At 69.7% G+C, this 54873-nt stretch carries 50 protein-coding genes and 11 pseudogenes; 31 read left to right on the top strand and 30 right to left on the bottom strand.

The features are described 5' to 3' along the window. Window positions 1-687: 687 nt before the first annotated feature. The 3 genes and pseudogenes from ACIRG6_RS25660 to ACIRG6_RS25650 all read right to left on the bottom strand — a co-directional run. Window positions 688-1496, bottom strand: a pseudogene (locus tag ACIRG6_RS25660) (IS5 family transposase); the annotation flags it as partial. A gap of 193 nt (window positions 1497-1689) precedes the next feature. Further along, window positions 1690-1869 (bottom strand): hypothetical protein, encoded by a 180-nt coding sequence (locus tag ACIRG6_RS25655; RefSeq protein WP_403324684.1) that lies wholly within the window; start codon window positions 1867-1869, stop codon window positions 1690-1692. A gap of 107 nt (window positions 1870-1976) precedes the next feature. Beyond that, complete coding sequence (locus tag ACIRG6_RS25650) at window positions 1977-2603, bottom strand: hypothetical protein (RefSeq protein WP_403324875.1); 627 nt, start codon at window positions 2601-2603, stop codon at window positions 1977-1979. Between the two features lie 221 nt (window positions 2604-2824). Here ACIRG6_RS25650 and ACIRG6_RS25645 point away from each other — a divergent pair, with 221 nt between their 5' ends. After that, window positions 2825-2998, top strand: coding sequence for a hypothetical protein (locus ACIRG6_RS25645; RefSeq protein WP_403324874.1), 174 nt, complete (start codon window positions 2825-2827; stop codon window positions 2996-2998). Window positions 2999-3288: 290 nt separating this feature from the next. Here the strand turns inward: ACIRG6_RS25645 and ACIRG6_RS25640 are convergent. Together ACIRG6_RS25640 and ACIRG6_RS25635 are read right to left on the bottom strand one after the other, a co-directional pair. Continuing rightward, window positions 3289-3591, bottom strand: a pseudogene (locus ACIRG6_RS25640) (DUF6193 family natural product biosynthesis protein); the annotation flags it as partial. A gap of 51 nt (window positions 3592-3642) precedes the next feature. Further along, the gene (locus ACIRG6_RS25635; RefSeq protein ID WP_403324683.1) at window positions 3643-4269 is read right to left on the bottom strand and encodes a S41 family peptidase; all 627 of its coding nucleotides are present in this window, start codon (window positions 4267-4269) and stop codon (window positions 3643-3645) included. A gap of 449 nt (window positions 4270-4718) precedes the next feature. On the opposite strand from ACIRG6_RS25635, the gene ACIRG6_RS25630 reads away from it, so the two are divergent. The 3 genes and pseudogenes from ACIRG6_RS25630 to ACIRG6_RS25620 all read left to right on the top strand — a co-directional run. Further along, window positions 4719-5255, top strand: a complete 537-nt coding sequence (locus ACIRG6_RS25630; protein WP_403324682.1) for a hypothetical protein — start codon at window positions 4719-4721, stop codon at window positions 5253-5255. A 9-nt stretch (window positions 5256-5264) separates the two neighbouring features. Further along, window positions 5265-8198 (top strand): M48 family metalloprotease, encoded by a 2934-nt coding sequence (locus ACIRG6_RS25625; RefSeq protein WP_364684796.1) that lies wholly within the window; start codon window positions 5265-5267, stop codon window positions 8196-8198. A gap of 36 nt (window positions 8199-8234) precedes the next feature. After that, window positions 8235-8476, top strand: a pseudogene (locus ACIRG6_RS25620) (IS5/IS1182 family transposase); the annotation flags it as partial. Between the two features lie 582 nt (window positions 8477-9058). Here ACIRG6_RS25620 and ACIRG6_RS25615 read toward each other — a convergent pair. Then, window positions 9059-9385 (bottom strand): annotated as a pseudogene (locus ACIRG6_RS25615) (NAD-dependent epimerase/dehydratase family protein); the annotation flags it as partial. Between ACIRG6_RS25615 and ACIRG6_RS25610 the strand changes: the two are divergent. Then, window positions 9368-10042 carry a GNAT family N-acetyltransferase gene (locus tag ACIRG6_RS25610; protein ID WP_403324681.1) on the top strand — a complete coding sequence of 225 codons (675 nt, stop codon included), beginning with the start codon at window positions 9368-9370 and terminating at the stop codon, window positions 10040-10042. The pseudogene ACIRG6_RS25615 and the gene ACIRG6_RS25610 overlap by 18 nt on opposite strands. Before the next feature lie 152 nt (window positions 10043-10194). On the opposite strand, the pseudogene ACIRG6_RS25605 reads toward ACIRG6_RS25610, so the two are convergent. Both ACIRG6_RS25605 and ACIRG6_RS25600 read right to left on the bottom strand, forming a co-directional pair. Next, window positions 10195-10442 (bottom strand): annotated as a pseudogene (locus ACIRG6_RS25605) (transposase); the annotation flags it as partial. A gap of 301 nt (window positions 10443-10743) precedes the next feature. Further along, window positions 10744-11079, bottom strand: a complete 336-nt coding sequence (locus ACIRG6_RS25600) for an ArsR/SmtB family transcription factor (RefSeq protein ID WP_403324680.1) — start codon at window positions 11077-11079, stop codon at window positions 10744-10746. Window positions 11080-11249: 170 nt separating this feature from the next. On the opposite strand from ACIRG6_RS25600, the gene ACIRG6_RS25595 reads away from it, so the two are divergent. Then, a complete protein-coding gene (locus ACIRG6_RS25595) occupies window positions 11250-11648 on the top strand; it encodes an FAD-dependent monooxygenase (RefSeq protein ID WP_403324679.1) in 399 nt (132 codons plus the stop codon). 144 nt (window positions 11649-11792) lie between these two features. On the opposite strand, the gene ACIRG6_RS25590 is transcribed toward ACIRG6_RS25595, so the two are convergent. Beyond that, entirely contained in the window at window positions 11793-13361 is a 1569-nt protein-coding gene (locus tag ACIRG6_RS25590) for a PucR family transcriptional regulator (protein WP_403324678.1), read from the bottom strand. A gap of 286 nt (window positions 13362-13647) precedes the next feature. On the opposite strand from ACIRG6_RS25590, the gene ACIRG6_RS25585 reads away from it, so the two are divergent. The 3 genes from ACIRG6_RS25585 to ACIRG6_RS25575 all read left to right on the top strand — a co-directional run bounded on the left by ACIRG6_RS25585 (window position 13648) and on the right by ACIRG6_RS25575 (window position 16979). Beyond that, window positions 13648-15033, top strand: coding sequence for a purine-cytosine permease family protein (locus ACIRG6_RS25585; protein WP_403324677.1), 1386 nt, complete (start codon window positions 13648-13650; stop codon window positions 15031-15033). Beyond that, window positions 15030-15527 carry a nucleoside deaminase gene (locus tag ACIRG6_RS25580; RefSeq protein WP_403324676.1) on the top strand — a complete coding sequence of 166 codons (498 nt, stop codon included), beginning with the start codon at window positions 15030-15032 and terminating at the stop codon, window positions 15525-15527. The genes ACIRG6_RS25585 and ACIRG6_RS25580 overlap by 4 nt, the downstream gene beginning before the upstream one ends. 120 nt (window positions 15528-15647) lie before the next feature. After that, window positions 15648-16979: an amidohydrolase family protein gene (locus ACIRG6_RS25575; RefSeq protein ID WP_403324675.1), complete on the top strand. Its 1332-nt coding sequence runs from the start codon at window positions 15648-15650 to the stop codon at window positions 16977-16979. Between the two features lie 156 nt (window positions 16980-17135). Here the strand turns inward: ACIRG6_RS25575 and ACIRG6_RS25570 are convergent, their stop codons facing one another. The 4 genes and pseudogenes from ACIRG6_RS25570 to ACIRG6_RS25555 form a co-directional block, all read right to left on the bottom strand. Next, complete coding sequence (locus ACIRG6_RS25570) at window positions 17136-17507, bottom strand: DUF6283 family protein (RefSeq protein ID WP_403324860.1); 372 nt, start codon at window positions 17505-17507, stop codon at window positions 17136-17138. Then, a pseudogene (locus tag ACIRG6_RS25565) lies at window positions 17471-17569 on the bottom strand (IS5/IS1182 family transposase); the annotation flags it as partial. The gene ACIRG6_RS25570 and the pseudogene ACIRG6_RS25565, both read right to left, overlap by 37 nt. A 185-nt stretch (window positions 17570-17754) precedes the next feature. Then, the gene (locus ACIRG6_RS25560) at window positions 17755-19230 is read right to left on the bottom strand and encodes a tetratricopeptide repeat protein (protein ID WP_364686720.1); all 1476 of its coding nucleotides are present in this window, start codon (window positions 19228-19230) and stop codon (window positions 17755-17757) included. Window positions 19231-19236: 6 nt separating this feature from the next. Further along, entirely contained in the window at window positions 19237-22836 is a 3600-nt protein-coding gene (locus ACIRG6_RS25555; RefSeq protein ID WP_403324674.1) for a CHAT domain-containing protein, read from the bottom strand. Window positions 22837-23142: 306 nt separating this feature from the next. On the opposite strand from ACIRG6_RS25555, the gene ACIRG6_RS25550 reads away from it, so the two are divergent. From ACIRG6_RS25550 to ACIRG6_RS25540, 3 genes and pseudogenes are all read left to right on the top strand, one after another. Further along, window positions 23143-23604: a hypothetical protein gene (locus ACIRG6_RS25550; protein ID WP_403324673.1), complete on the top strand. Its 462-nt coding sequence runs from the start codon at window positions 23143-23145 to the stop codon at window positions 23602-23604. After that, window positions 23601-24521 carry a hypothetical protein gene (locus tag ACIRG6_RS25545; RefSeq protein ID WP_403324672.1) on the top strand — a complete coding sequence of 307 codons (921 nt, stop codon included), beginning with the start codon at window positions 23601-23603 and terminating at the stop codon, window positions 24519-24521. The genes ACIRG6_RS25550 and ACIRG6_RS25545 overlap by 4 nt, the downstream gene beginning before the upstream one ends. A 177-nt stretch (window positions 24522-24698) precedes the next feature. Further along, window positions 24699-24875 (top strand): annotated as a pseudogene (locus tag ACIRG6_RS25540) (IS5/IS1182 family transposase); the annotation flags it as partial. 157 nt (window positions 24876-25032) lie between these two features. Here the strand turns inward: ACIRG6_RS25540 and ACIRG6_RS25535 are convergent. Beyond that, window positions 25033-26586 (bottom strand): alpha/beta hydrolase, encoded by a 1554-nt coding sequence (locus tag ACIRG6_RS25535; RefSeq protein ID WP_403324671.1) that lies wholly within the window; start codon window positions 26584-26586, stop codon window positions 25033-25035. A gap of 319 nt (window positions 26587-26905) precedes the next feature. On the opposite strand from ACIRG6_RS25535, the gene ACIRG6_RS37770 reads away from it, so the two are divergent. Both ACIRG6_RS37770 and ACIRG6_RS25530 read left to right on the top strand, forming a co-directional pair. Continuing rightward, entirely contained in the window at window positions 26906-27448 is a 543-nt protein-coding gene (locus tag ACIRG6_RS37770) for a DUF3885 domain-containing protein (protein WP_450152412.1), read from the top strand. Between the two features lie 110 nt (window positions 27449-27558). Further along, window positions 27559-28023, top strand: coding sequence for a DUF2199 domain-containing protein (locus ACIRG6_RS25530; protein WP_403324859.1), 465 nt, complete (start codon window positions 27559-27561; stop codon window positions 28021-28023). Between the two features lie 837 nt (window positions 28024-28860). Here the strand turns inward: ACIRG6_RS25530 and ACIRG6_RS25525 are convergent. Further along, entirely contained in the window at window positions 28861-29181 is a 321-nt protein-coding gene (locus ACIRG6_RS25525; protein WP_364685674.1) for a hypothetical protein, read from the bottom strand. Window positions 29182-30289: 1108 nt separating this feature from the next. Between ACIRG6_RS25525 and ACIRG6_RS25520 the strand changes: the two genes are divergently transcribed. Continuing rightward, entirely contained in the window at window positions 30290-30496 is a 207-nt protein-coding gene (locus ACIRG6_RS25520) for a hypothetical protein (protein WP_364685677.1), read from the top strand. A gap of 124 nt (window positions 30497-30620) precedes the next feature. Here the strand turns inward: ACIRG6_RS25520 and ACIRG6_RS25515 are convergent. Then, window positions 30621-31241: pseudogene (locus tag ACIRG6_RS25515) on the bottom strand (MFS transporter); the annotation flags it as partial. After that, the gene (locus ACIRG6_RS25510; protein ID WP_403324670.1) at window positions 31238-32647 is read right to left on the bottom strand and encodes an NAD(P)-binding domain-containing protein; all 1410 of its coding nucleotides are present in this window, start codon (window positions 32645-32647) and stop codon (window positions 31238-31240) included. The gene ACIRG6_RS25510 and the pseudogene ACIRG6_RS25515, both read right to left, overlap by 4 nt. 110 nt (window positions 32648-32757) lie before the next feature. On the opposite strand from ACIRG6_RS25510, the pseudogene ACIRG6_RS25505 reads away from it, so the two are divergent. After that, window positions 32758-33273: pseudogene (locus tag ACIRG6_RS25505) on the top strand (flavin-containing monooxygenase); the annotation flags it as partial. Further along, window positions 33247-33822, top strand: a complete 576-nt coding sequence (locus ACIRG6_RS25500; protein ID WP_403324858.1) for a helicase associated domain-containing protein — start codon at window positions 33247-33249, stop codon at window positions 33820-33822. The pseudogene ACIRG6_RS25505 and the gene ACIRG6_RS25500, both read left to right, overlap by 27 nt. Before the next feature lie 167 nt (window positions 33823-33989). Here the strand turns inward: ACIRG6_RS25500 and ACIRG6_RS25495 are convergent, their stop codons facing one another. Further along, window positions 33990-34226, bottom strand: a complete 237-nt coding sequence (locus ACIRG6_RS25495) for a hypothetical protein (RefSeq protein ID WP_403324669.1) — start codon at window positions 34224-34226, stop codon at window positions 33990-33992. 324 nt (window positions 34227-34550) lie between these two features. On the opposite strand from ACIRG6_RS25495, the gene ACIRG6_RS25490 reads away from it, so the two are divergent. Next, window positions 34551-34928 carry a helicase associated domain-containing protein gene (locus tag ACIRG6_RS25490; RefSeq protein ID WP_403324668.1) on the top strand — a complete coding sequence of 126 codons (378 nt, stop codon included), beginning with the start codon at window positions 34551-34553 and terminating at the stop codon, window positions 34926-34928. A 292-nt stretch (window positions 34929-35220) separates the two neighbouring features. On the opposite strand, the gene ACIRG6_RS25485 is transcribed toward ACIRG6_RS25490, so the two are convergent. Next, entirely contained in the window at window positions 35221-35655 is a 435-nt protein-coding gene (locus ACIRG6_RS25485; protein WP_403324667.1) for an arsenate reductase ArsC, read from the bottom strand. Window positions 35656-35745: 90 nt separating this feature from the next. Here ACIRG6_RS25485 and ACIRG6_RS25480 point away from each other — a divergent pair, with 90 nt between their 5' ends. The 3 genes and pseudogenes from ACIRG6_RS25480 to ACIRG6_RS25470 all read left to right on the top strand — a co-directional run. Beyond that, a complete protein-coding gene (locus ACIRG6_RS25480; protein ID WP_403324666.1) occupies window positions 35746-36054 on the top strand; it encodes an ArsR/SmtB family transcription factor in 309 nt (102 codons plus the stop codon). Further along, on the top strand, window positions 36051-37169 hold the full coding sequence (arsB, locus tag ACIRG6_RS25475) for an ACR3 family arsenite efflux transporter (RefSeq protein ID WP_403324665.1): 1119 nt from the start codon (window positions 36051-36053) through the stop codon (window positions 37167-37169). The genes ACIRG6_RS25480 and arsB overlap by 4 nt, the downstream gene beginning before the upstream one ends. Beyond that, a pseudogene (locus ACIRG6_RS25470) lies at window positions 37166-38005 on the top strand (FAD-dependent oxidoreductase); the annotation flags it as partial. The gene arsB and the pseudogene ACIRG6_RS25470, both read left to right, overlap by 4 nt. A gap of 49 nt (window positions 38006-38054) precedes the next feature. Here ACIRG6_RS25470 and ACIRG6_RS25465 read toward each other — a convergent pair. Next, window positions 38055-38282 (bottom strand): hypothetical protein, encoded by a 228-nt coding sequence (locus ACIRG6_RS25465; protein ID WP_403324664.1) that lies wholly within the window; start codon window positions 38280-38282, stop codon window positions 38055-38057. A gap of 99 nt (window positions 38283-38381) precedes the next feature. Next, the gene (locus ACIRG6_RS25460; protein WP_364685698.1) at window positions 38382-38759 is read right to left on the bottom strand and encodes an ArsR/SmtB family transcription factor; all 378 of its coding nucleotides are present in this window, start codon (window positions 38757-38759) and stop codon (window positions 38382-38384) included. A 66-nt stretch (window positions 38760-38825) separates the two neighbouring features. On the opposite strand from ACIRG6_RS25460, the pseudogene ACIRG6_RS25455 reads away from it, so the two are divergent. Beyond that, window positions 38826-39035, top strand: a pseudogene (locus tag ACIRG6_RS25455) (IS5/IS1182 family transposase); the annotation flags it as partial. A gap of 15 nt (window positions 39036-39050) precedes the next feature. Here the strand turns inward: ACIRG6_RS25455 and ACIRG6_RS25450 are convergent. Both ACIRG6_RS25450 and ACIRG6_RS25445 read right to left on the bottom strand, forming a co-directional pair. Continuing rightward, a complete protein-coding gene (locus tag ACIRG6_RS25450; protein ID WP_403324663.1) occupies window positions 39051-39257 on the bottom strand; it encodes a hypothetical protein in 207 nt (68 codons plus the stop codon). After that, the gene (locus tag ACIRG6_RS25445) at window positions 39254-40060 is read right to left on the bottom strand and encodes an SDR family NAD(P)-dependent oxidoreductase (RefSeq protein WP_403324662.1); all 807 of its coding nucleotides are present in this window, start codon (window positions 40058-40060) and stop codon (window positions 39254-39256) included. Before ACIRG6_RS25445 ends, ACIRG6_RS25450 begins: the two co-directional genes overlap by 4 nt. A gap of 63 nt (window positions 40061-40123) precedes the next feature. Between ACIRG6_RS25445 and ACIRG6_RS25440 the strand changes: the two genes are divergently transcribed. Beyond that, complete coding sequence (locus tag ACIRG6_RS25440) at window positions 40124-40909, top strand: helix-turn-helix domain-containing protein (protein ID WP_403324661.1); 786 nt, start codon at window positions 40124-40126, stop codon at window positions 40907-40909. Between the two features lie 1588 nt (window positions 40910-42497). Here the strand turns inward: ACIRG6_RS25440 and ACIRG6_RS25435 are convergent. Continuing rightward, a complete protein-coding gene (locus ACIRG6_RS25435; RefSeq protein ID WP_403324660.1) occupies window positions 42498-43616 on the bottom strand; it encodes an FAD-dependent oxidoreductase in 1119 nt (372 codons plus the stop codon). Window positions 43617-44453: 837 nt separating this feature from the next. Between ACIRG6_RS25435 and ACIRG6_RS25430 the strand changes: the two genes are divergently transcribed. Further along, window positions 44454-44669: a cold-shock protein gene (locus tag ACIRG6_RS25430; protein ID WP_364685710.1), complete on the top strand. Its 216-nt coding sequence runs from the start codon at window positions 44454-44456 to the stop codon at window positions 44667-44669. A 137-nt stretch (window positions 44670-44806) separates the two neighbouring features. On the opposite strand, the gene ACIRG6_RS25425 is transcribed toward ACIRG6_RS25430, so the two are convergent. Then, window positions 44807-45127: a hypothetical protein gene (locus ACIRG6_RS25425; RefSeq protein ID WP_364685713.1), complete on the bottom strand. Its 321-nt coding sequence runs from the start codon at window positions 45125-45127 to the stop codon at window positions 44807-44809. A gap of 333 nt (window positions 45128-45460) precedes the next feature. Between ACIRG6_RS25425 and ACIRG6_RS25420 the strand changes: the two genes are divergently transcribed. The 3 genes from ACIRG6_RS25420 (at window position 45461) to ACIRG6_RS25410 (ending at window position 47746) form a co-directional block, all read left to right on the top strand. Beyond that, the gene (locus ACIRG6_RS25420) at window positions 45461-46003 is read left to right on the top strand and encodes a hypothetical protein (protein ID WP_403324659.1); all 543 of its coding nucleotides are present in this window, start codon (window positions 45461-45463) and stop codon (window positions 46001-46003) included. A gap of 295 nt (window positions 46004-46298) precedes the next feature. Continuing rightward, the gene (locus ACIRG6_RS25415) at window positions 46299-46916 is read left to right on the top strand and encodes a VOC family protein (RefSeq protein WP_403324658.1); all 618 of its coding nucleotides are present in this window, start codon (window positions 46299-46301) and stop codon (window positions 46914-46916) included. Window positions 46917-47137: 221 nt separating this feature from the next. Further along, entirely contained in the window at window positions 47138-47746 is a 609-nt protein-coding gene (locus ACIRG6_RS25410) for a DJ-1/PfpI family protein (RefSeq protein ID WP_364685722.1), read from the top strand. A gap of 179 nt (window positions 47747-47925) precedes the next feature. Here the strand turns inward: ACIRG6_RS25410 and ACIRG6_RS25405 are convergent, their stop codons facing one another. The 5 genes from ACIRG6_RS25405 to ACIRG6_RS25390 form a co-directional block, all read right to left on the bottom strand. Continuing rightward, window positions 47926-48726, bottom strand: coding sequence for an SDR family NAD(P)-dependent oxidoreductase (locus ACIRG6_RS25405; protein ID WP_364685725.1), 801 nt, complete (start codon window positions 48724-48726; stop codon window positions 47926-47928). After that, window positions 48723-49634, bottom strand: coding sequence for a helix-turn-helix transcriptional regulator (locus ACIRG6_RS25400; protein ID WP_403324657.1), 912 nt, complete (start codon window positions 49632-49634; stop codon window positions 48723-48725). The genes ACIRG6_RS25405 and ACIRG6_RS25400 overlap by 4 nt, the downstream gene beginning before the upstream one ends. Window positions 49635-49866: 232 nt before the next feature. After that, the gene (locus ACIRG6_RS25395) at window positions 49867-50157 is read right to left on the bottom strand and encodes a serine integrase family protein (RefSeq protein ID WP_403324656.1); all 291 of its coding nucleotides are present in this window, start codon (window positions 50155-50157) and stop codon (window positions 49867-49869) included. A gap of 235 nt (window positions 50158-50392) precedes the next feature. Next, the gene (locus ACIRG6_RS37765) at window positions 50393-50479 is read right to left on the bottom strand and encodes a hypothetical protein (RefSeq protein WP_450152414.1); all 87 of its coding nucleotides are present in this window, start codon (window positions 50477-50479) and stop codon (window positions 50393-50395) included. Window positions 50480-50661: 182 nt separating this feature from the next. After that, on the bottom strand, window positions 50662-51510 hold the full coding sequence (locus tag ACIRG6_RS25390) for a helix-turn-helix transcriptional regulator (protein ID WP_403324655.1): 849 nt from the start codon (window positions 51508-51510) through the stop codon (window positions 50662-50664). A gap of 139 nt (window positions 51511-51649) precedes the next feature. On the opposite strand from ACIRG6_RS25390, the gene ACIRG6_RS25385 reads away from it, so the two are divergent. The 4 genes from ACIRG6_RS25385 (at window position 51650) to ACIRG6_RS25370 (ending at window position 54608) form a co-directional block, all read left to right on the top strand. Continuing rightward, window positions 51650-51916 carry an Atu4866 domain-containing protein gene (locus ACIRG6_RS25385; RefSeq protein WP_403324654.1) on the top strand — a complete coding sequence of 89 codons (267 nt, stop codon included), beginning with the start codon at window positions 51650-51652 and terminating at the stop codon, window positions 51914-51916. 119 nt (window positions 51917-52035) lie between these two features. Continuing rightward, window positions 52036-52794 (top strand): SDR family NAD(P)-dependent oxidoreductase, encoded by a 759-nt coding sequence (locus ACIRG6_RS25380; RefSeq protein ID WP_403324653.1) that lies wholly within the window; start codon window positions 52036-52038, stop codon window positions 52792-52794. A 149-nt stretch (window positions 52795-52943) separates the two neighbouring features. Then, complete coding sequence (locus tag ACIRG6_RS25375) at window positions 52944-53720, top strand: SDR family NAD(P)-dependent oxidoreductase (protein ID WP_365023104.1); 777 nt, start codon at window positions 52944-52946, stop codon at window positions 53718-53720. Window positions 53721-53915: 195 nt separating this feature from the next. After that, window positions 53916-54608 carry a hypothetical protein gene (locus tag ACIRG6_RS25370; protein WP_403324652.1) on the top strand — a complete coding sequence of 231 codons (693 nt, stop codon included), beginning with the start codon at window positions 53916-53918 and terminating at the stop codon, window positions 54606-54608. Window positions 54609-54873: the final 265 nt, after the last annotated feature.

Raw genomic sequence — 54873 nt, 5'->3', positions numbered from 1 at the left:
CCTGGAGGCCACCCTGGGCACCGGCGGCATGAGCTTCCACCGGGCGACGCCGCCGCCCTCGCCTCGCTCATCGACACCTGGCCGCCACGGCACTTCCCCTCCTAGCTGCCCAACCCCGACCACCAGCGAGTGACCCCGGGAGAACTTGACCTCGGAGACGGGAGCCGCGCTCTTGACCGGGCCCGCTGTGCGCGGGACGGTCAGGTGCGCAACCAAGACGCCGTTTAATTTGGTGCAGCACGATGAGAGTGGCTGTCACAGTGATCGGTATGGATCTCCCTCCCGCCACAGTGCTCATCTTTGATCAGGACGAAGACCTGATCGTCTTCGAGTCCTTCGTGCACGCCACGAACTACCTTGAGGCGATTGACGTATCGGCGGGTGAATACACGGCGGCGTACTCACCGGAGGGTCGCCTGCTGGCACTGGCTGCTCCCGAAGGCCCGCAAGGCGCGGTCGTTCTGACCATGACCGACAGAAGTGACCTGGCCGATTTGGAGCGGAGAGTGGCCCGCTACTGGCAACGTCACCACATAGGCCAGCCCTCGCGTGACCCGCTGCAGACAGCCCGCTTCTTGATTGACAGGGACAACCAGCCCCGCAAGGGATGGCTGAGCCGGGTCACTGGCCGCCTGCTGAGACGCAACAGTCCTGGGGACGTGCCGACGGCACCGCCTCACGATCGTTCCACCGGGCAAGGCGGCGGTGAGCGATGAGGGCTGCGGCGATGCCGACGAAGGCAAGGAAGTGCTCGGCCTTGCGTTCGTAGCGGCGGTGCAGGCGTCGGCATCCGGCCAGCCAGGACACCGTCCTCTCGACCACCCACCGGTGGCGCCCCAGCCGCTGCGAGAACTCGATGCCTTTGCGGGCGATGCGATAGCGGATGCCGCGCTTGCTGAGCCATCGGCGCAGATGGTCGTAGTCGTAGCCCTTGTCGGCACGAAGCTTGGCCGGTCGCCGGCGGCGCGGGCCGCGCCGGGAGCGGATCGGCGGGATCCCGCGCACCAGTGGCTTCAGGTCGAGACTGTCGTGCACGTTGGCGCCGGAGATGCCCAGCGACAGGGGCAGACCGTTCCGGTCCGTGATCAAGTGGATTTTCGATCCGCTCTTGCCGCGGTCGGTCGGATTCGGTCCAGTCAGGGGCCCCCTTTTGTGGCCCTGAGGCTGACGGAGTCGATCGCGCAGCGCGACCAGTCCAGCTGACCGCGGGCGCCGAGTTCGTCCAGGAGGATGCGGTGGAGCCGGGCCCAGACCCGGTCCTGGCTCCACTGGGCGAAACGGCGGTAGACCGTCGGCCAGGCCGGGCCGAACACCGGGGGCAGCTGCCGCCAGGTACATCCTGAGGTGGCTACGAAGATGATCGCGGCCAGGCATTCGCGGTCACCGGCCCGCCGTCGGCCACCGCCCTGCGGACGAATCACCTCCCTCGGCAGAACCACCCGCCGGAACAGCGTCCATAACTCATACGGCACCAACCGCTCGATCAGATCCGTCATGCACGGTTCGACGAACGATCACACCAAAGGAAACGACGCCTAAGACGACCAACGCACGGCAGACGGCCGCCGCAGCGACCCGCCTTGCAAGATCAACTATACGTGTGCCCGCCGTTTCCCTGTACACCGGATCTGCCTGGCCGTCATCAGGCAGCAGCCTCCTGTGTCCGCCGCATGTTCACCGTTGGCGCCACTACGCGTGCGTCTGACGGACGTCCGCATCGATCACATAGCGCAGTACTTCGCGGTCGTCTGCGGGCAGCTGTCCGCCGAGGAGGTTGGCGGACAGCCGGTACGCCTTGGCCAGTTGCGGGTCTGCGGCGGTGAGGATGCTGGTGAGTAGCGGTTCATCCCGTTCCGCGCCTGCGTCCACCAGGGCGATCAGCCGCTTGCGTTCCTGGTCGGTCAGATGCGGCAGGGCGGAGGCGGCACCGTCCGATCCGCTCCCGAGTCACCGGCACTCGCATCCGACCGGAATAATCACGGACCGACGTCCTGGAGTGCGGCCGCTTGTCGGACGCGTGCCGTCTGGAGCTTGGCAAGATCGGCGTAGGGCACGGTCTGCGGAAGATCCTCGCTCGTGACCCGAACCAGCGTGCCGCCGAGGCGGGTGACGATCATTGTCTCCGGGCCGGTGAACGCATCGGTCTCGTCCGTGTCCAGCCGCACGTCCAAGGGACGGGCCCGGCTGCCGGCCTTGCTGCGCTCCCCGGCCGCCAAGCCCTTCATCGCCGCCTTGGCGTCACCCGGCGTGCCGAAGGCGTAGATGCGGAAGACGACCTGGCCGCCGGAAATCGATTGCCGGATGAAAGACGATCCTAGAGCGACGAATCCGTCGCACTGGGTGCCCGTGTCCTTCCGGCACGTCCTGAGGGACTCCTCCGGCACGGGGATCTCCGCGCCGAATCCTTCCCACCCGTCCGGGGCGCTCTCCGTGTCGACCAGCGCTTTGCGCACCTGGTCCTGGGTAAGTACGACCGGTGCCTTCGCTCCCCGGTCCCCGCCGGTGGCTCGCTCGTCCGCCTGGCCCGCGTGAGCGGACGCCGTGCTGTCACCGGGGGCTGGGGATTCCCCGCCGCCACCGCAAGCGGTGAGCCCCGTCAGCATCACCGCACCGACCGCGAACCCCCGAGCCGTCCGAAACACCTGCATCTCCCCCTGTCGAGTCAACCCGCGCCCACCGGCCGTCCCGCGCCTTGGGTACCGGGTGCGGCTGCGAAAACCCTACCGAAGGGACGATTGGGCGGCTGACCGTCCCCAGTCCCGCCGGGCGGCCGCTCTCGTCCACAGAGAAAGCGCGAAAGCTGTTGCAGAGCAAGGAGTTCGGCGTGCTGATCGTGGGCGGGGGAGTGGAGCCGGATGCCCGCGCAGCGATCAAGGAGTTCGCAGCGGAGCACGGAGTGCGGCGAGTGATCGACGGCGCGCTCACGGCACCGTTCGACGCGTACGTGCGGCGGGAGTTCGAGCCGCAGATCAGCCAGGCCGCCTCCGAAGCCGGCTGACCACGCCCAACCGGCGGCTCCTGAACGCGCTGTCCCGTGCTCTCCCATCCCCGTCCTGGGGCCCGGGGCCTGCCGACCCGGACACACCAGGCCCGGACCGGCCACGGATGATCCCGGAGTCCGAATGGTCGCCGACGAAGCCGACGCCCACGACCCGCACACCCGCACCTGCACGTCGACAGCAGTGTGATCCGCGGCGGCGGCCTGCCGGCCGACGGTGCGGGTTCGTGGTGGTGTTTGGTGTGCGGGTTTTGGGCTGTGAGTTCTTCAGGGGTGTTCAAAATGGTGGGGCGGCGTCCTGTGGGGAGAGGCCGGGCGGTCATGGTAATGGCTTCCTGTCGCTGTCGCTGTCGCTGCCGGGTCGGCTGGCTGGCTTCGCCGGGGGCCGGGGGCCGGGGGCCGGAGGCCCGGTAGGTGCCCTCTACGGCGGGCTGGATGCAGGGGTTGTCCCAGGTCCAGCGTCGTTCGGTGTACCGGCTGAAGTGGAGTTCTCCCATTCCGGTCCGGGGGGACAGCTGCTGGCCTGCTTCAACGACCGCGTCGCACGTTGCGTCTGCGTGCACGTCACTCAGCGTGCATGGCGGACGCGGCATCACTGCACCCGGCACGGGGGCCGCCGCGCTGTGCGGGGTGCTGCCGGGAGGTCAGCCTGTCAGCTGGGCGCGGTCCAGCGCGTCGGTGGGAGCGCAGGGGACGTTGGGCTGTACACCGGTGCCTCCCCAGTTGGTGCCGGAGACGGGATTGACGGCACGGCCGATGGGGATCGAGGCTTCCAGGTGGGGGTGTACGGTCCAGCCATCCCGGGGGTGCGCGCCGCCGCGGGTGGGTTCGCCGACGATGACCGCGCGGGCGAGCTGCTGAAGGTCGTAGGCCAGTTCCTCGGCGGCGGAGAAAGTGTGGTTGCTGGTCAGCACGTACACCGGTTTGGTGCCGCCGAAGCGGGTGCCGGACACGTGCGGCTGGGTCCAGGACTGCTCGGTGCGTTCGCCGTCGCGCCAGTACATGGAGTCGAGGTGGGTGCGTTGGTCCAGCAGGTGGCGGCAGATGAAGGCGACCGTGTCCGGGTCGCCGCCCCGGTTGGCCCTGAGGTCCACGATCAGCGCTTGGGCGCGGGAGGTCAGGGAGGTGTCGAAGTCCTTGCGGATGGACTCCAGGACTGCCGCCCCTTGCTTCTCCGGTACCTGGTCGGCGTGGTACTGCAGGCTCAGGTGCCGGTCGCCGTTGACGGACTGCAGGTCCGCGTGCTGATGCTCGCAATCGGCCCTCGGCATTGCGGTGTCAGTGCTCCCCCATACTCCGGGCAGCGCCAGGCCCGCACCACGTCCAGCTCGCAGCATCGCGTTTCGGCCTCCGGCCGGTCCAGCCGGACGTCGTCGTGGAGTCCGCCGGGGACACAGCTGTCGACGACGGCCGCTACCGGCACCCGGTGCGGTATCTGCGTGCCCGCGACGACATGGGCCCCCGCTCAGCTCCCGCCCGCGGACCTGATCCCACGGCTTCACGTGCCGACGTCGTCCGATGTCGGGCGGCTGTTCAGGCTGTCGACCATAGATTCGAAGAGCGCGCCCGGAACCCGGCCAAGTGGGCGTGCCACGCCCGGGATTCACTGTTCTCGCGTTGGCTCACGTGTCACAGTGGGGAGCTCTGCATGGGTGATCTCTTTGCCGTGCGGGCGCCGCGACGGACGTCTGGGGGACGTATGGCTGCATTGACGAGTGACGTGTCCAGGCAGGAACGGCCGAACGGCCTGGTGCGTGATGTCGTGCGCGCGGTCGTCGCCGGTGTCGCACCGGACGAGTTGCCGGTGGTGGACGGGCTTCGTCGGTTCGACGACGCGACGGTAGTCCGCCGGCTCGGCGGATCCGGCGAGCGCCGTGTACCGCTGGGGTTCGGGGCCGGCGAGATCGTGCTGCTGGTCACTCCGGTCGTGTGGCCCGTGCTGAACGAGTTGGGTCAGCGGCTGGTGACTCGGACGGCCGACGCCGCCGAGCAGGGCGCGGGCACCGTGTTCCGGCGGCTCTTCCGCCGTCGGCAGGCTCCGGTCGAGGTTCCCCCACTGACGCGCGAGCAGATGGCCGAGGTGCGTCAACTCGTCCTCGTGGCGGCCGAGAAGCGCCGGCTCTCCCGGCGGCGGGCCGAGGAGATCGCGGACGCGGTGGTGGCCGAACTGGCCCTGGCCGCCCCGTCCGAACCCGAGGCCCCGTCCGAACCCGACCCCCCGCCTGCCGCCGACGGGTCCGGCGCAGGCCGGAGATAGGTGCGGGGCATGGGAGCCGCCAGGGAAGGGGCTCGCCCGCGGGCACCGGAGGCGTCCCGCCCGCGCATCGACGAGCGGGTGCTGGGCGCGGGCACCGGCGCCCGTTTCGCGATGCTGCTGCTTCTGCTGCTGGCGGCCAGTGGCTCCCTGATGCTGGCCGTCCTGAGCTCCCTGGCCGACGGGGACCGGGCCGGCTGCGAGCTGGCGGCCGGTGTCGACCCCGGCGATCCCGATCCGTGGACGCCGGTGATCAGGATCGTCGGTCAGCAGCCCGCCTTCGACTTCTGCATGTCCCGGTGGGCGCCCTCGCCGCCCTGGTGGCAGGTGGCCGTGTGGCCGGCGCTGCTGCTCGTCGGCGCGGCGGTGCTGTTCCGCGTGCTGCCGTTGTGGAAGGCCCGGCGGAGCCGGGTAGTGCCGCTGGAGGCGGTGGACCCGGATGGGCGGCTCCGCGCCCGGATCGACCTCCTTGTTTCGGAGACCGGCCTGAGGAAGACGCCCCGTGTCGTCGTCGACCCGGCCGCCGCCACGGCAGGCGCCGTGGTCTTCGGCAGCACCCGCCGCCCGGTTCTGTGCCTCCACGGCGGACTTCTGGCCGTCCACCGCGCCGATCCCGTGCGGTTCCGCGCCGTGCTGCTCCACGAACTGGCGCACATCGCCAACCGGGACATCACACTCACCTACGCCACGGTCGCCGTCTGGCGGGTGTTCTTCCTGCTGGTGCTCGTGCCCGCGCTCCTCTGGGAGGGCTACCAGGTCCACGAGGACATCACCGCCGGAAGCGGCCCCTACCTGGACCGGGACGTCCTCCTGGCCGTCCTTACCGCCGCCCCTGTGCACCTGGCCCGGTCGGAGATCCTTCGCGGCCGTGAAATCTGGGCCGACCTCACCGCGCTGCGCTGGGCCGCGGATCCGCGCGGGTGGCCCACCGCGGTGACGCGACCGGCAGGTGCCGTCCGCCGCACTCTGCGACGCCTCGCCGGGCTGTGGAACACCCATCCGCACATGAGTCTGCGGCGGGAGGCGCTGGCCGACCCCGAGCCGCTGTTCCGCGTCTCGGCACTCATGGTCTTCCTGACCGGCGCCACGGCCTGCACGGTGCATATCCATCTGCTCAACAACGTGGCGCCGTACGGCACGGCAACCACGTTCAGGTCCCTGGCCGCCGCACTTCTTCCCGCGGTGCTGATCGCTGCGGGCGTGGGGATCGCGCTCTGGCGGGCGGTCGCGTACGCCGTGCTCACCGGAGCGCCCGTAGTGTCCGGAGCGGCGCCCGGCGCCTGGCTCGGCGCCGGTATGTCTGCCGCCACGGTCGTGGCGGGCACGGGCATGGGCGCCCACTGGATACCAGCGCGTCCCTGGATGCTGCTGGTGCCCGTGGCGGTCGGGGCGGTCGTCGGCGCGTGGTCGACCCGGTGCGCCGATCTGTGGACCCGTACCTGGCGGGGGCGGACGCTGCGCCCCGCCCTGCTGACCGGCCAGACCTGCATCGTCGTCGTACTCGCCGCCTGGCTGGTGTGGTGGTACTCGTACGGCGACGCCTACCTCACCGGCTTCCCGGTGGTGCCCGCGGAGGGAGTCGCCCGGTGGGTGGCCGCCCGCTACCCCACGACCGCCCCGCCCGAGGACGTGCTCGACCTGCCGGGGCTGATGCTGGTACCTGTACTGGACGGCTTCGCGGCCGTCCCGCTCGTCGCGGTCGGGGCCGCCCTCTTGTGGGTGGTGCCGTTGGCAGCCTGGGCGGTCGGACCGCCCGGCGGACGGCCCCGGTGGATGTCCGCGGGACCGCCCCTCCCCGCCGCCGACGTGCCCCCGCTGCGGCAGGTACTGATGCCGGCCCTGGCCGGCGGGGCGCTGGCCTGCCTCGCGTTGCTGCTGCTGCGGGCGTACCTGCACGACGGACAGCCACCGCCGGACGCGCGCGGTGGCGTGTACGCCTTGCGACATGTGTTCTGGACGCTGACGGCCCTTGCCGTGCCGTCGCTCCTCGCCGCCGTGGCGGCCGCGATGGTGGCGGGACGCTTCCGGTTGCCGGCTGCGCTGGTCGCGGCGCAGACCACGACCCTCCTGGGGTACGCGGGGGTGACCGCGCTGGTCTCCGTGGACGGCTGCCTGGGGTTCCTGAACGTGCTCGGGGACGACTGCGGCGTACGGGCACCCTGGCGGGTGGCGCAGTTCCCGCATCTACTGCTGCTCAACGTCGCTTCGGTGCTCGGCGTCCTTGCCGCGGTCACCGCCACGGCCGTGGTGGCCGCCGTGCCCCGTATCCGGTCGCTGCCGGTCCTCGCTCAGTGGCGTGGGGCGCCGTCGGCGACACGGGTCGCCCGTAGGCGGATGGGCGTGGCCGCCCTGTGCACGATCGCGGTGGGTGCGTCGGCGACGGTCGGCGGCGTGCATCTCCGGGTGCTCTCCGCGGAGCCGAAGACGAGTACCGCAGCGGCTCAGGTGACGCAAGTGCTCGGTGTCCCCGACCGCCCTGTGCCTGCGGCGACCCGCGTGAGCCAGATCGACGCCTGGTACCACCTCGGCGGCGACGGCGGCCTTCACCTGGTGACCTTGTACGGCGGCCGACTGGCCACCGCCCTTCGGCAGGCGAAGAACACGGACTCCTGGGACTCCCTGGAGCGGCGCTTCCGGCCGCTGTGCGAGGACTGGGCACGGGTCGGTGTCTTCGAGGTGGTCTGGTTCCGGGTGCCCGACCCGGACATCGGGGCCGACTGGCACGCGACGGCCGCGCGCGCCGCGGACGGCAGTCGGCGGTGCGCACAGGCGCTGGACGCCCGCGACCGGCCTGCATTCCTGACCGCGCTCCGGCAGTTGGTCGGCGCCGGGAACTGCGCGGCGAAGGTCAACGCCCGCATCGACACCCTGTTGCGGGACAGCGGCCGTCGCGGCACCGCGCACCGCCCCGTGGAGAACCCGGCCTGTGCGCGTGTGACGCAGTGACCGTGCGCTCAGCATGCTGCCGCACCGTGCTCAACGGGCTCCTGGAAATCCGTCTACGAGAGGCATCGCCGCTGGGCGGCCAACGGCACCTGGGAGCGGATCCTGAAGGCGGTCCAGGCCCACGCCGACCTGGCCGGCCGGATCGACTGGGGCATGGTCGGTGTCGACTCGACCTCCTGCGGGGCCCACCAGCACGCGGCCGGAGCCCGCAAGGCCACACCGCGTCTTCCGAAAGGAGGACGACGCATCGGCACCACCGCCCCGATGAGGGGCTCGGAGTGATCCCCGGGGCTGGCCGGCCGGGATCCCGAGCAAGGGGACGCACTCCCGGCACACGTCACCGACCTGCTGTGGGACCTGAACGAGAGTGACGAGGCCCAGGTCTGCCCTCTGCAGGATCCGGACCCTGGTGTCGGCTGGCAATGGGACGTGAGCACCCGCCTGATCACTTCCTGCTTCGGGTGCCGCACAGACCTCGAGCCCCGGACCGCCCGGAGTCCGGGGCTCGCTCGCGTAAGCGGGGGGGGGCACGCACGCGATGGCGTGTTCAACGACGCCGCGCCGAGCCGGTCACCGCACGCAGCGGGCCGGCATGTGCAAGCGCGTGTAGTCGTCGGCTTCCTGCTCCAGGCGCTCGCCGTAGCGGTAGACGTTGCTGCCGCGCCCCCAGCTCCTTACCCGTACGAGGGGTGGCGTTCATGGGGCCGAAGGCAACAGCATCAAACCCTGCCCGCGCGGTGCCGATCGTGACGTACCGGGGCGGCTACCGGGTGCTGTGCCTGGTGGTCGTCGTGATGGGCGTGGCGGGGGCGGTGTTGGTGGGGCGGATCAGAGGCTGGGCTGACCTCGCGCGGTGACCGTCACAGGGCTCCGGCGTCCCGGGCCGTCCAGACGCTCGGATAGATCGGCCGGAAGCCGAGCTCCCGGCGGATGCGCTGGTTGGACATGATTCCGAACCACGGGTCGGGGTCCGTGAGCTCGTGGAGCCCGGCGGGCACCTCGACGCCGTTGAGCTGGTACAGCTCGACCGTCGTGACAGGGGCGTCATCGGCGATGTTGTAGATCCGGCCGGCGATGCTCGGCGCGTACAGCAGACGCATCAGGCCCTGGGCGACGTCCGCATGGTGGGCCATCTGCAGGCGCTGGTGGGGCGCCCAACCGGAGGCCCAGTGCAAGGAGTTGGCGACGACACCTTCAACATCGTCGCGACGGCCCGCTTCACCCCGGGCACCGCCCGGGCCCGCGCCGCGGAGACGGCCCGGACCCTGGCCGCCACCGGCCGCCCCTTCTCCTGGTGGGTGGGCCCCGCCTCCACGCCGGACAATCTCGCCGAGCATCTTCAGTCCGCCGGCCTGGAGGCGGCGGAAACGGAGGCGGGAATGTGGAAGGACCTGCGCGCCCCCCTCCCCGACGCGCACGTCGACGGCCTGGAGATCCGCCCGGCCACCACCCCGGAACAGCTCGCCGACTACGCCACGGTCCTCGCCGCGAACTGGAACCCGCCCGCCGCCACGGTGCGCCGGTTCTTCGCCGATGCCGCCGATTCAGCCCTCACCGGCGACTGCCCCGCCCGCTACCTGGTCGGCTACGTCGACGGCCGTCCCGTCTGCTCGGCCGAGGTCTTCCTGCACGGGGGCGTCGCGGGCATCTACAACATCGCCACACTCGCCACCGACCGCCGCCGCGGCTTTGGCGGCGCCATCACCGCGGCCACCCTGCACACCGCCCGGGACGCGGGTTACGAGACTGCGGTGCTGCAGGCATCCGCCGACGGCGAACCCGTTTACCGCCGCCTCGGCTTCACCGCCTGCGGCCACTTCACCGAGTACGCCCTCACCCCCTGACCCGTCACGGCATCCACTCCGCTCCTCACCAACGCCTGGTAGTCCATCGGCAACGCTTCACGCGCGGGGCATCGCCCCCGATGGGCCTCCAGCTTCGCCCCCATGCCCAACCAGCGAAAACCACACATGGCAATCAAAGAGAGAACGCCCTCTCAGCCCACAAGGGCCGGGTTGTGCAGGCGCGCGATGCCGAGCATCGCGTGGTGCCCGCCGTCGCCCTTGAGGTGGCAGTCGCGCAGGATCTTCCCCCCTTCATCCGGGCGAAGGTGTGCTCGACACGGGCTCTGACCTGTTTGTGGGAGCGGTTGTGCTCTTGCTTCCAGCCCCGCAGCTCAGCTTGGCCTTTCGCGCGGCGGTGGGGAATCACCAGGCCGGTACCCGGATAGCCTCCGTCTGCGATGAGACGAGGGCAGGACGGCTTGGACTCGACACGCACCCGTCTACCAGGAGCTTCTCCACGCCCGGACCCCGCCCTCACCCCAGTGGCCCCGCTCCGCAAGCAGGTTGAGGAAACCTCAGTGGGTGGTGGCGTGAGGGAGCGCGCGCGGAAGTGCTCGGCGCCGATCACGAGCGCGGGACGGTGGTCGAAGCGACACCGATCCCTTCGTGCCCGGCTACCTGCGAGCCGGGCACGAGCTGGATTCGGTCGAGCTCGCGGCTCAGGGCCGAATCGGACTCCCCTCCAGTGTGCTCAGCTGTGCTCAGCGAGGAGCGGTATCGGCCGGGGGCCCTGCTTCCAGGAGCGCGAGGAGCCCGGGGAATCTCTTCTCGATGTCCGCGCGTCGTGGTCGGATGCCCTTGCGGTTGCCGTAGTCGATCTCGTCAATGAGACCTGCCTCGCGCAGGACCCGGAAGTGGTGGGTCTGGGTCTGCTTCGAGATCGGAAGACCGAACGAGTTGCAGCCTCGCTCGCTGTCGCTGCGGTCGGTGGCCAACTCCGTCATCACCGAACGACGGTGCTCGTCGGCGAGGGCACGAAACACCGCACCCAGATCGAGCGCATCGGCCTCCGGACCGTCCAGGTTCCTCTCGGCCACGTGGCACCGCCTTCCAGTACGACTTGCATCGTACCTGAAGGGCATGCTTCCCTGAGGTACGAAATTGATCGTACCTGGTTCCGGTTGGACCGCCCCGTGCCGCCGCTCCCTCAGATCCGGCCCGGCACTCGCCAGGGACCTGGTCGTCGACACTCCGAGAGGTCATCGTCATGAAGAAGTCCGAGGTGCTGATAGTCGGTGCCGGAATCGCAGGGCCCGCACTCGCGTACTGGCTCTCCCGGAATGGATACCGGCCGACGGTCGTCGAACACGCCCGGCAGCTGCGCTCCGGTGGTAGCGCGATCGTCGTGAAGGGGCCCGCGATCCCGGTCGCCGAGCGCATGGGCATCCTCCCGCAGCTCCGCGAGCTCGCCACCCGCAATCGGTCGCTGACCCTGCTCGACCCCGGCGGCAGGCGAATCCTGCAACTCCCGCTCACGTCGGACAAGGCGCCGACGGTCGAGGTGACCCGAGCCGACCTGTCCGAGGTGCTCCACCGGTCGGCGCCCGCCCCCGGAGCATGCAGCGGGAGGACCCTGGCGGCCGAGGTGGAGGCGGTGAAGCCGTAGCGGCAGCTTGTTCGGCATCCCGTCCGCTGCGGACCGGCCCGTGGGGTTGCTCGCCGACGGCATCGGCGGAACGGCGTTCCTCGGCTATCCGGAGACGCCGGCGGCGAGTGTCGGGACGGCTGCACTTCGTGCCGGTAGCGGCCTTTACCTTGGTTGCGTGACACCGGGCGGCGGGGGCCCGCTGATGCCGAGCGCGAGACAGAAGTCGACTCGGTCGCGGAGCGTGGCAAGGCTGTGTCCGGTGAGCTGCTCGACGCGCTGGAGCCGGTATCGCAACGTATTGACGTGGACGTGGAGTTGCTCCGCGCAGCGCTGCCACGACCCCGACGCGTCGAGGAACGCGGCGAGCGTGCCCACGAGATTGCTACCGTGCTCGGCGTCGTACCGTTCGACAACCCCGATGAGCCGGTCGCGGTAGAGACGGCGGACGTCCTCGGGGACGGCGGCGAGCAGCAGTTGGTGCGTGGTGAGGGCGTCGCTGCCTGCGGTGCCCACGGTACCGGTGCCCAGCGCGGCGACGCGGTGCGCGTGCCGAGCCTCCTCGATCGAGCGGCGCAGGCCGGCCGCGCCGGTGGCCGGGCTGCCGGTGGCGAGTGCGGCCCGGCCACCGGCGAGGAGTGGTGCGAGACGTTCGGCGGCGTCGGCGGCCCCATGGTCGTCGTCCGGCTCCGATGCCGGTACGAGCATCAGGTACGCCCCGTCGTCGAGGGCGATCGGCACCGAGCAGCCCGGCACGCGCTCGGCGACGTCCTCGAGGACGACGGCGGCGAGTTCGGGCCCGTACAGGCTGCCGGTCGTACTCAAGTGCAGGGCGCTGAGCGGGGTGTCGGGGGCGAGGCCGAGGCTGCTCAGCCGGGCCTGGGCCGGCTCCTCCCTCCCCTCCCTCAGCAGGTCGACGGCCTCGCGCAGGAACCGAGCCTCGATGCGGCGGCGTTCCTGCGCGGCGGCCCGGTCGAGGGCGAGCAGGGCGCACACCTCCCACGCGGCGTCGGCGACGCCGGGCGCCCAGTCGCGGAAGTCGCCGGCCGCGGCGAGGTAGCCGGCGGGCGGGCGGTGCGCGACGGGTGACTGGACGGGGAAGAGGCTGAGCGCGCCGTCACCGGTGACCGGCCGCACGGCGGGGAAGCCGCCCGCGGCGAGCGCGTCCCGGTGGGCGCGGGTGAGCTGCTGCTCCGTCACGTCGGGGACGCCGCCCGCCCGCAGCCGCCCGGTGGCGGACAGCACGGCGCACCACACGCCGGAGGCTCGGGCAAACACGTCGAGGAGACCCTCCTCGCCCGCGCCGGCGGCGACGCTGGCGATGAGCCCGCGGTGGAGTCCGGCAGACGGCATGCGTTTGTGCCCGCCGTCGAGCGCGGCGAGCACCGTCTCGGTGAGGGCGGCGAACGACACCTCGTCGCCGACGGTGAGCAGCGGCAGACCGTGTCGGGAGCACGCGTCGCCGAGCGCGTCGGGCAGCATGCCCACTCCGGCGGTGCCCGCGACGAGCGCGGCGACGCCCGCGCCGGACAGCGCGGCGACGAACACATCAGCGTCGCGCGGCTCGTGGTACCAGGTGGTGCTGGTCAGGACGAGTTCGCCGCCGTCGAGATAGCGGCCGGGGTCGGGCAGGTCGGTGGTGCAGACGCCACGGATCGGCGGGGAGTCGGCAGGCGGAGGGACGACGGGGCTCAGCCCGAGCTGTGACATGGCGAGCAGTTCGGTGAGCTGCACTGGTCAGCCTCCTCGGGTGCCCCCGGCGCTCCGGAGTTCCGGCGGGTGGCGTGTGTTACGGACATGCACGCCGGTGTGCAGGGAGTTTGGAGAATAGTACAGGCCCCCTCGCCGCGGGCTCCCTCCCATCTGGAGAAACGTGCAGTCCCGCCAGGCCGGCGCCGCCGGTTCACTGGATCCCACGCACCCCCCATGGCCCGCCCTCCCCGGCCGGGGAGTGCGCTCCGAGCCGCATGCCCTGCACCGCCCCACGTCCGCCCGGTCGTACCTCTCCGAGGAGTCCGTCATGCGCGCCGATCCCGAACGCCCCTCTCCCATTGAGCAATTGGGTGCCGAGCCGGTGCCCACCGACCACAGGCACGGCCGGCCCTGGTCCCTGTTCACACTCTGGTTCGGCGCGAACGTGCAGTTCGCGACGCTTAGCGTGGGCGCCCTCGCGACATCGGTGTTCGGCCTGGACCTGCTGCCCGCGGTCCTTGCGATCGTCACCGGCACGCTGCTCAGCTCGGCACTCGTCGGCCTGTTCTCCACGCGCGGCCCGTTGACCGGGGTGCTGCAACTCATACAGTCCCGCGGCCCGTTCGGCCGTCTCGGCAATCTGCCGTCGGCGGCGTTCACGGTCGTCAACGGGGTCGGCTGGTGCGTCGTCGACTCGGTGCTCGGCATCTTCATCCTGCGCGACCTGACGGGCATGGGCTTCGGCGTCGCGCTCGCCGTCATGGCGGTCGCGCAAATGGGGGTGGCGGTGGTCGGCTACCGGCTGATCCACACGGTAGAGCGAGTCCTTGCTGTCCTCTTGGTGGTCGTGTTCGCGGTGATGTCGGTATACGGGTTCGGGGACGCTGAGGTGGCGGCGCCTGTCGCCCCGGCCGACGGATCAACTGCCTCTTTCCTGCTGGTCGTTGCCGTCACCGCGGCCCGTGTCCTCGGCTGGTCCGCGTACGCCTCCGACTACAGCCGCTATCTGCCCGCAACGAGCCGGCCCCGGCGGGTGTTCCTCGCGGCGGGCGGCGGCAGCGCGCTCGCCGGGGTGTGGATCGGCTCGCTGGGCGCGGCGCTGGGCACGGCGGGCGCGCTCGACGACCCGAGCGGCTTGGTGAGCGGCCTGCTCCCGCACACGGTCGGCACGGTCGTGCTCTTCTTCCTCCTGCTGTCCACGCTCGCGTCGACGGTCATCGACCTGTACTCCGGGGCGATGGCAGCACTCGTCGCCGGGTTCACGATCCCGCGCTGGGTCTCGGTGCTCGTGGTCGGCTCGCTCGGCACGGTACTCGCCTGGTACGCAGGGCACGGCGACTTCGCGACCCATCTCAACGACTTCCTGCTGATGACGGGGTACTGGCTGGCGCCGTGGGCCGCGGTGATGATCGCGGCGTACTGGGGCCGGGGCCGGCGAGCGGTCGCGGACCCGTACAACCCCGGGCACCGGTTCGGCTGGGGCCTGCCGTGCGTGGCGCTGGCGCTGGCCGTCGAGACCCCGTTCATGAACCAGTCCCTCTATACGGGGCCGCTGGCGTCGGCCCACCCCGGGCTCGGGGCGCTCGGCCTGTTCGTCGGCTTCGCGGTGGCGGGGACGGCGTACACGGTCCTGACGGCGCTCCGATCGACCGCACCTACGGAAGCTTCCCGTGAACTTCCCGTTGTTTCCGACAAGCTGAGGAGTACCCGATGACGACCACGACCGCCCCCACCGTCCCCACGGCCGAGGACGAGACCTTCCTGCGCGCGGCGATCGCTGTGGCCGCCTCAGCCCGCGCCTGCGGCAACCATCCCTTCGGCGCGCTGCTCGTCCTCGACGGGGAAGTGGTCCTCAAGGCGGGCAACACAGTCGTCACGGAGCGGGACGCGACCGGCCACGCCGAGACGAACCTGGTCCGCCTCGCCACCCGTGCGTACGGCCCCGCGGACCTCGCCCGCGCGACCCTCTACACATCGACGGAGCCGTGTGCGATGTGCACCGGCGCCGTGTACTGGAGCGGTATCGGGCGCGTCGCCTACGCACTCGGCGAGGACGAACTCCTCGCCCTGACCGGTTCGAACCCCGAGAACCCCACGATGGCCCTGCCCTGCCGCGAGGTCCTGGCGCGGGGGCAGCGCGCGGTGGAGGTCGTGGGGCCGTGCCTCCGCGAGGAGGCAGCGCGGGTACATGCCGGATTCTGGGGCTGAGCTCCGCACTCCGCACCCACCGCCGATTCCTCGGCCCCTAACGGAGCGAAGGCCTCGGGGCGCTGCCCCGGACCCTGCTGCTCAATCGCCGCAAGGGCTTGGACTGAAGGAGCTGCACCCATGTCCCACACCCGCACCCTGATCCACAACGGCATCGTCATTCCCTGCGACGGCACGCGAGCCGTCCTCGACCCCGGTTCCGTCCTCATCGAGGACGGCCGCATCATGGCGATCGGCCACCCGGACGCCTTCACCGGCACCGACGCCCACGTCGTCGATGCCACCGGCCACGCCGTGATCCCCGGCCTGCACAACACCCACCTGCACTCCGGCCTGCTGCGCGGCACCGCCGAGTCGAAGTCACTGTGGGACTGGCTGCGTGAGTACGTCGACCCGGCCCACAAGGCGCTCACCCCGGAAATCGCCCAGGCCGCCTCCCTCCTCTGCTACACGGAGTCCCTGCGCGCGGGCACGACGTCCGTAATGGACATGTGGCGTCACATGGAGGGCTCGGCGCACGCCGCCGAACAGGCCGGGATCCGCGCGACGCTCGTCCCCTACGTCGCCGATCTCCCCGGCTACCAGTACTTCGAGACTCTCGACACCAACCGCCGCCTGCTCACCGAGTACCGCACGTACGCCCACGACCGGGTCCGCTCGTGGGTAGGCCTGGAGCACCTCTTCTACTGCAGCGCTGAGGCGTTCAGGTCGGCGGCGAGGCTCGCCGACGAGTTCGACACGGGGCTGCACACGCACTCGTCCGAGACGATGTGGGAAGTTGAGGAGTCGGTACGGCAGTTCGGCCGCCGGCCTATCGAGGAGTTCCACCACCGCGGCATCCTCGGCCCTCGCACCGTGGTGGCCCACTGCGTCTGGCTCGACGACCAGGAGATCGATCTGCTCGCCACGACCGGCACGAGCGTCGCCCACTGCCCCTGCTCGAACATGAAGCTGTCGTCGGGCCCGGCCCCAGTCGCCGAGATGCGCCGCAAGGGCATCGCTGTCGGTCTCGGCAGCGACGGCGAAAAGGAGAACAACAACCTCGACCTGTTGGAAGAGATGAAGTTCGCCTCCCTCCTGCAGAAGGTGACGTCCCTTGACCCGACGACGGGCGACCCGTGGGACATCCTGACCATGGCGACGATCGACGGCGCCCGGGCCCTCGGACTGGACGATGTCACCGGCTCCCTGGAGGCGGGCAAGAAGGCCGATATCGTCTCCATCGATCTCCGCAAACTGCACACCACTCCGCTCCTCCACGGCGACGATTTCAACGCGGTCGCCCACCTGGTGTTCTCCGCGTCCTCGGCCGATGTCGCGCGCGTATGGGTGGACGGCGAACTCCTCGTGGACAACGGCAAGGTGCTCAGCGTCGACACGGAGAAGGTACGCCTGGAGGCGCAGAGCGCGGCGGAGGATCTGTTCCGGCGCCGGGCAGCCCTTACGAAGTGACCCATCCGGCGCCGCGCCTACTACCCTCCGACAGAGGTCAGTAGGCGACGGGCCAGCCTGATCTCCAGTTCAGAAGCAAGTCCCGCAACGTCCGGGCCGGTTCCGAGGGGGGCGGGGGCCGGGCCACCCCGCCGGACCGAGACGGCCTATGTGAGGTCAGTGCGGGTGCGGGTGATCTTGTCCATGGCGCGGCGGGCGTCGGGGCCCGGCGCGAGGAATGGCGCGCATGCCGTGAGCAGCCGCCTCAGCGCCGGAGGAGAACAACGGCACGGGAGAGACGTAGTTCCGAACTGCCTCAGCCGTTTCCGCGGTGAGATCGCCCACGATGGAGGCGACGCGCAGGGCCAGCAGTTCGTCGCCGTCGTGGCAGCCCGCCCAGCCACCGCATATACGTGCGCGGTCGTCGTTGCGGTCGTGCAGGGGCAGAGGAACAGCCTCAGGGGCTGGGTTGGGGTGGGACGGTCGTAGAGCGGGAGCTTCGCGTAGTCCTGCCAGATCATGAGGGCTGCGACGGTGACGGTGCCGCAATAGACGTAGGCCCGTTTCTCGTAGCGTGTGGCGACGGCACGGAAGCCTTTCAAGCGGTTGATGGCCAGACCCCGCAAGCACCAACATGATCCAAAACTGAAGCATCAAACGCGGCACGGGCGGCCTTCGAGAGTTCAGTCTTCGTGCAGTAGCGCAGCAGATGCCGGGTGGCCTCGGTGCGGGCCGCGGCGAGACCAGTGGTGCTCCGCTGCTTCAGCGGGCTTGCCTGAACGCGATCGCCGTGGCTTCAGGGTTCGTCCTCGCCGACAGCCGGCCGCAGCATTCTGAGGCGCGCGCGGTGTGCGGCCAGCGCCCGGACAAGTGGGTGCTGGAAGCCGAGTGCCTGGATGACGTCGGACAGACGCTCCTCCAGAAGTTCCGCGTGTTCTATGTCCTGGCCTCGTGCCAGCAAGCTGGTCAGGAGAACTACGGCTGCGATGGCGGTCTCCTTGTGCGTACGGCCGAGGCTTGCGTCCGCCCGCGCCAGAGCTTGGCGCATCGCCGTCATCGCTTCCTCATGCCGAGGCGGACGGCGCAAGGTGTGAAGGTAACCCAGCCGGATCAAAGCGCGTACGACCTGTGGGTGTCCGGTGCCGAGAGCACGGCCCCCTCCGTCGATCACCTCCCGGAACGTGTGTTCCGCTTCGTCCAGTCGGTCCAGATCGCGCAGTGCGGTTGCTTGATCAACCATGGCAGAGGCCCTCTCGGAGGTCAGGTCAGGGCTGCCGCCCTGGGTGAGCAGGGAGAGGTGGTCCTCGGCCTCGGCCAGCCGATGTCGGGCATCTGTCTCGTCAGCCGGGCTTGTGCTGGCGCCCCGGCGTGAGCGTCGTTGGAACAGGCGCACGGCTACGGCCGTCTCATCGTCCGGCGGCAGGGCGGCCGCGCACCGCCTCTCCAGTTCTCCCCACAACTCGCGTGCTTTCGCCTGCTGCCCGGTGTCGTTGAGGATGACGGCGAGGTTGTGGCGGGCCATCAGGGTCGCACTGTCGTCGGGCCCCAGGGTCTTGGAGCGGTGATCGATGATCCGTTCCGCGATCTCGATCGCCCTGGTGTGGTCGCCGGCCTTCCAGCATGAGTAACCGAGGTTGAGCAGTGTCCTCCAGGTTTCTTCATCGTCCGGGCCGAACTCTTCGGACTTGTGCGCGACGACCTGTTCGAGCAGCTTGACGCTGCGCGAGTACTCGCCGGCTTGGGCGTAGGCGGCGGCGAGATTGCTGCGGGCAGAGAGAGTGTTGGCGGAGCGAGGGCCGGTGTGCAGTGTCGCCGAGCGCACCAGCCGCTCGGCCAGAGGGATGACGGTTGCGCCCGTGGAGTTTTCCAGAGCGATCAACGTCACCGTATTGAGAAGTCGGCCCACGCCCGCTGTGTCTCCCTGGCTCGCCGTGATCTTTACCCACTCGGTCAGGTGCGGGATCAATGCCAGGCAGCGGCCAATCCGGCCGGGGGACTGCGGCTCCCCCAGAAACCGCGCCAGGGCATCCGCCGCCTCAAGACGCCCCTGCTGCCCGAACTCCTGCCGGGCTAGGTCGCGCGCGTGGGGCGTCAGGACGAAGCCTCCGTCGGGCAGGGGTACGAGAGCGCCCGCGGCGACGAGCGAGTCGCTCTGGCGCTGGTCCCCGGCAGCAGAGACCAGCCCTCTAGGTATCGGGCTTGAGGAGAACCAGCACAGGAGGCGCAGCAAGGCGCGCGCGTCCGGATCCTCGGGAGTCGCGGAAACCGTCATGCGGGATCATGCTCCGGTATGGATGTAGGAGGCCCACATGGTCGGGGCCGCGGGGAAGGAGGCGCGCAGGGCACGGACCGCCATGTGCAGTGCGCGGGCGGAGTCGGCGGTGCGGGGGGCGTGCTGCCCGTTACCGGTCAGTTCCTTGTAGACGGCGCGGCTGACGTCGCCGGCTGTCGCGTCGCTGACCGGCCACAGGGCGCCGATGACATGGCGGAATCCGGCCAGCTGGAAGGCACCGGTCAGGTGGAGCGACTCCTCGCTCAGGTCGGGGCTGATCTCGTGTGTACTGCACGCGGACAACATGGCGAGTTCGCTGTCGGGCAGATGCAGCCCGGCAATGTCCGCCACCGTCAGGGGCGCCGTCCGGTGGTCGGCGAGCAGGAGTCTGCTGGACCCTGGGGCATGGATATTGGTCATCGCGTGGCAGGCGAGGTGGACATGGCCGTGGTCGGCCAGGGCCGTCGTGACCCGCTCCCTCGTACTCTCCTCGGGGGTGAGCACCAGTGCGTCGGGGATGAGTTCGCGCACGGACCGCACCTCACCGTCCACCCCACGCAACGGCTCGGCGCCGCTCACCTTCGGCACAGGGACGACGAGGGTGCGGGACCGGTGGCGTACATGCAAAGGGCGCCGGGCGTATTCCAGGGCGCGCAGACTTGCGGTGTACGAGGAGACGACCCGGTCGAGGACTCCGTCCCCGCTGGCCGTCGTCGCACTTGTTCCGGCGGCGTGCCAGGGCAGGTAGCCGAGAAACCCGGTGGGGCACCACCAGAGGCGGGGCCAGTCGACGGCGGGTCCGGTGGCGGTGGGGGAGAGCCGGCGGTCGAGGTCCAGCGCTTGGAGGATGGGGTGGGCGGCGGTGGTCCACAGCCATTCCAGGGTGGCACGGACCTCGCCCTGCGCGAGCCGTCGGGCTCGCAGCGGGTAGCGGTCGTTGGTGGCGAACTCGCGGGCGGTGAGGAAGGTGAGGACGCGGTCGGTCACCGTCTGGGTGTCGAAGCCTGGCAGGTGGAGGAATCGGACGGGTTCCTCGGCGTCCGAGGTGATCAGTAGGGCCTGGCCTCCTGAGTCCAGCGTGGTGACGATGACCACCGGTCCTTGGGATGCTGTTTCACGCGGGTCCGGCGTGGACGGCGGAGCGGTCTCCCGCAGCTTCACCAAGCGCTGGTTCAAGACCGTCCGTTCGTCGGCGATCTCTCGGTCGAGACCAGTGGCCTCCGGTGCCTGGCTGGCCCCGCGGTCGCGAAGGTCGAGGGCGCGCATGCCCTGGGACAGATCGCGGAACTCCTCCTGCAGCTCCGGGCCTAGCCAAGCCGGGTCCCTGCGGAGATCCATGGCGTCCTCGGACAGCAATCCGCGGCTGAGCTCGAGGAGGCGTACACCGCCAACAGGATCACCGGCCGCCAGAGCGCTCATGACGATCCGTTCGGTCAGCAGAGAGTAGTTGCGCAAGGCGTGCTCACGGTCCGACCAGCGAGGCCCGCCGGCCACGTTCAGCCGCAGGAGGTCGACGGCCGCACCTAGTCGGGTCATCGCGTCCGGATCCGTGGGGTCGACCGCCGCGATGGCCCGAAGTGCCGCTGTCATCCTGACCGAGGGCCGGGCCTCCGCCTCGTCCGTGAGCCTGTCGAATCCGGCCAGAGCCTCTCCGCGCAGCATGTCATCGTTCTCCAGCGCGGCCAGGTGCGATGCGGCCAGAGACCGTTCCAAGTCGAGTGACAGGAGGGTGCCCCGCACCGCTGGACCTGGCCGAGTGAGAACCTTGTCCGCCGTGTCGACCGCTCGGCGAAGAAGTGCCGCGTCGCCGGTGGCTTTGCCCAATAGACGCTGAGCGCGTACCAGCGCGTCTACGAGGAAGGGTTCGGCGAAGCCGCCAGGGGCGACGATGCGCGACGCCTCCTCGCAGAGACGGACGGCCTCCTCGAGACCGGTGACAGGTCCGTCCTTGTCGAGTGCAAAGAGATCTGTGAGCACCTTGCTCGCTTGCATGCGTGCGGTGACGTGCTGTTCGACGGTGAGCGTGGGAAGCGTCAAGGCGCGGCGAGCTGTGGCGAGGGACTCGTCCAGGAGCGTCCGGTCGGTGGTGCGAGCGCCATGTGCGTGCAGAATTCTGGAGTGGTGGAGGAGGCGATCGGCGAATTGGGTGGTGAGCAGGTCCTCGACGGGTGAATCGCCGGGCCGTCCGCGGCCGGGGGCCGGCGGTTTCGCAGGCTCCTCGACCGAACGTCGGCTTGCCCGGACGGCGTCGCGCAGTGCCTGTGGGTTGTCCGTCAGTTCAAACACGATGAGGTGAGCCGCTGCCAAGGTGCCCTGAACGACGGGCTCTTCCAGCAGAGGGGCAGACCGTGCGTGGATTGCTGCCTGTTCGGCAAGGGTGACGGCTTCGCGGGCGGCCTGTGGATCGTGGGTGCGCTGGGCAAGATCGACGAGCAGGCTCGCGGTGTTGTGGGCGGCCTCTCCCAGCAACTCAGGACCCTCCACCACGCTCAGAAGCCGGCGCCCATGGGAGATCGCCTCGCGCAACAGGGGAAGGGTCCTGGTGGCGCGGTACTGCACGATGATAAGCAGGCACAGGACTCTCAGCACCACGACGTCGGCCGCGGCCATCGGCCGCCCGGGCTCCGGCAGCCACTGCCGGCACAGCCGTTCCAAGGCGGCCTGTGCAGCGGCGGGCCGGGTCAGCAGCGTCCGCAGGGTGACCTCGAAATTGTTCAGGGCCCGGGCATCGCCGTCGAGCGCCCGCCGTGTCATCGCCAGCGCTTCGAGCAGTGCCTCGTCGTCGCCGGTCAACTGTCCCCATTGAGCGAGGGCCGCGGCCAGGTTGTGACGGTAGGAGGCGGCGTCGTCCTCTGCCGGTCGGCCGGCCCGTGCCGGGCTCCGGCCGTCCTGCGCCTGCGCGGGCGCGGCCTCCGTCAACCGGACTGCTTCACGGAAGGCCTTGACCGCGGTCGCTGCGGCCTCTGGATCGCCCTCCTGCCGGGCCAACGTGAGAGCGGCCACCCCGAGATTGGCGCACATCAGGGCGCGGGGTGCCTGGATCGGGACGGTGCCGCTGAGAAGCCCGCTGCACAAGCCGATGATCTCGCGGCACACGCCGGGATCGTACGACCGGCCGCGCAGGTCGCTGAGCAGGAAGATGAGGGTGTGCACGATCGCCGGCCGATCCGGATCGTCGTCGGCTGCGGCGGTGTGGCCCAGCCGCAGCAGATCGATGGCCAGGCGCAGGTCACCAAGGTCCTGGGACTCCGTGTACCGTCCGGCGAACGGCTTGCACAGCTCCCACCAGATCCATGCGCGGGTGGTGAAGCCCGTCTCCTGGCTGAATGCCTCACGGACCTCGTCAGCGAGGGCGTGCTCGAGCTCGAGATAGTGGCGCAGCTGCGGAGGAACGGCCTCGGGCCACTGCGCGTGCAGGGGTCCGAGAAGGTGTACGGCGGCCACGAATTCCACCGTGCCCTTGGAGCCGCCGATGAGCTGCGAACGGTAGAGGAACAGCGTGCCGGCCGCGGCCAGCGCGGCGTGGTCTGTCCCTCCAGGGCGCCGTGCCAGCAGCAGGTGCACCGCGTCCTCCAGCGCATCCCGGGACAGCAGCACCCCCACCACGTTCCTCAGTGCATCCCGGGGCAGCTCTACCGGCGAGCCCGGCCCGGGACCAGCCAGGCGAAGCCGCCCCGTCACCCGGTCGAGATAGTGCTGCCGCTCCTGCGGTGACGGACCGTCGTGGCCGTCGGGTGACGTGCGCTGCCCTGTGCCTGCCCCAGGGAGCAGTCCCTTCCGGTGAACGGTCGGCCGTGCCTGCTCTCCGCCCTTCTCCGACTCTCCCACCCCTGCCTCCGCCCCGTCAGCAACACCATGCGGACAATGTGTACATGGGTATCAACTCCAGGAAAAGGTAGATAACTTAATTGCATGTCAGATACCTCCCGAGAGCGACAGGCCACGGCACCGACAGACGCCAACGGCCATCGCTCGGCGCACTCCTCCTCCGACGGACAGCTCATCGAACTCGCGGAGCGTCTGGAGCGGGTATGCCTCGTCCACGGCCGAGGCGGAGACCTCCGAGGCCTGCTCGAAGAGGCCGGTAAGGAGACCTTGCTGGAAGAGCTCAGTGCCGTACTGGCACAGAACGAATTTCACACCGACCGCCTCGCCGCCCTCCTCGACGCCGTCGATGAAGCTCTGTCCACACAGGGAGTGCACGGACTGACCAGGCCCAACCGCGAATGGCGGGAACTACCCGGAGTGAAGCCCGCCGTCCCTCAGATAGAGGCGTGGTTCTGCCCGGTCGCCCGCTGCACCCGGGCGGAGAAGACCCCCGCCGACTGCACGCTGACCGAGCGACGGCTCGACGCAGCTCCCTTCACACCATGACGACGTTGCTGCAAGAGCTGTCCAAGAAGCTGGCGGAACGGTGGGCCACGGTGCTGATCGGCCCCGGGCTGCTCTTCACCGCCTGCGCAGTCATCGCTCACCATCTGGGCAGTCAGCACGCTCTCGACGTGACCGAGCTGCGTCAGTACGCGACCGAACTCGCTCGCGGCCGGACCACCGGGGACCTGCTGGTCATCGGAGCGGCCACCACCCTCGGCGCTGTCACAGCGGGCCTGGCGGTGGCCGGGACTAGCCGCATCGTCCAGGCCCTGTGGATGCCCACCGCCCCCGGGTGGTACGTCGATGCGCTGACCCGCCTGCGGGCGGCACGATGGGACCGGGCAGACACCGCGCTCGCAAACGCAACCACTGCCGCCCGCCAGCAGCAGGCCCGCGACCGCGTCCTCGGCAGACCACCCGCTACCCGATTCCCCACGGTCCTGCGCTACAGCAGACGGCGCTCACGCATCGGTGAAACCCGGCCCGACCGGCCTACGTGGTCCGCTCAGCGCATGGCAGATGCAGCCGCCACCGTACGGGGCCGCTACGCACTGGACCTGAACCGCCTCTGGCCCCACCTCTGGGCGGTCTCGGACGGTGAGATACGCGCCGACATCGGCAACGTCCACGAGAACTACGCTGCTTCCTCCCGCCTCGCCGCCTGGGGCGCGGCATACCTCCTCCTGGCAGGCGTCACCGCGTGGTGGCCTGCCGCCCTCCTGGCCATGATCCTGATCCTGACCGCCCGCAACCGCGCCCGTACGGCCGTCGGAGCCCTGGCGGTTCTGGTAGTTGCCGCAACCGACCTCCACATCTGTGACATGGCCGCACGGCTCGGCGTGCCGTGCGACAACGCCTTCACAGCGCAGACAGCCGCGGACATCAACACAGTGCTGGACACGAACACAACACCGTGACCTGCCATAAGTCCCGCCCCCTGGCCGACGTGGCGGGCGTTGGTAGACGTCGTCGAGGGTGGTGATCGTTCGCGTGATGCAGACCCGCGACTCGGCGGGTGCCACGACCTCTGCCTCCGCGCCGAGCTGGAGCAGCATGCCAATGGCATGTTTCGCCCAAGGGCGCCTGAGAGAGGCGAGCCACACGGCACTGGCCTGGGCATCTTCCGCTACGTCGTCGAGGGCACGATCGCCTGGCTCCACGGCTTCCGCCGCCTGCGCATCCGCTGGGAACGTCGCGACGACTTCCACGAAGCCTTCCTCGGCCTCGCGGTCTGCCTGATCACCCACCGCCACGTCCAACGTCTTTGTTAGGACCTCTTAGCCGGCGATCCCCGATCGACCTGCCAACCGTACGTATCGCGTACAGAACGGGAACGGTGATCACGGCGTCGGTGCCGTCCATGCATACGGCTCGTCCCCTGCGAACGAACCGGTGTGCTGACGGCCGCTCGGCAGATCCGTACGGATCTCAGGATATGCTGCCCCGGCACACCGTCCCCACGGCCGGGGTGTGGCCCGTGCGGAGGTATGTGTCGACCGCCTCCGTGACGCAGCGGTTCTGCGGGTATGTGCCGTGGCCCTCCTCCTCGGCCGTTAGGAGCACGCCGACACCGTCGCCCAGGGCGCGGGCCATGCGGCGGGCGCCGGGGTACGGGGTGGTCGGGTCGCCGGTGCCGCCGACCACCAGGATGGGCGCCGCGCCGTCGGCGTTCACCTGGGGCGTGGCGCGCTCGCCGTCGACCGGCCAGTCGTAACAGAGGTAGACGCCGGTGGACCAGGCCTCGCCGAAAACGGGTGAGGCGGCTCTGACGCGGGCCTCGTCCCTGTCGAGGCGTTCGAAGCCAGGACGCAGGCTGGAGTCCGCGCAGGTGATCGCGGCCTGGGCGACGCGGCTGTTGTCGCGCGGGGTCGCTGCACGGTCGGCGGAGCCGGTGTCGTCCGCGCCCTTGCTCAGCGGACGGCCGTCGTTGTGGTCGATCAGCGCGGTGAGCGCCTCGGCGAGCGGCGACCAACCGTCCGTGCCGAGGTCGAGATGGTCGCTGACAGCGTACGCGAGGTCGTCAGCGTCGAGGTCGTTTCCTCCGCCGGCCGGGGCGGGCTTCTTCTCCAAGCGGTCGGCCAGGCGCGCCATGCGTCGCGCGGCCTCCTCGGGCCCATCACCGGTCGGGCAGTGGCGGATACGGGCCGCGCAGTGCGCAGCGAACCGGTCGAACGCCGCCTGGACCGCCTTGACCTGCGACACCTGCTCCTCGACGAGGTCCTCGGTCGGATCGACGGGCGCCTCGAGGACGAGCCGTCCGACGTGCGACGGGTACAGGTGGGCGTAGACCGCGCCGAGCTCCGTTCCGTACGAGACGCCGAAGTAGTGCAGCCGCTCGTCGCCGAGGAGGTAGCGCATCAGCTCGAGGTCGCGCGCGGTGTGCGAGGTGCCGATGTACGGGAGGATCGCTCCGGAATGCTCGGCGCAGGCGTCGGCACCGTCGTAGCCAGTCTCGTCCGCGGTCTTCCCGCAGCGCACCGGGATGGTCGCGCCAACGCCGCGCGGGTCGAAGGAGACCAGGTCGTAGCGGTCGAGGAGCGGCTTGTACTGGTCGAGGTGTTCGGGCAGTTCGCTCACGCCGGACACGCCGGGACCGCCGAAGTTGAGGACGAGTGAGCCGATGCGCTGGGAGTTCGGTCCGGTGGCTTTGCGGCGGATCAGGGCGACGTCGATCGTCCTGCCGTCTGGTTTCCGGTAGTCGAGGGGGGTCTTCATGACGGCGCAGTCGTAGCCCGTGCGCGCGGTGGGCGGCGAGGTGCAGCGGGACCAGTGGAGGTGCTGGCCGGTGGTGAGCGCGGTGGGCAGACCAGCGGGCGGATTGCTCGCGGTGAACTCCGTACGCGGCTGCGCACTCCGACCGGGAGTATCGTGCTGGAGCCAGGCGCCGACGGCCCCGATCGCGGCGAGGACGACCAAGGCGATGATCCGCGCACCGACCGAGAGGCCCGGTCTGCGGCGTCGTATCGGATGTGCGTCACTCATCGAATCCCCGCGCTCCCACTCCTGGACGCCCGACCCGTGCCCCCATGCCCGCGTTCATGATTGTCCGATCGTCGAATGACTGCAGAGTACAAGCCGCCTCCGACGGCAGCTCAGCTCCTGGCGTCACGGATCCCCAACCCGGTGAACGTATGCGGTCACAGCACCAGTAGTGCTTCGTTACGTTGAGTGATACCGGGTGGCTATGGGCAGTCTCCCAGGGTGAAGTTGGGGAAGTGGAACGGCTCCGGGGCGAGTTGGCGGAGTTCGTTGCTGATGTGTTCGGGTCGTTGTCGCGGCGGGATCAGCGGCGGTAGAGCGAGTGTTATCTGCCGGGCCTGATGCTGGAGTGCCGGCGCGCAAGTCGTTTTCAACCCGCTGGCTACTGGCAGACCCTGCTCGTGGAGGACGATCCAGAGCCGCGGAGTTCCGCACCCACTGTCACCTCTTCGCTGCCCGCCGGCCCTGGCGATGTGGCTGCATCGACGAGGTGCTCCGTGACATCGCCGACGACAAGGTGGCCGGAGTCCTCATCACCGACACTCAGATGCGACGCATCCACCACCCCTACGACGGCGGCGCCGACGTCTTCCTCACCACACCACACGAAAGAGACCGCACTCGCGATCGGCATACCGACTGGCTCTCCAGCCATCCGTCAGGTCTCCGACAATCCCGGACCGCCACGTCCGCCCTCACTCCGTGTCCAGGGCACGGCTCCAAGCCCATCATCGGCCCCTGTCCCGTGCCTGGACGCCACGTTCCGGGCCGGGGCCGCCAGCCGCGCCCGGGCCGCCCCTCGTGTCCGCCCGGCCCGTACCGGCCGGACTGGCTGCTCCCCACTCCCGCCTCCCGCCTCGGGTGAGCAGGCTCCCGCTCCAGGGGCGTGGGGGCCTGTCGCTAGGCTCCAGCGCCATGACCAGTGATCTCGGATTCACCTGCTCCTGCTGCGGGGCCCACCACCGTGAGCTGCCGATGAACTACACAGCCGACGCCCCCGCGGTGTGGGATCCGTCGTTCGCCGGCGCTGACGACTGTCTGCTCTCCGCGGACCAGTGCGTGATCCGGGCAGAGCACTACTTCGTCAAGGGCCTGATCGAGATACCGGTCATCGGCAGCGACGAGGTGTTCTCCTGGGGCGTCTGGGTCTCGCTCAGCCGCGACAACTTCTCCCGGGCCGCCGACCTGTGGGACACACCCGGCCGCGAGTCCGAGAAGCCCTACTTCGGCTGGCTCACCACCGACCTGCCGCTCTACTCGCCCACCACCCTCAACCTGAAGACACACGTCCACACCCGCCCGCTCGGTGAACGCCCCTACGTGGAACTCGAGCCCACCGACCACTCCCTCGCCGTCGAACAGCGCACCGGCATCACCCTGGACCGCGTGCGGGACATCGCCTCAGCCGTGCGCCACTTCGACGACAGCGAGCAACGGTGACGGCCGGCAGGTTCGCGCGCAACAGCGGCTGCGAGGGCGGGGAAGCCAGTGAGTCGACTCAAGCAGTGCTCGACGGTGCTGGGTCGGTGGCAGATCCTCCCGGAGCTTTGGGCGAAGGGGAAGCATCGCCGGAGTCCAGGCATATCAGCGAGACGACCACGAATGCCTCAGCGCCCTGGGGCGGCTGGACGGGCAGGGCGGCGAGGGCCGTCCAGTTGCCCTTCGTGAGGGACAGCACCTGGGCCCCCGCGTCGGGGCCCGGCTGCCAGCCGCGCTCGGCACGAGCCCGCGCGAAGGCCGACTTCAGCGAGGCTTTCACCGTCTCGGGCGCGTGCCGTCCCGAGAGACGTTCATGGCACCTGCCCAGGGAATTCGACGGTTCTCTCTCCACCTCGATGCCCTCCGCCGCCAGTACCGACCTGATCTCCGACACCGCCGTCTCCGCAGACAGAGCTGGGCCAGAAAAGCGCGGGGGAAGCGGGCCCAGATCAGCAGGGACACAGGCCGCGGCGGTCATCAGTGTCGCTATGACGAGGCACGCCAGGGTGGAGCGTCTCAGTCGCTGTCTACCGATGATGTTGTGTCCTCTCTCAGTCCTCTACGGCTGACCATTCTGCCGCCTTGCTGAGCCTGACGGACCACCAGCCATCGAGCGATGCCCCCGGCGGCGACCGCACCAACCACCCGGCGTTCCGCAGCCCTTCGACCGCCCGCCATTGTGTCCCCGGCCCATGCCAGCGCCCCACCCCTGGGGAGATGGAGGTCCCGGGCCGCACCGCGGCCGCCGTGTCTGCCCGTGCGGTACCTGCTGGACCCGTGTCGCGCTATGGCCGGCTTCTACGGCAACTGCCCGGTCCCTGGTGACACTGAGGTCTCCGCCTCAAAGGAGGTGAGAGTGAGCCCTCCGTCGTCTCCTGCCGCGATGACGTTGACGTGCACCGTGCTTTCACCCTCGAAGCGCAGGGTGAACAGCGGATCGACCGCCATCAGGAACTCGAAGCCCTCCCGGTCCTCCGCGCTCAGTGAAGGGTCGAGAACCGCGTCGCAGGACCAGCCGTCGCCCGTGACGCGCACCGTGACCCGCACACCCAGCTCGGCCAAACACGTCGACGGGTTGGCCCACCACTCCAGCGTCGCAAGGCCCTCGTAGCTGTCCATCACCCAAGTATCCCGGGCAGACACGGCGGGCATGCCTACTCACGCCACGCGGCCGGGCAGAACACGTGCCAAGCCGACCCGCGCCCAGTCACTGCCGGGCCGCCCTTGTCGCGCCCTGGTGGGCCAGGGGTTGCCGCCCTAACCCGTGCCGCCCCGACAGTGAACGCACACCCCCCCCGGCCCGCGGCCCGCCACCCTGAGCAGGCCGCCCGCCAACCACGTGAAGGGCGATAACCGCCGAGACCAGCCTCATCCTGCAGCCCGGCCCCGCCAGCTGCGCAACGCCCGCGGCCTGGACCGGCTCCGCATCCACCTCACGATCAGCTGACCACCCCCAGCACCTCCACGCCCCCGGACTCCCGCCCGCGCAGCACGAGTGCGGGGGCTGCTGCCGTTCCCACGTCCGGCCGGGGCTCGTCCACCGCCTCAGTCGTAGCCCGGCCCGTCAGGTGGCCCGCAGCGGGCGAGTGACGCTGGTCAGTGCCTCGGTGCCTTCACCGGCGCAACTCTAGGGTTTTCGCAGGGCGGATGGTGTGCTTCTGTCACGAGAGGTCGGATGCTCAACGAGGGTGGGCATGGTTTTCCACGGCGGCGAGCATAGGGGCCACACCATTCGGCGTAAGGTCCGGCGTGCGGTTTTGCCCAATAAGCCCCTCGGGTACACCATTGGGCGTCGAGGTCAACTGCTCATACGACAAAGCCCCTTGCTCCGCAGATGGCTGGACACCGAGCGGTGCAAGGGGCTTCTGACGGAAGGACGCAACATGTCGATCCAGATCCACGATCCCATAGGACTGGGTACAACACCACGCGGTGGCGGCTCGACTGCAGTCGCGGTCGTGGTGATCGTAGTAGTGGCCGCTCTCCTGAGTGCCGATCAGGTCGCGGCTTTTGCCGCCCTGATCACAGCTACAACCACTGCTGTGACGACATACAACTGGGGCGGACAACACCTTCGCCCGCCCGCCGTGAGGCTGCACCAGCACCACGGCTAGCGGACCGCTCCCTGAAACCCGGGGCCTGGCCGCCACAGCGGCCAGGCCCTTTGTCGTCTAGGCAGTTTGGAGAATGCGAAGATGTCGCAAACCTGACAACGGGGAGGCGTGTGGTGGCAGATCCGTCCGACTTCGAGCCCACCGGACCGAGGCGCGAATTCATCGGCTTTATCCGGATCGATGGCCAACGGGAGAAGGAGCAGCAGCTTCGGCTGATGGCTTCGTCGGCGCCAGAAGCCCGCGCCCTGGTCATCGAGCAGTATGGCGAGGGGCACGTCATCTCGGTGTGGAACGAGGAAGACGCCAGACGTCCCAGGTAGACGTCACCATCGCGCCTTCCGGTTCTCCCGACGGCGAGACTGAACCGCTACGGGTCACACAAAGGACGGTGCGGCGTACGGCCCGTGTGCCTGCGTCCGCGTCTCACGTCCCGGTACGGCGCCGTGGGGCGGGCGGCCAGGGGGCGCGCAGGGCCAGGGCTTGCGCGGGGATGGTCAGGACGGCGAGCAGTCCGGCCAGGGTCAGGTAGGAGTGTCGCCAGGAGAGGTGCGCGGCGAGCAGGGCGGTCAGGGGTGCGAAGACGGTGGAGGCGAGTCCGCCGGCGAGGGTGACGACGGCGAGCACGCGAATGTGGTCGGGGGCTCACCAGCGGGTGAGGGCGGCGAAGGCGGGCTGGTAGAAGGTGGTCGCCATCGCGACTCCGGCGAGGGCCCAACCGGCGAAGAAGACAGGGAGGCTGGGGGCGGCGGACACGAGCAGCAGGCTGACGGTGCCGAGGAGGGAACCGGTCGTCATGACGGCGCGCGGGCCGCGCCGGTCCAGGATCCGGCCGACGCGGATTCCGGCGAGGGCGGAGACGACGAGGGCGAGGGAGAAGGCCGCGGTGGTCGCGCCCGCCGGCCAGCCGGTCGCGTGCGTGATCTCGGGATTCAGGACGGGGAAGGCGTAGTAGACGATGCCCCAGCTGGTGATCTGCGTGAGTCAGAGTGCGGGCAGGGCGGCGGGCCGCGACCGATCCCCCGATCCGGTCGCGGCCCCGCGGGTTGGGGTGTTGAGGTCGGTCACGAGCCGCAGCAGCCGCCCGCCGGAGCCTCGTCAGCCGCCGTAGCGCCGACGGCCACTGCGGCGGGGGCGCCGAGCTGGACGAGCTGGGGCGCCGGGGCGCAGCAGCCGCCGCCACTCTGGTCGGATTCGGGGGCGTCGAAGAGGCCGGCGCCGCCGCACACTCCGGTCTCGGGGAGGGTGAGTTCGACGCGGTCGGCCGCTTCGAGGTCGCCGGCGATGGCGGCGGCGACGGAGCGGACCTGCTCGTAGCCGGTCATGGCCAGGAACGTCGGGGCGCGGCCGTAGGACTTCATGCCGACCAGGTACACGCCCTGTTCGGGGTGGGAGAGCTCGCGGTGGCCGTGCGGGTAGACGGTGCCGCAGGAGTGCTGGTTGGGGTCGATCAGCGGAGCCAGTTCGACGGGCGCCTGGAGGCGCTCGTCCAGGCCCAGGCGCAGCTCGTTGAGGAAGGAGAGGTCGGGGCGGAAGCCGGTCAGCACGATCACCTCGTCGACCGCGTCCAGTCGGCGCCCGTCCTCGCCGACCAGAATCAGGCGGCCGTCGTCCGCCCGCTCGATCGCTTCGGTGCGGAAGCCGGTGACCGCGTCCGCGTGGCCCTCGTCGACGGCGGCCTTCGCCGCCAGGCCCAGGGCGCCGCGGGCGGGGAGCTGGTCGGCTTCGCCGCCGCCGAAGGTGGAGCCGGAGATGCCCCGGCGCAGGATCCACACGCCCTTCGTTCCCGCGCCGTCGTCGGCCTTGGCGAGGTCGGCGAGGTAGTCGAGAGCGGTGAACGCGGAGGCGCCGGAGCCAATCACGGCGGTGCGCTTACCCGCGTACCGGGCGCGGACGGCGGGGTTCTCCAGGTCCGGGACGCGGTAGTTGATCCGGTCCGCGGCGGCCTTCTCACCGAGCGCGGGCAGCCCGCTGCCGCCGGCCGGGGACGGCGTGGCCCAGGTGCCGGAGGCATCGATGACGGCGCGTGCGAAGACGCGCTCCTCATGGCCGCCGGCGTGGGAGACGTGCACGACGAACGGCTGCTGCTCGCGGTCGGCGTCCACGATCCGGTCCCGGCCGGTGCGCGAGACACCGGTGACGGTGGCGCCGGTGCGGACACGGTCGCCGAGGACGTCGGCGAGCGGCTGCAGGTACTGCTCGGCCCAGTCGCCGCCGGAGGGGTAGGTCGCCGGGTCGGGCCGCGTCCAGCCGGTGGGGGCGAGGAGCTTCTCGGCGGCCGGGTCGACGACCTCGCCCCAGGTGGAGAACAGGCGCACGTGCGACCACTCGCGCACCGCGGCGCCGGCCCTCTGACCGGCTTCCAGGACCAGGGGCTCGATGCCCTGGTCGACCAGATGGGCGGCGGCGGCCAGACCGGCGGGTCCGGCCCCGATCACGACGACGGGCAGCTCGGTGGTGGCGGGCGCGTTCACGGCGACTCCTTGCGTATTTCGACATCTGTCGATAACTGGCGCGGCCCAGCATGGCACCTGTATTGATGAGCGTCAACATAGACATTCATCAAACCCAGGGGTATTCGCTGATGGAGCACATCGACGTCACCGTGATCGGCGGCGGCCAGTCGGGCCTCGCCACCGCCCACGCGCTGCTGCGCCGCGGGCTGCGGCCGGTGGTGCTGGATGCGTCCGACCGGGCGGCTGGGTCGTGGCCGCGCTGCTACGACAGCCTCATGCTGTTCTCGCCCGCCCGGTACAGCTCTCTGCCGGGGATGCCGTTCCCGGGCGCCGACCGTGACCGCTATCCGCATCGCGACGAGGTCGTCGCCTACCTCACCGCCTACGCTGGCCGCCTGGACGCTGAGATCCGCACGGGCTGCCGCGTCAGTGTGGTCAGCCGCACCGGCGATGTCTTCGGGGCGGCGGCCGGCTGTCCGCGCGCGCCGTCGTGGCGGACTCCGGAACGTTCGGGCGCCCGCACCGGCCCGCACTGCCGGGCCTTCAGGAGTTCACCGGGCAGGTACTGCACGCCGCAGACTACCGCAGCCCGACCCCCCTTCTCCGGCCGCCGGATGGTGGTCGGGGCCGGGAACTCTGCGGTGGCCCCGGGTTCGGGCTGTGCCGCCCGCGGGGGCTATATCTGGCCGCGCTCGACCCGGACTGGGACTGCCCCTGGCCACTGGACTGGCAACGCCACTACCACCACCTCGCGGAGGACGAGCCCAGCGGCCACCTGCCCGACATCGCCCCCGGCGTCCTCATGGACGGCGACGACATCGGACGCTGGTTCCAACGGCGCCGGGACTGGAGACTGCTGTCGAGCAAGCAGCAGAAGCGGCTGTCGAAGCTGGGCGTGCAGCCCGCCCACCGCGGCCTCCCACCCCGACGGTCAAGGGCGCGACGAAGGGGCCGTCCAAGGCGCAGCAGGCGTTCCAGTGTGCCTGGCCGCCCTGGCCCAGTGGATCGAACGAGAAGGCGCCCACCGGCCAGTGCCAAGGGGCAAGAGCGAACAGATCACGGTCGACGGCGAGGCCGAGCCAGCGGTCGTAAAGCTGGGCGTATGGGTATCAAACACCCGATGTAGGCGCGATAAGCTCACCAGCGAGCAGCTGCAGGCACTGCGAGAGCTGGGGAGTGGAGAGTGGGCGTAAGGCGCGCATGAAGGGGCGCACCGTCCGGAAGAGCGGTAGCGACGGCAGGCGGCGGGATACGGCAGCCCGCCCGGGGCGCCGCAGAACAACAGTTGGCCCTCCGGTCCCAGCGGGAGGGCCAGGTCTCCTCGGTGGCTCAGAGTCCGTGCGCCTGCCCGCTCAATGCGCTAGTCGTTCACGCTGTTGATTTGGTTGCTGTTGACGAGGTCCTGCACGTTGACGAGGCCGACCTGGATGTCCCCGACACTTGCGGCTTCGGCGGCGTCCTTGCCCACCGCGGGCGTGTCCTCGGTGACGTCGGTGACTTCGATGTCGGAGGATTGGGCGGCTGCAGTACCGACCGGAGTGAGCAGCAGGCCAGCGGCCAGCACAGTCGCGGCAAAGGCGAAACGGCTCGTACGCATGATTCTCCCTGGAGTGCGGGACTGTTCCGCTCCCATCCGACCCACTGCTGACTGATCAGGCACGTCCTACGCGTCCATCCGCGCGACCCCCACCACAAGCCGCTCCAGGTCACGCGAGTATTCTCGCTATTGCCGCTGCCAGCAAGGAACGGACCCTTCGCAGACAGGCACCTCTCCCACGAAACGACCGCCAGCCCAGACGCCTTCCGCCCGCGCACCCCCTTCGCTGCCCGTGGCCGTTGAACTGGCAACGGCACTACCGCCACCTCGCCCACCTCGCCGCCGACGAACCCGGCGGGCTCCTACCTAGCCCCCGGCTTCCTCATGGACGGCGACGACATCGGACGATGGCTCCAACGGCAACGCCGGGACTGGAGACTGCTGTCGAGCGAGCAGCAGAAGCGGCTGACCAAGCTGGGCGTGCAGCCCGCCCAGGCGCCGCCTCCCACCTCGACAACCAGAGGCGCGGCGAAGGGGCTGACCAAGGCGCAGCAAGCGTTCCAGCGCGGGCTTGCCGCCCTCGTCCAGTGGGTCGAGCGAGAAGGCGCCCAGCGGCCCATCCCGCGGAAAGCGATCGAGGTTCTGCCCGACGGGACCGAGACGAAGCTCGGCGTATGGATCTCGAACACTCGCGCCAGACGCGACAAACTCACCGCCGAGCAACTCGACGCGCTGCGGGAATTGGGCGTGGAGTGGGCGTAACTGTGGTCCTCGACCGTCTTGGAGGGCGCTGAGCAGCGGATAGGTGAATGGGCCGCCATATGCTCTCGATTCGTACGCTATGCGTACGGTTAACAGCCACAGGACCAGCGGCTCGGGGGGCCGGGGTGCAGAGCCCCGCCCGTCGTCCGCGTCCGGTAGCCGCACGGGGCCCTCATCACCGGCCAAGAGCTGTGCGGGGTCATCGTCCGGACGCGGGTGAGGGTTTCGCCGACCGGGCGGGCGGTGTATCCGGCAGGGGTCGGAGCCGACGTGACGGCGTCGCGTATCTCGCTCACGCCGTCGTCTCCGGCTTCGCCGGGGCGATCTCAGCGATCAGGCCCTCCACCAGGGTTTTGATCTCGTCGCGGATAGGACGGACCGCCTCTACCCCCTGCCCGGCCGGATCGTCCAGCTTCCAGTCCAGGTAGCGCTTACCGGGGAAGACGGGGCAGGTGTCGCCGCAGCCCATGGTGATGCACACGTCGGACTCCTTCACCCCGTCCACGGTGAGGATCTTCGGGACCTCGGCGGAGATGTCGATGCCGACCTCGGCCATCGCGGCGACGGCGGCCGGGTTGACCTCGGTGCCAGGGTTGGATCCGGCGGAGCGGACCTCGACGCGGTCCCCGGCCAGGTGGGTCAGCCAGGCGGCGGCCATCTGGGAACGGCCGGCGTTGTGGACGCAGACGAACAGGACGGACGGCTTCTTGCCGGGGCTCTCGGGCATAGGGGCTCTCTCGTCTCGCGGCAGCAGCACGCCACCCATGACATCAGCATCCGCTGGTATCAGCGAACGGTGATGTGACAGTATCAGCGCATGCTGACTTCAGTCGATCCTGATGTGATCCGGGCGCTGGGCGATCCGCTCCGGCTGCAGATCGTGACACTGCTGGCGCGCGAGACGCTGTGCACCACGCACCTGGTGGAGGAGACCGGGGCCAAGCAGACCAACCTGTCCAACCACATGAAGGTGCTGCGCGAGGCCGGGCTGGTGGAGACCGAGCCGTGCGGCCGCTTCACCTATTACAAGCTCAAGCCCGACGTCCTGGCCGGCCTGGCCGGCCAGTTTGCCGAGCTCGCCGAATCCGCCCGCACCGCCGCCGAGAACAAGAGGGCCTGCCCGTGACCTCCGCCGAGCCCACCACCGCCCGCGCTCAGAGCGCTGATGCGGCCGGGGACGACTCGATCGTCAAGAAGCTCTCCACCCTCGACCGCTACCTCGCGGTGTGGATCCTGCTCGCCATGGCCATCGGCCTCGGGCTCGGGCGGCTCATCCCCGGCCTGAACGACGCGCTCGCGAAGGTGGAGATCGGCGGAATCTCCCTGCCGATCGCGTTCGGCCTGCTGATCATGATGTATCCGGTGCTGGCGAAGGTCCGCTACGACCGGCTCGACGCCGTCACCGGCGACCGGAAGCTGATGGCCACCTCGCTGGTCATCAACTGGATCGTCGGCCCGGCGGTCATGTTCGCCCTCGCATGGATCTTCCTGCCGGACCTGCCCGAGTACCGCACCGGCCTGATCATCGTCGGGCTCGCCCGCTGCATCGCCATGGTCATCATCTGGAACGATCTGGCCTGCGGCGACCGCGAGGCCGCCGCCGTCCTCGTCGCCCTCAACTCCGTCTTCCAGGTCCTCGCGTTCGGCCTGCTGGGCTGGTTCTACCTCGACCTGCTGCCCGGCTGGCTCGGCCTCGGCGACGGCGAGCACCTCGACATCTCCATGTGGAAGATCGCACTGAACGTCGTCATCTTCCTCGGCATCCCGCTCCTGGCCGGCTTCCTCACCCGCCGCCTCGGTGAGAAGAAGCTCGGCCGCACCGACTACGAGCAGCGGTTCCTGCCCAGGATCGGCCCGTGGGCGCTGTACGGGCTGCTGTTCACGATCGTCATCCTCTTCGCCCTCCAGGGGAAGACCATCACCTCCCAGCCGCTGGACGTCGCCCGGATCGCGCTGCCGCTGCTGGTGTACTTCGCGGTCATGTTCTTCGGCACCTTCCTGCTCGGCAAGGGCCTGGGTCTGGCTTACGACCGCACCGCGACCCTCGCCTTCACGGCGGCGGGCAACAACTTCGAGCTGGCCATCGCGGTCGCCATCGCCAGCTTCGGCGTCACCTCCGGCCAGGCCCTGTCCGGCGTCGTCGGCCCCCTCATCGAAGTGCCGGTGCTGATCGGCCTGGTCTACGTCGCGCTTGCCTGGCGCAGGAAGTTCGCCGCCGACGCGGTGACGACGGCGCCGTGACGCAGCAGACGGATGTGGCGGTGGTCGGCGGCGGCCAGGCAGGGCTCGCCGTCGGCTACCACCTGCGCCGCCAAGGCCTGAGTTTCGTGATCCTGGACGCCGGCACGGCGCCAGGCGGGTCCTGGCAGCACATGTGGGACTCCCTGCACCTGTTCTCCCCGGCCCAGTACTCCTCGCTGCCCGGCCGCCTCATGCCCGCCCAGCCCGGTGAGACATACCCGGACTCCGGGCACGTAGTGGACTACCTCACCGACTACGAAAAGCGCTACGACCTGCCCCTCCAGCACGGCACCCACGTGCAGGCCGTACGCCGAGACGGCGAGAAGCTCATGGTCGAGACCGACTCCGCGACCTGGCGGGCCCGGGCGGTCATCAGTGCCACCGGCAGCTGGTCCCGCCCCTTCCTCCCCGCCGTCCCCGGCCAATCCGTCTTCTCCGGGCGACAGCTGCACACCGTGAACTACCGCCGGCCGGCCGACTTCGCCGGACAGCGCGTCATCGTGGTCGGCGGCGGCAACTCCGGCGCCCAGATCGCCGCCGACCTCGCCCTGGACGGACGGGTGGAGGTGACGTGAGCAACCCGGCGGCCGCCGCGGTTCCTGCCGGACGAGATCGACGGCCGCGCCCTGTACGACGTCGCCACCGCCCGCCGCCGCGCCCTGGACGCCGGTCGCAACGACACCGGCGGGGTGGCTTCGCTCGGCGACATCGTGGCCGTGCCACCCGTCCGCGCCGCCCGCGACGCCGGACTCCTTACCTCGAAGCCGATGTTCACCCAGCTCACCGCTACCGGTGTCCGGTGGGCCGACGGCAGCCAGAGCGACGCGGACGCGATCGCATCTCCCGTGTAGCCCTCGCGCAGCGCACACTGGGCCGCCTTGCGGATCAGCCACTTAGCGACAGCTCGATGCTGTGCCGGTAGCTGTACAGGATCGGCAGGGGCAGCCGATCGTCCGGGCCGTGGGCGATCCAGTGTCGGGCGGCGGTCTCAGGCACGCGCAGATAGACCCCCGCAAGGGCGAGATCGTCCTCGCCGGCGCCGCCCCAGGCGGCGATCTCGGCATGCGTCCAGCGGGACCGAGGCAGGCTCAACCGGTCTTCTGCTTCCTCCATCCCGTCAGGGTGGCAACCGCCTGCCTCGCCCACTACCGCTTTTGGCAACTGCCCACTGGCCCAGCGGCCCTGGGCGTTGCCGGCGGGCGTCGGCACGGGTCATGCCGCGGCCGCGGCACCTACCAGCAGTTGGCCCATCGCGGCGAGCACGGACGGCTCGACCCGGTAGTAGACCCAGGTACCGCGCCGCTCGGAGGTGAGCAGCCCGGCCTCCTTGAGCTTCTTCAGATGGTGGGACACCGTGGGCTGGGAGACGCCGACGTCGGAGATGTCGCACACGCACGCCTCACCGCCCTCGTGCGAAGCCACGGCGGAGAACAGCCGCAGGCGGACCGGGTCGCCCAGCGCCTTGAACATCCGCGCCGCGGTCTCGGCCTCCTCGGCGGTCATCGGACGCTCGGTCAGCGGCGGGCAGCACGGCGCCACGCCCTGACCGTCGGCGGGCTCGAGCAACGGCAGCACCTTCGCATTCGACATACGTCTATGTTGACACATGTCGAACCAGTACGGGCCGGAGGTCCGTCACCGGTGTGCGAGATCGGCGGCCAGGCGTCGGGCAATCCGTTCCGCGTCCCGGCCGACGCCGCGCAGCGAGTTCGACGGCAGGCTGCGCTGCCACTCCGCCACACCGTCGAGCGGTGCATCAACCGCCTCAAGCAGTGGCGCGGCATCGCCACCCGCTACGAGAAGACAGCCACGATCTACCTGGCCGGACTCCACATCGCAGGCAACTTTCTGTGGTCCGCACGCTGATCCAAACGAAAGTCCCTAGTGGCGGCCGCCGTGGCGGTTGCGGCCCCAGGACTCGTCGTCGATGAAGCGGCCGTGATCGTTGCGGAGGGTGGCGGTGTCGGAGCGGTCGTCCCACACGTGGTTGCGGCGGTCCTTGTATGCGTCGGTGCGGGTGTCGCGGCCCTGGCCTGTGTGGAGACGCGCGGAGACTCTGGACGCCGCGGGGTGCTCCGTGCCGGTCATGCCCGGGCCGCGAGGCAGCGCCAGTCGTTCCACGTGTCGAGCCGCTTCCGATAGGCCGCCTCGACAACCGGATAGGGGTAGGCGCCGAGGAAGAGCCGCAGGGGTGGTTCGTTGGTGTCGACGAGTTCGAGGACAACGGCGGCGGTGCCTCGCGCGTCCTGGGGCGTGCGGGCGGACGCACCGGCCCGGCGCGCGGCGCGGACGGGTTCGTAGGCGGGGAGCGCCTTGGTGTGCACGGCGGAGACGCCCGACCAGTCGGTGCCGTAGGGGCCGGGTTCGAGCAAGGTCACGTGGATTCCGAACGGGGCGATCTCCTGGGCCAGGGCCTCGCTCATCCCCTCCAGGGCCCACTTGGAGGCGTTGTACAGTCCGAGCGTGGGGAAGGCGGCGAGGCCACCGAGGCTGGAGACCTGCAGGATGTGACCGCTGCCCTGGGCCCGCAGGTACGGCAGAGCCGCCTGCGTCACCCACAGCGGGCCGAACAGGTTGGTGTCGAGCTGGGCGCGAGCTTGCTCCTCGGTGGCCTCCTCGACCATACCGAACAGGCCGTAGCCCGCGTTGTTCACGACCACGTCGAGGCGGCCGAACATCTCGGCGGCCCGCTGCACCGCGGCAGTCGCGGCGGTGCGGTCGGTCACGTCAAGGCGGAGCGGGAGCACGTTGTCCCCGTGGGCGTCCACGAGGGGCCGCAGAGCCTCGGGATCGCGTGCGGTGACGGCAACGCGGTCGCCGCGCTCGAGAGCGGCCTCGGCCCAGATACGACCGAAGCCGCGGGACGCACCGGTGATGAACCAGATCTTCATGACATCGAGCCTGCGCCGTTCACACCTCGGCAGCCAGTACCCCCACAGGGTTACCCTCGCACCATGGCGGCCGACAATTTCCTGGGAGATTTCCTCAAGGCCCGGCGCGGACGGATCGCTCCGGCGGACGCGGCAGTGCCCGTCGGTGGACGCCGGCGGGTGGCAGGACTGCGCCGGGAGGAACTGGCCCAGCTCGCCGGAATCAGCGAGCCGTACCTGGTCCGGCTCGAACAGGGCATCGACCGGCACCCCTCGCCCCAGGTACTGCGCTCCCTCGCGCGGGCGCTGAAGCTCGACGCCGACGCCTCCGCCCACCTGCACGCCCTCGTCGGTCCTGCCCCCGTGCCGCCGTCACGGACCGAAGTCTCCGTGGACGTGCACCGGCTGCTCGACGCGTGGACGGACCACCCCGCGTACGTGCGCGACCGGTGCTTCGACGTACTGGCGGCGAACAAGCGGGCCCGTGCGCTCGCCCCGATGTACGAGCCCGGGAGCAACCTGGTCCGAGCGGTGTTCCTCGACCCGGCGTCCCGCCGACTCTTCCCCGACTGGGCGGAAGTAGCTGCGCAGACCGCAGCTGCCCTGCGCGCCGAAGCCGACCCACGCGACCCCAGGACCGTCCGCCTGGCCGCCGAGCTGGAGACGGACGAAGAGTTCCGTCGTCTGTGGATGCGGCACGAGACGCGGCCCGCCCGTGACGAACTCAAGCGCTTCGCGCACCCGGTCGTCGGCAGCCTCGCACTGCGAAGGCAGGCGCTCACCGTCGGGGGTGCCGAGCAACAGGTGATCATCGTGTACCAGGCGACGGCCGGGAGTCCGTCCGAAGCGGCCCTGGCGCGTCTTCTATAACGCGTCAGGCGTCTGCCGTTGGCCAGGCAGTCCCGATCGTCGTTCCGGTGACAGGAGGCCTGCTGAATGAGTTCTCGCGACAAGTCGAGTGGCTCGTTCGTGACAACCAGACTGCTTCGGTTGTTCCCATACGCCAGCTCACCCGGTTCTACCGATGGCAACTCCCGTGCTTCGGCTCAGCGATCCGGCGGGCCGAGTTGGTCGAGGCGCGGGCCGCCGACATTGCATGGTCGCTGTGAAGCCTGGCGAGCTCCACGACCCCGCGAGGCTGATCCCCGAGGCCGTCCAAGGCCAGGAGGACACCTCGGCCCGGCCAGGCCCACGCAGTGACGTTGTCCTGCGGCCTACGGATGCGCAGGTTGCGCAGGGTGCGCGCCGGACTGCACTGCGGACTGTGCCGTCCGGCGGACGGTCGGGTGTCAGAGCGTGATGCAACCGACGCTGATGTGTCAGTACGGGCCGCCGTAGGGTCCCAGGTGACGACCGAGGGCCTCTGTCGAGCCTACCCAAGCAGTTCTTGGCCCCGTCGAGTGAAGGGCCCGCCGTGTCTGTCGTTGCTGTTCAGGTGCCTAGGAAAGATTCTTCCCATTGTGGACAAGACGCACCGATAGTACTGAGGAAGCGTGGCATACGGGCAGCACGCGGACCCGCCGCCCCCACGGGCACAGAAACGCCCATACCGGCATCCTGCCCACCTCATCGGCTACGACTTTGACAGCGCGGGGCACGCATAGGGCAAGGAGTGCAGAAGGGGTCTGGGGCGCGGGCTACACCCCGCTGACACAGCCCACCATCCGACCACCGGCACCGGTGCCCAGGGTCAACTCCCGTTACCCACAGGCGCGCCGATCACCCTGCGCAAAGACCACCGCCCCGCTCAACCCACTGAGAAGCACAAACAACCCGCTCAGCCTACGTACCCACGAGTGGGCCTGCGAGGGCGTCGCAGGAGTCATCTATGGCACAGACACACCGCCCGCTACAACTGGGCAACAGCAGGCCACAACCAAGATCAATAAACAGGGCAACAGCTACGCCACAGCCGCGTCGCCGACCTCGAAGCCCGCCTCGCCGAACCGGCACCGAAGCCCCGCTCGCCACGGGTTCGACGACCTATGGTCCACGGGCCCGGTGGACGGGCCATCCCAGCACGCAGACAGGTGGGCAAGTCAGTCTTGTGCCGGCTGCAGGCGGACACGTCGCTTGTACCGGCGGTTTGTGCACCCAGGACGCAGGTGGCGAGGACGGCAAGGGTGGCGCGGGTCCACACGACAGCGACGGGCGCGGGCCTCGTGGGCTGCACTCGAAGCGTCGCCGGCAGCGCCATCGGGCAATCGCCATGAGCGACACCGGCGGCAGAACCGCAACCGCCGCCGGACGCGGCTGGCGCTGGGGTGGGCGGTCTCCTGGGTCGATGACGAGATCACGGAGGCGGATCCGGTGTGGACCGAGGCGCACCGCACCGGGCCCGCCCTCCTCCTTCGTGTGACTTCAACGGGGGCTGGCGGGCCGCGACTTCGACGTGCTGGGGACGTGACTCCGGCGGCTTACGGCCAGAGGCGACCTGCACGCGCGACCGGGCCGCTCCCTACTGCTGGTTCCTGAGGTGCTCGGCGATCAGGTCGTAGGCCGGGTCGTCGGGGTCGGCGGCCTCGGGTTCGTCTGAGTTCCGGGGCCGGGCGCTGCGGGGGAACAGGTCCTGTTCGTAGGCGGTGAGGGCGGTTTCGGGAGCGTCCGGGTGGGCGGCGAGAGCCAGGGCGAGTTCGGCGGCGTCGAGCATGGCGAGGTTGGCGCCTTCACCGTTCGGAGGTGAGAGATGGGCGGCGTCGCCGAGCAGCGTGACGCCCGGGATGCGGGGCCACCGGTGGGCGGCCGGCAGTGCGTAAAGAGGTCGGAGGGTCGGGGGGAGGTCGGCTTCGGTGAGCAGAGCGGTCAGTTCCGGGGCCCAGTGGGCGAACTCCCGCATCAGGTGTGCCGTCGCGTCGGCGCCGGAGAAGTCGACGGCGTCGAACCACTCGCGGGGCTTGTGCAGGCCCACGTAGGCATGCAGAGTGTCACCCTTCTCACGGTGGGCGAAGATCTCCCGGCCCGGCTCAACCGCCATCATGGACCCGCCGCCGACCGTTTTAGCGACGGCCGGATGCCGGGTGTCGGCGTCGTAGAGGTACGTCTCGACGACCGACCTGCCGGTGTACTCGGGTACGTCGGTGGAGAGCAGTGGTCGGACCTTCGACCACGCCCCGTCGGCGCCGACCAGGAGATCGGTGGTGATGCTGCTGCCGTTGGCGAAGGTGACTTCGTGGCGTCCGGGGCCGAGGCTTCGTACAGCGTTGACCTTGTGTCCCCATCGGACGGTCCCGTCCGGGAGCGAGGCGAGCAGCATCTGTCGCAGGTCGCCGCGTTGCACCTCGGGCCGACCGCCCGTGCCGTCGTCGGCCTTGTCGACCAGTAGTTCTCCGTTCGGAGCGAGGATACGCATGGCCTGTCGGCCCTCAAGGATCAGGCCGCGGAACTCGTCCATCAAGTCGGCTGCCTGCAGGGCGATTTGCCCGTTGTAATCGTGGATGTCGAGCATTCCGCCCTGGGACCGTGCGGTCGGGGAGGGTTCTGCTTCGTAGACCGTGGCGGGTATGGAGTGCAGCTGTAGGACGCGGGCGAGGGTGAGGCCGCCGAGGCCGGCGCCGATGACGGTGACATGAAGAGGCATGGAGTTCCCTTTCAAGGAAGAGGCAGAGGAAGTAGCTGCCGGGTCGGCTCCCGGCTGATTGCCTGCCACACCAATCTGCCGTCGTCCGCCGACAGTTCACCTACAGCCCGCCGACAGCCCACCGCGATCACCGACAACCGGCCGACAAGCGAAGACCGCGGCCCGATGTGAAGGCCAAGCCCGTCCGTTGCGTCGTTCCCATCAGGGCACCGCCTGCTCAGCTGCGCCTCCGACCGTGCCGCCGTGCCCCTGGCTGCACTCGAACCGGGATCAAGCTTCGGACTGGCAGCGCACAGACACCAGCAGGTCGGTGCGCACCCGCTGTTCCCGCAGCAGTCTGCGGGAGGCCAGCCAGCCCCCGGCCCGCCGACACACGGGGTAGAGCACGATGAACAGCAGCAGCACACCCTGACGGCGGGCGGGGACACCGAACCGACGTTCGTCGGCGGCATCCGGTGGTGCACGTCACGCCGGCCTTCAGCGCCGCGTCAAAGTCGGCCGCTCCAGCGTGAAGTACGCGCAAGAAACGGACGTCAGAGGTCTCAGCCGGACAGGCGCTGGGTCCACCCTGCACCGACATCCCGCCTGCGCGAGCCTCGATCAGTGAAGGAGTACCAACCTATGTCAGTCCCCACCCGCCCGGAACTCACGGTGCGAGCGTAAACATTGCGGTGACGAAACGTCAGGGACGGGTATGGCGGTATGCGCAGACGCAAGATCACTCCGCAGACTTGCCGGAGATCCGCCGCGCGGCAGGTGGCCCTCTGAGTGGGCATGCGAACACGGAGCGTGAAAGGATCGGGGTGCACTAGACGATACAACGCACCCGGGGATGACATGGCGGAACGGCAGAACGGCACCGTGAAGTGGTTCAACGATGAGAAGGGGTTCGGCTTCATCACGCCGGAATCCGGCGATCCCGATCTCTTCGTCCACTTCCGGGCCATCGAGGGGAACGGTTTCAAGTCGCTGAAGGAGGGCCAGAGGGTCACGTTCGAGGCCGTCCAGAGCCAGAAGGGGATGCAGGCCGACAAGGTCCAGGTAGAGGGATAGACCCTCGGGAACCCGTACGCGCAGCGAGGCCGGCGGTGGCTGCGGTTCATCTCGGTCGCCCTGATGAAGCCAGCGGGGTGGCTCGCCGCGTGCCACGGCGAAGGGTCTGGACGGGGCGTGCCGGCGGAGCCTGCCCGTCATTGCGTATCGGACGACCGCTTGCGGGTGACGGTGATGAGTGCTGCTCCAGCGATGGGCATCCCGCCGGCGGCGGCAGTGGCACCGACGATGCCGGAGGTGGTGAGGCCTGTTTCGGCGAGGGCCGGCCTGGTGGCGCGCGTGCGGGCTGCGTCGCGGATGAGGTCGGCGACGGGATCGGGGTGGGAGATCATCGCGACGTGGGAGGCGTCGATCTCGATCGTGTGGGAGCCGGCTCGCTTGGCCTGGAAGCGCTCCAGGTCGGCGCTATGGCCTTGTCGTTTGTGGCGACGGCGGTCCAGGACGGGATCGTCCTCCACGCGGCGGACGTTGCTCGGTCGGTGAAGGCCGAGGCTGAGAGGGGGCGTTGGGTTGCGGCCGCCACCGCGGCTGCCTCCGCCGGGAGGTCCGCAGCTGCGATGGCGTGGAACCTGTGGGTGTCGCAGTGAATATGCGGTTTCGGCGGTGGCAACCTGCTGCCGCGAGGTCTGCCGCAGAAGCCATCATTACCGACCCGGGTAGATTGCTCTCGCCTGCGTTCGCGGATGTTCACCGGCCGCCGGATAATCGATGCGGGCCGCGTTCCTCCGTGCCGCGACCCGGGTGAGAAAGGGCGTCACCCTTTCGGCCCTGACCGATTTGGAGATTGCGTCATGCGCTGCCGAAGAAGCTCGCTGACTCCCCTCGCGGCGGTGACGGCCGGCCTACTGGCCGGGACGGTGGGCACGGTGGGTCTGGATGCCGTCCATTACCTGAAGTACCGTCGCGCCGGCGGAACGGACAGCCCGCTCGCCTGGGAATTCGCGCCGGTCGAAAGCTGGGAGAAGGCCCCCGATCCGGGACAGGTGGCGAAGCGGGTCATCGAGGGTTTCACCCAGCGCCGACTGCCTGATGGTTCCGCCTGGCTCACGAGCACCATTACTCACTGGACCTACGGCTCAGCGGCTGGTGCCGCGTATGGCATTGTGGCCGGTTCGCTGCCCAGGCCGTCCCCGGTCTATGGCGTGCCATTGGGTATCGCGATGTTTGCCGGTGACTACGTCACCTTGCCGATCGCAGGGCTCTACAAGCCAATCTGGCAGTACGACACAAAGGTCCTGGCCTGGGATTTCGGCGCGCACGTCGTCTACGGCACCGGCACCGCAATCACCTTCTGGCTGCTTACCCGACTCGGCGCCGTCAGGGACAGACCGTAAGCCACCCCGCCCGCCACGGGTCTCGGCTGATGGGTACACCGGTTTCGGGTCCGCTGCCCTAAGCATCAACAGCTCACGGTCACGTCTGGCGGCGCGGAGGCAGCACCGGAGAAGCCGGACGTCCGAGCACAGGGCACAAATCGTAGCCCGAGCAATCCCCGCTGTGACCGGATCCGAACACGCCTCGGCATGCTTCTTGCCGCCGCCGACCGGACCCCCAGGCCTCGCCCGCGTCCGGCGGTGCGAGTCCCGTCGTGGCGGCATCCATTTTGTGCGAACTCAGGAGGTGCCAGTCATGGACCTGAAACTTGAAGTCGTGGTGATACCGGTGTCCGACGTCGACCGGGCCAAGAGCTTCTACACGCAATTGGGCTGGAGGCTGGACGCGGACATCGCCCCGGACGAGACCTTCCGGGTAGTGCAGGTGACGCCACCGGGCTCACCGGCATCGGTCATCTTCGGCACCTCGGTCACGTCCCAGACGCCGGGCTCGGCTCAGGGTCTGCACCTGATTGTGGACGACATCCATGCTGCCCATCATGAGCTGAATCGGCTCGGCGCCGAGCCGAGCGAGGTGTTCCACGACGCCGGCGGCGTCTTCCACCACGCCGGGACGGAGGCCCGGGTGCCAGGGCCGGATCCACAGTGCGCCAGCTACAGCTCGTTCCTGTCTTTCAGCGACCCGGACGGCAACGGATGGTTGCTGCAGGAAGTGACCACCCGGCTCCCGGGGCGCCTCGACCCCGCGAACACGATGTTCGCCTCGGTCGTGGACCTGGCGAGCGCGCTGCGCCGTGCCGCGGCCGCTCACGGGGAGCACGAGGCACGCATCGGTGCGGAGGACAGGAACTGGCCGGACTGGTATGCCCAGTACATGGTGCGTGAGCAGGCAGGGACCGAACTGCCGTCCTGACCGCATCGCCCCGAAGGAGACTGGAGCCGGCCGGGTATGCCTCGGGGAGCCGCTGGGCTCCTCGAACGCGTGATGCGCCTGCCCCGACGTGCGTCCTGTCCTGATTCGAGTAGGTGCTCGAGCGATGGACGGCAGGCCACAGACGGCAGATTGGCCCTCGTCCTGCGTGGGTGGCCCGGGGGAGACTGCAGAAGGCCGATGCCGTACGTGAGGGAGTTGCGATGCAGGTAGCAGTGGTCACCTTCGACGGGTTCAACGAACTCGACAGCTTTATCGCTTCCGCGCTGATCAACCGGTGCCGCAGGGACGGCTTGGAAGCTTTCATCACTACGCCGACACCGGTGGTCACGTCGATGAACGGCGTCGAGGTGACAGGGCAGCGCCCGATGGAGTTCGTCACCGAGGCCGACGTTGTGCTGATCGGCAGTGGCGTGAAGGCGCGAGAAGTGGTCGCCGACGACCAGCTGATCTCCGAGCTGCGGCTCGATTCTTCGCGCCAGCTCATCGGCGCCCAGTGCTCCGGCGCGCTGGTGCTCGCCCGACTGGGGTTGCTGGACGGCATGCCGGCGTGCACGGACATGAAGACACGGCCCTTTGTCGAAGCTCGCGACATCACTGTGCTCGACAAGCCGTTCCACGCCGAAGGAAACATCGCTACGGCGGGCGGTTGCCTGGCCTCCCAGTACCTCGCCACGTGGGTGATCACTCGCCTGCTCGGGGAAGGCGCTGCACGCACCGTCCTCGACTACGTGTCCCCAGTCGGCGAGAACCAGGAGACGATCGAGCGTGCCCTGCGCGCTGTCCGCTCCGCCGTGGGAGCACTGGCCTGACGGCCATGCGATGTCGCTACTGCCGTCGTCGCGCACGGTGATTCTCACAAATGATCGTTTGACGACATATAGCTTAGGTTGCTCCAGGTCGACCTTGGTAACGCGCATGCCTGCTACGCCCCGCCCCCGGGACTCGGCGCCCCGGGAAGCGTGGCCAGTCCAAGGCGGCCGATGGGTGCTCAGTGCTGAGGGCGCGGTTTGGCCTTTGTGGCGTGGCGGGCGGCCTTGTAGGTCTCGGGCAGGAAGCGGTGTTGAAGGGCGGTGCGCTTGGTGGCGGCATCGCCGCCGACGACTTCGGCGCGGCCTTCCATCATGGCTATGAAGCCCTGGCGGGCGACTTCCCTGCGGCTGTTCTTCATGGCGCCGATACCGAAGGCGGTGTTGTTCATGCCGGCGCGGGCGTGGAAGTCGCTGTCGGTGGCTCCGGGCATGAGCGTGGTGACGGTGATGCCGTGTTCTTGGAGTTCTTCGCGCAGGCCGAGGGCGAACATGCGGGTGAACGCGCGGGAGGGCCCGTACACGGTCTCGTAAGGGGTGGGTAGGGTCGCGGACAGCGACGAGGTGACGAGGATCTTGCCCGCGTGGTGGGCGGCCATGTGCCGGGCGACGTGCTTGGCGAGGTGGACGACCGAGGTGACGTTCAGGGAGATCAGGGAGAGTTCGTCGTCCAGGTCGGTGTCGAGGAAGGCTCCGCCGATGCTGCGTCCGGCGTTGAGCACCGCGGCGGCCAGGGGGCGGCCGGTTTCCTCCACGGCCTTCCACACCGTCTCGACTCCGTTCGCCTCGGCGAGGTCGGCGCGGACGGGGGTGACGTGGGCGCCGTCGCGGGTGAACTGCTCGGCTGCCTCGTCGATCTTTGCGCTGCGGCCGGTGGCGACGAGGTCGAAGCCGTTGGCGGCGCACAGGCGCGCGATCTCGTAGCCGATGCCGTTGGAAGCCCCGGTGACCAGGGCGAGGGGGCGGGTGGGAGGGGTACTCACTGGCTGCTCCTGTCTTCGGGTGCGGAGGGAGTGCGGTCGGTGTCGTCCGGCTGGGGACGGTCGGGGGCGGGGGTGTTCCAGTCGGCGAGCAGGCGCCAGGCTTCCTGGGAGGTGCGATCTGCCGCGGGCATGTAGAGAAAGAGGGTCTGGTCGTCCTCTCCGGGCGGGGTCAGGGCCTGGTAGTCGATGGTGAGCTCGCCGACCAAGGGGTGGTTGAAGCGCTTCTGGCCGTGGGTGCGGTTCAGGACCTTGTGGTCGTCCCACCAGCGGCTGAAGTGCTCGCTCTTCATCGTCAGCTCGCCGACCAATTCGGCGGTGCGGACGTCGTCCGGGTGCCGGCCCGCGTCAAGACGCAGGATCGCGGTCATCTCCGCCGCGAGCCGCTCCCAGTCCACGTACAGTTCGCGGGCCTCGGGCGACAGAACGATCCAGCGAGTGAGGTTGCGCTCCCGGTAGGGCATGGCATCGAAGTCGGCGATCAGGATCCGGCACAGGTGGTTGGTGGCCAGGACGTCGCCGCGCCTGCCCAGGATGAACGCGGCGTGATCGGTGAAGGACTCCAGGAACCGCAGCAGCCCGGGGCGGACGCGTTGCACGCTGGGCGCGGTACGCCGGGCGCGGCGGCCGGGCCTGGCCCTGATGAGGTCGTGCAGGTGCGCCCGCTCGGCGTCGTCCAGGCGCAGCGCGTCGGCGACGGCGTCCAGGACGCTGTCGGAGGGGGTGATGTTCCGGCCCTGCTCGAGGCGGGTGTAGTAGTCGGTGCTCACCCCGGCGAGCTGGGCGACTTCCTCGCGGCGCAGCCCGGGAACGCGGCGGTAGGCGCCGCGCTCGGGGAGTCCGACCGACTCGGAGTCGATGCGGTCCCGGCAGCGGCGCAGGAACTGAGAGAGGTCCACGTTGCCGGCCATGTCTCCATGCTCCTGCCCCGGTGGGGCTCGGCGATCGCGATGGGTGGGTCGCTGCGTCCTAGGAAGGCGCCTCCCTGGGTCGAAGCGACCTCGGAACCGCAGGCTGACAGCCGTCCCAGCGGTGATGTTCTGGAAGAGGCACCCGGTCGCGGGGGCCCCCGCCCCTGCATGATCCGGCTCGGTCCGGCCCCGGTGTCCTAGCTCGGACACCAGCCGCAAACTAGCCGGGTGATCAAGCGCCCGCCGCCGTGGCGGCCTGTTCGTCGTGTTCCCGCAGCATCCGCATGACGGTGGCGGCCGAGGGGTGCTGGCCCTTCTTCGCACCCGTGGTGATGACGAGCCGCTTGGCGATGTCGCGCAGGCTCATCTCCTGGTCGCGTAGGTGAAGGGCCATGGACAGCATGGACTCGTTGGTGACGCCTGCGCCGCCGATGGTCTTGCCACGCTTGCGGGCGGATTTGTGACCTTCGAGGGTGCGGTCGCGGATGTACTCGCGCTCCATGCCGGACATCGCGGCGAGCACCGTGAACACGATCCCGGAGGGGTCGCTCCCCGGTGAGGACCTCAGGGCGCATCGTGGCGCGAGTGGGGATCTTCTCCGAGAAGTACCGCGTCGCCCCGGCCTCGGCGAGGGAGTCGAGTTGTGCGTCGAGGGACTGCCGGGCGGTCGAGGCGCGGGCGTATCCGAGTCGGACGTGCCCGACCGGCTCGGCGCCGGCGCTCACCGGCCGGGCCAGCTCGGTCCAGACCGACCCCGGCTAGCGTACGGCGGGGATCGGCACGATCAGGGCCTTGGCGAGTTGGGGCACGAGGCGGAAGCGGGCGGTGTGGTACTGGAATTCCACCCTGCCCTTCCCGGTCCGGCATGGGGAACCCGCCCGGGGCGGCGCAGGTGGACATCGGGTAGTCGTGCGATTCCACACGCTTGAAGTCGTCGCTCACGACCCCGGACTGACCACCTATGAAACACACGGGGCGAAATCGACCGGGCACTATTGCCGACCTGTCTCCATGTTCTGTCGGCTGATCAGCGGTGGGGCCGAGGGGCGGGCCGGCGCCGGGTGGCGTGGATGGAACCGAGCAGATTGAGGGACTGGGCACTGGGGCTGCCGGGTTCGGCGTGGTAGATGACGAGCTGCTGGCCGGGGGCGTCGCGTACGTCGAAAGCCTGGTAGGTGAGGGTGAGGGGGCCGACGTCCGGGTGGAGGAAGTGTTTGGCGTCCTGGGTCTTGCCGCGCACGGTGTGGGCGTTCCAGAGGCGGGTGAAGTCCGCGCTGTGCTCAGTGAGGGTGCGGACGAGTTCGCGCAGCCGTGGGTTGTCCGGGTCGAATCCGGTTGCCTCGCGAAGGTTGGCGACGGTGGCCTGTGCTGCCCGGTCCCAGTCCGTGTAGAAGTTTCGGCCCGCAGTGTCGAGGAAGGTCATGCGGGCCAAGTTGTCCGCCGGCTCGAACGGGGCGTAGAGGGCGTCGGCCAGGGCGTTGACGGCGAGGAGGTCCAGGGTCCGGCTCATGACGAACGCTGGAGTGTTCGGGTAGCCGTCCATCAGCTGTCGCAGCGAAGGGCTGACCCGCTCGGCGGCGTGGACGGAGGGCTGGTCGTTCGGCGTGGCCCCGGCCAGCCGGTACAAGTGCGCGCGTGCGTCCGTGTCGAGGCGCAGCGCGCGGCTGAGCGTGTCGACCACCTGGGGTGAGGGGTTGCGCTCGCGGCCTTGTTCCAGGCGGGTGTAGTAGTCGGCGTTCACTCCGGCCAGGACGGCGACCTCCTCGCGTCGCAGTCCGGCGACTCTGCGGGCCCCGTAGCTCGCCATGCCGACGTCCTCCGGCCGCAGGCTGGCGCGGCGTGCGCGCAGGAATTCTCCCAGGTGGTTGTCGTCCATGTGTGCAGGCTAAGCGACGGCCCGGTGTGCTGCCTGGGTGTGCCGCACCCAGGCAGCACACGTCCTGGTTGATGGCCGCTGACCTGCCCAGACTCGGTGGAGCGGGAAGGACCACACCGTTCGAGGAGAGGAGTCCGCCATGGCCGGGACCGTTGAGGGCGACCACGTCGACGTGGTCGGGATGTGGGTGACCGCGGATGGTCACATCCGTCAGGAGCTGCTGCCGGACGGCCGCTACGACGAAGCCCGCGGCGAGCGGGGCAGCGCATACACCGGTCGGTACACGGTGACCGGCAGCCACCTGGACTACGTCGACGACACCGGGTTCACCGCCACGGGCGACATCCGGGACGGAGTGCTCTATCACGAGCACCTCGTGCTCTACCGGGAGCAGAGGTCGTCGTAGAGGAGGCCGGGCCACGGCCGCCCTGGCACCGGGGGCGAATCCGCCGTCGGTGGACCAAGAAGTCCCGACACAGCAGCCAGTCGGTCAGCCAGCAGCAACGAGAATCAAGGACCATATCCATGACAGGACAACGACTTGACGGCAAGGTCGCGCTGATCACGGGCGCGACCGGCGGCCTCGGCACAGCGACCGCCGAACTCTTCGCCCGCGAAGGCGCCCGGCTAGTGATCACCGATATCGCCGAAGGCCCCCTGCGGGACCTGTCCCACCGGATCGGGGCACGCGGCGCGGACGTCGTCGCTGCCCGCCTCGATGTCTCCTCCGCGCGGGAGTGGGATGAAGTGATCAACGTCGTACGCGACCGGTTCGGAACGCTGGACGTGCTCGTGAACCTCGCCGGCATCCTGGACTGGCCAGGTATCGAGGACACGCGGGAAGAGGCGTGGGACCGCGTCATCGACGTGAACCAGAAAGGCACATGGCTCGGCATGAAGGCAGCGATGCCGCTCCTGCGCGCGAGCGGCAACGCGTCGGTGATCAATACGTCGTCAGTACTCGGCCTGGTAGGAAGCGGTGCGGCTGCGGCCTACCAGGCGTCCAAGGGGGCCGTGCGCCTGTTGAGCAAGACCGCCGCAGTCGAGTACGCCCGGCAGGGAGTACGGATCAACTCGGTGCATCCCGGGGTGATCGCCACGCCGATGATCCAGGACCTCCTGGACGACCAAGGCGACCAGCAGCCGGACATCCAACGCACCCCCATGCGCCGAGCCGGCCGCGCCGACGAGATCGCACCCGCGATCCTCTTCCTGGCCTGCGACGACTCCTCGTTCGTCACCGGCGCGGAACTGGTGGTCGACGGCGGGCTCACCGCGCACTGAACAACCCAGCCGTACGACGTCCTCGCGGGCCTGCCGTGAATGCGTCACCGGGGCGGCCCACCCGGTCCGCGCACCGCACCACTGCACAGCACTTCAGATGCCCTGCACCGGCGCCTGCACTCACACTCACGTTCTCCAGGGACCGCACCATGACACCTGCAACCGCATCCGCCGCAACATCCGAATCCACCGAGTTCGCTGGGAAGATCGCCCTCGTCACTGGAGCCGCGCGAGGGGTGGGCCGGGAGACCGTGGCGCTCCTCCACGCCGGCGGCGCCCGGGTCGTCGCCCTCGACCTCCGCCCCGACGTCACGAACCTGGCGGAAGAGTTTCCCGGCGTCGTCGCGACAAACGGTGACGTCACCCATGAGGAGACCGCCCACCGCGCGGTGGCAACGGCCCTGGACGCCTTCGGCGGACTGGACATCCTCGTGAACAATGCCGGGCGCACCCAGAACAAACCCGTCACCGAAACCACGGCCGAGGACTGGGAGACCGTGATGGCGGTCAACGCCCGCGGCTCCTTCTTCTGCGCCCGCGAGGCGTTCCGGGTCATGAAGAGCCGCGGCGGCGGCGCCATCGTCAGCACCGGCTCGTACGCCTCCACCGTCGCCCTGCCTGAAGGCGTCGCCTACAGTGCGTCGAAGGGCGCTCTGGCCCAACTGACCAAGGTGCTCGCCGTCGAGGGCGGCCCGCTGGGCATCCGCGCCAACCTCGTGGCCGCGGGCGTCATCGAGACGGACTTCCTCGACACGATCCGCCCCGACAGCCGCGCCTACCTGGCGTCCTTCGCCGCCGCGCAGCCCCTGGGGCGTGTGGCGCAGCCCGAGGAGATCGCCGAGGTCCTGTGCTTCCTCGTCTCGCCCCGCTCCAGTTTCGTCACGGGAGCCGTGGTCGCTGCTGACGGCGGTTTCACCGCGATCTAGCGACGCATCAGACAGCACATATTTGGCGACCACGGCCCGCAGGCCCTGGTCGTCGGCACCTCTACCGGATGATGTAACCGGGAGGTGCCCGAGTCGCGCAGCGGGCATAGTCAGGCGCCCTAACCGTAGCCGCCGACTCCAGCCCTCCACGACAGGGACCGCCAGCGGACTGTTTTCCGCTGTCGCGTCTGCGCAGTGCCCGTGCTCACCGGAGCGAGGGTCGTGCGGGTACAAGGCCCGCTCGGTCTCCGGCGTCCGCAGCAGGTCGCCTTCGCCGGGCGGCGTCCACGGTTCCGGTGTGGCCGCGACGTTGAGGTCGCTCAGGGCCGCGGTGGCGCGGTCGAGGTGCTGATGGTGGGCGGCACCGGCCGGGGCGAGGTCGCGCAGCTCGGCCAGGGCCGTCAGCTTGGCCGCGGCTCGCACGGTGTGCGTCAGGCCGAGGTGGCGGGTGAGGGCATCCTCCAGGAACCGCACGGCGCGGCCGTCAGTACTCGGGGCGAGGTAGGTAGCGATCAGGGCTCCCTGTTCGTCGAGGCGGGAGCGCTTACAGGGTTCGGCCGCGGTGCCGATCTTGGTGGTGCCGTCGGCGAACGTCGCCAGGTACAGCCAGTGCGGCTGGGCCATGTACGCCGCCAGGGAGTCGGGAACGTGCCCGCCGGAGTGGAACCGGTGGGCGAAGCGGAAGTCGTCCCGCCCGGCGCAGGCCGCGCACTGTCCGCCGGCCTCGGCCGGGGCCCGGTCAGGGCAGGCGACCGCCTCGACGCGGACGCGGTCGGCGAACCGGTACCGGCCGGTCCACCACCGGCTGGCACCGCTCACCTGGTAACCCAGGCGCCTGCCCGGCGCGACGGCGGGCGTTCTGCGGGAACCACAGTGCGGTCTGTGTGACGGTCTGCCGGTGGTCGTTGTCCTGTTGGACCGTGGTCCGGTTGTGCGCGGGCCGTGGGGGTTGCCGGTCAGGTAGTTCGGGCCGGTCGGAGGCTGCCTGGGCTCTGTTCCGGGTGTCTGGCCGTGTTCATGCCGTCGGCCGGGGGGTGTTTGCGACCCCGGGGCAGTGCGGGCGGAGCCGTTGTTCGGGTGTTCGGCGGAGGCAGTCTGTCGTGCCGTCTCTTGAGGGTGTGGTTCTTGGGTGAGCGAGGTCCGTGCCGTGTAC

Source organism: Streptomyces flaveolus (assembly GCF_044765825.1).
Taxonomy (GTDB): Bacteria; Actinomycetota; Actinomycetes; order Streptomycetales; family Streptomycetaceae; genus Streptomyces; species Streptomyces flaveolus.
Note: the sequence above shows the minus strand (reverse complement) of the source record. Positions and strands in the feature narration are given on the sequence as shown.

Excerpts from the sequence above, each read along its gene's own strand:
- ACIRG6_RS25650 (WP_403324875.1), bottom strand. The coding sequence starts at position 2,603 with ATGCTGACGGGGCTCACCGCTTGCGGTGGCGGCGGGGAATCCCCAGCC.
- ACIRG6_RS25635 (WP_403324683.1), bottom strand. The coding sequence starts at position 4,269 with ATGCCGAGGGCCGATTGCGAGCATCAGCACGCGGACCTGCAGTCCGTC.
- ACIRG6_RS25625 (WP_364684796.1), top strand. The coding sequence starts at position 5,265 with ATGGGAGCCGCCAGGGAAGGGGCTCGCCCGCGGGCACCGGAGGCGTCC.
- ACIRG6_RS25595 (WP_403324679.1), top strand. The coding sequence starts at position 11,250 with ATGAAGAAGTCCGAGGTGCTGATAGTCGGTGCCGGAATCGCAGGGCCC.
- ACIRG6_RS25585 (WP_403324677.1), top strand. The coding sequence starts at position 13,648 with ATGCGCGCCGATCCCGAACGCCCCTCTCCCATTGAGCAATTGGGTGCC.
- ACIRG6_RS25580 (WP_403324676.1), top strand. The coding sequence starts at position 15,030 with ATGACGACCACGACCGCCCCCACCGTCCCCACGGCCGAGGACGAGACC.
- ACIRG6_RS25575 (WP_403324675.1), top strand. The coding sequence starts at position 15,648 with ATGTCCCACACCCGCACCCTGATCCACAACGGCATCGTCATTCCCTGC.
- ACIRG6_RS25560 (WP_364686720.1), bottom strand. The coding sequence starts at position 19,230 with ATGACGGTTTCCGCGACTCCCGAGGATCCGGACGCGCGCGCCTTGCTG.
- ACIRG6_RS25550 (WP_403324673.1), top strand. The coding sequence starts at position 23,143 with ATGTCAGATACCTCCCGAGAGCGACAGGCCACGGCACCGACAGACGCC.
- ACIRG6_RS25545 (WP_403324672.1), top strand. The coding sequence starts at position 23,601 with ATGACGACGTTGCTGCAAGAGCTGTCCAAGAAGCTGGCGGAACGGTGG.
- ACIRG6_RS25535 (WP_403324671.1), bottom strand. The coding sequence starts at position 26,586 with ATGAGTGACGCACATCCGATACGACGCCGCAGACCGGGCCTCTCGGTC.
- ACIRG6_RS25530 (WP_403324859.1), top strand. The coding sequence starts at position 27,559 with ATGAACTACACAGCCGACGCCCCCGCGGTGTGGGATCCGTCGTTCGCC.
- ACIRG6_RS25525 (WP_364685674.1), bottom strand. The coding sequence starts at position 29,181 with ATGGACAGCTACGAGGGCCTTGCGACGCTGGAGTGGTGGGCCAACCCG.
- ACIRG6_RS25495 (WP_403324669.1), bottom strand. The coding sequence starts at position 34,226 with ATGCGTACGAGCCGTTTCGCCTTTGCCGCGACTGTGCTGGCCGCTGGC.
- ACIRG6_RS25490 (WP_403324668.1), top strand. The coding sequence starts at position 34,551 with ATGGACGGCGACGACATCGGACGATGGCTCCAACGGCAACGCCGGGAC.
- ACIRG6_RS25485 (WP_403324667.1), bottom strand. The coding sequence starts at position 35,655 with ATGCCCGAGAGCCCCGGCAAGAAGCCGTCCGTCCTGTTCGTCTGCGTC.
- ACIRG6_RS25480 (WP_403324666.1), top strand. The coding sequence starts at position 35,746 with ATGCTGACTTCAGTCGATCCTGATGTGATCCGGGCGCTGGGCGATCCG.
- ACIRG6_RS25465 (WP_403324664.1), bottom strand. The coding sequence starts at position 38,282 with ATGGAGGAAGCAGAAGACCGGTTGAGCCTGCCTCGGTCCCGCTGGACG.
- ACIRG6_RS25460 (WP_364685698.1), bottom strand. The coding sequence starts at position 38,759 with ATGTCGAATGCGAAGGTGCTGCCGTTGCTCGAGCCCGCCGACGGTCAG.
- ACIRG6_RS25450 (WP_403324663.1), bottom strand. The coding sequence starts at position 39,257 with ATGACCGGCACGGAGCACCCCGCGGCGTCCAGAGTCTCCGCGCGTCTC.
- ACIRG6_RS25445 (WP_403324662.1), bottom strand. The coding sequence starts at position 40,060 with ATGAAGATCTGGTTCATCACCGGTGCGTCCCGCGGCTTCGGTCGTATC.
- ACIRG6_RS25440 (WP_403324661.1), top strand. The coding sequence starts at position 40,124 with ATGGCGGCCGACAATTTCCTGGGAGATTTCCTCAAGGCCCGGCGCGGA.
- ACIRG6_RS25435 (WP_403324660.1), bottom strand. The coding sequence starts at position 43,616 with ATGCCTCTTCATGTCACCGTCATCGGCGCCGGCCTCGGCGGCCTCACC.
- ACIRG6_RS25430 (WP_364685710.1), top strand. The coding sequence starts at position 44,454 with ATGGCGGAACGGCAGAACGGCACCGTGAAGTGGTTCAACGATGAGAAG.
- ACIRG6_RS25420 (WP_403324659.1), top strand. The coding sequence starts at position 45,461 with ATGCGCTGCCGAAGAAGCTCGCTGACTCCCCTCGCGGCGGTGACGGCC.
- ACIRG6_RS25415 (WP_403324658.1), top strand. The coding sequence starts at position 46,299 with ATGGACCTGAAACTTGAAGTCGTGGTGATACCGGTGTCCGACGTCGAC.
- ACIRG6_RS25410 (WP_364685722.1), top strand. The coding sequence starts at position 47,138 with ATGCAGGTAGCAGTGGTCACCTTCGACGGGTTCAACGAACTCGACAGC.
- ACIRG6_RS25400 (WP_403324657.1), bottom strand. The coding sequence starts at position 49,634 with ATGGCCGGCAACGTGGACCTCTCTCAGTTCCTGCGCCGCTGCCGGGAC.
- ACIRG6_RS25390 (WP_403324655.1), bottom strand. The coding sequence starts at position 51,510 with ATGGACGACAACCACCTGGGAGAATTCCTGCGCGCACGCCGCGCCAGC.
- ACIRG6_RS25385 (WP_403324654.1), top strand. The coding sequence starts at position 51,650 with ATGGCCGGGACCGTTGAGGGCGACCACGTCGACGTGGTCGGGATGTGG.
- ACIRG6_RS25380 (WP_403324653.1), top strand. The coding sequence starts at position 52,036 with ATGACAGGACAACGACTTGACGGCAAGGTCGCGCTGATCACGGGCGCG.
- ACIRG6_RS25375 (WP_365023104.1), top strand. The coding sequence starts at position 52,944 with ATGACACCTGCAACCGCATCCGCCGCAACATCCGAATCCACCGAGTTC.